Source organism: Vreelandella halophytica, from assembly GCF_968193635.1.
This window is the reverse complement of record NZ_OZ309107.1, coordinates 2,515,368-2,571,343: the sequence shown is the minus strand read 5'-3', so window position 1 is coordinate 2,571,343 and position 55,976 is coordinate 2,515,368. Positions and strand designations below refer to the sequence as shown.

At 61.0% G+C, this 55,976-nt stretch carries 50 protein-coding genes and 3 tRNA genes (1 of these 53 only partly in view); 29 read left to right on the top strand and 24 right to left on the bottom strand.

Annotated features, from left to right (window positions below; genetic code table 11):
• A protein-coding gene (recD, locus tag ACWHXT_RS11855) for an exodeoxyribonuclease V subunit alpha (RefSeq protein WP_447955979.1) crosses the window boundary here: on the bottom strand, positions 1-70 show its 5' end (the start). The gene continues 2,228 nt to the left of window position 1, outside the view; 70 of the gene's 2,298 nt are visible here — the first part of the coding sequence; it begins with the start codon at positions 68-70; its stop codon lies off the left edge, out of view.
• Entirely contained in the window at positions 67-3,723 is a 3,657-nt protein-coding gene (recB, locus tag ACWHXT_RS11850) for an exodeoxyribonuclease V subunit beta (protein ID WP_447955978.1), read from the bottom strand. The genes recD and recB overlap by 4 nt, the downstream gene beginning before the upstream one ends.
• Positions 3,724-4,071: 348 nt before the next feature.
• On the opposite strand from recB, the gene pncB reads away from it, so the two are divergent.
• A complete protein-coding gene (gene pncB / locus ACWHXT_RS11845) occupies positions 4,072-5,265 on the top strand; it encodes a nicotinate phosphoribosyltransferase (RefSeq protein ID WP_447955977.1) in 1,194 nt (397 codons plus the stop codon).
• Positions 5,266-5,286: 21 nt separating this feature from the next.
• On the opposite strand, the gene recC is transcribed toward pncB, so the two are convergent.
• Entirely contained in the window at positions 5,287-8,844 is a 3,558-nt protein-coding gene (gene recC / locus ACWHXT_RS11840; protein WP_447955976.1) for an exodeoxyribonuclease V subunit gamma, read from the bottom strand.
• 91 nt (positions 8,845-8,935) lie between these two features.
• A complete protein-coding gene (locus tag ACWHXT_RS11835) occupies positions 8,936-9,298 on the bottom strand; it encodes a DUF5362 family protein (RefSeq protein WP_447926500.1) in 363 nt (120 codons plus the stop codon).
• A 209-nt stretch (positions 9,299-9,507) separates the two neighbouring features.
• Here ACWHXT_RS11835 and ilvD point away from each other — a divergent pair, with 209 nt between their 5' ends.
• Both ilvD and chrA read left to right on the top strand, forming a co-directional pair.
• Positions 9,508-11,241 carry a dihydroxy-acid dehydratase gene (gene ilvD / locus ACWHXT_RS11830; RefSeq protein WP_447955975.1) on the top strand — a complete coding sequence of 578 codons (1,734 nt, stop codon included), beginning with the start codon at positions 9,508-9,510 and terminating at the stop codon, positions 11,239-11,241.
• Positions 11,242-11,378: 137 nt separating this feature from the next.
• A complete protein-coding gene (chrA, locus tag ACWHXT_RS11825) occupies positions 11,379-12,566 on the top strand; it encodes a chromate efflux transporter (RefSeq protein WP_447955974.1) in 1,188 nt (395 codons plus the stop codon).
• An 82-nt stretch (positions 12,567-12,648) separates the two neighbouring features.
• Here chrA and ACWHXT_RS11820 read toward each other — a convergent pair whose 3' ends face one another.
• A complete protein-coding gene (locus ACWHXT_RS11820; protein ID WP_447926497.1) occupies positions 12,649-12,921 on the bottom strand; it encodes an XRE family transcriptional regulator in 273 nt (90 codons plus the stop codon).
• Between the two features lie 218 nt (positions 12,922-13,139).
• Here ACWHXT_RS11820 and purE point away from each other — a divergent pair, with 218 nt between their 5' ends.
• From purE to ACWHXT_RS11805, 3 genes are all read left to right on the top strand, one after another.
• Positions 13,140-13,649 (top strand): 5-(carboxyamino)imidazole ribonucleotide mutase, encoded by a 510-nt coding sequence (purE, locus tag ACWHXT_RS11815; RefSeq protein ID WP_447926496.1) that lies wholly within the window; start codon positions 13,140-13,142, stop codon positions 13,647-13,649.
• 10 nt (positions 13,650-13,659) lie between these two features.
• Positions 13,660-14,781 (top strand): 5-(carboxyamino)imidazole ribonucleotide synthase, encoded by a 1,122-nt coding sequence (locus ACWHXT_RS11810; protein WP_447955973.1) that lies wholly within the window; start codon positions 13,660-13,662, stop codon positions 14,779-14,781.
• 157 nt (positions 14,782-14,938) lie between these two features.
• A complete protein-coding gene (locus tag ACWHXT_RS11805) occupies positions 14,939-16,546 on the top strand; it encodes a diguanylate cyclase domain-containing protein (protein WP_447955972.1) in 1,608 nt (535 codons plus the stop codon).
• Here the strand turns inward: ACWHXT_RS11805 and ACWHXT_RS11800 are convergent.
• The 7 genes from ACWHXT_RS11800 to ACWHXT_RS11770 all read right to left on the bottom strand — a co-directional run bounded on the left by ACWHXT_RS11800 (position 16,524) and on the right by ACWHXT_RS11770 (position 22,511).
• Positions 16,524-17,357 carry a TraX family protein gene (locus ACWHXT_RS11800; protein WP_447955971.1) on the bottom strand — a complete coding sequence of 278 codons (834 nt, stop codon included), beginning with the start codon at positions 17,355-17,357 and terminating at the stop codon, positions 16,524-16,526. The two genes, ACWHXT_RS11805 and ACWHXT_RS11800, sit on opposite strands and share 23 nt — an antisense overlap.
• Before the next feature lie 184 nt (positions 17,358-17,541).
• Positions 17,542-18,312: a transporter substrate-binding domain-containing protein gene (locus tag ACWHXT_RS11795; protein WP_447929149.1), complete on the bottom strand. Its 771-nt coding sequence runs from the start codon at positions 18,310-18,312 to the stop codon at positions 17,542-17,544.
• 124 nt (positions 18,313-18,436) lie between these two features.
• Positions 18,437-19,168, bottom strand: coding sequence for an ABC transporter permease (locus ACWHXT_RS11790; RefSeq protein WP_447955970.1), 732 nt, complete (start codon positions 19,166-19,168; stop codon positions 18,437-18,439).
• A gap of 1 nt (position 19,169) precedes the next feature.
• Positions 19,170-19,871, bottom strand: coding sequence for an ABC transporter permease (locus ACWHXT_RS11785; protein WP_447955969.1), 702 nt, complete (start codon positions 19,869-19,871; stop codon positions 19,170-19,172).
• A 14-nt stretch (positions 19,872-19,885) separates the two neighbouring features.
• On the bottom strand, positions 19,886-20,656 hold the full coding sequence (locus ACWHXT_RS11780; protein WP_447955968.1) for an ABC transporter ATP-binding protein: 771 nt from the start codon (positions 20,654-20,656) through the stop codon (positions 19,886-19,888).
• 259 nt (positions 20,657-20,915) lie between these two features.
• Positions 20,916-21,887, bottom strand: a complete 972-nt coding sequence (locus ACWHXT_RS11775; protein ID WP_447926489.1) for a succinylglutamate desuccinylase — start codon at positions 21,885-21,887, stop codon at positions 20,916-20,918.
• A gap of 183 nt (positions 21,888-22,070) precedes the next feature.
• Positions 22,071-22,511, bottom strand: a complete 441-nt coding sequence (locus ACWHXT_RS11770; RefSeq protein ID WP_447926488.1) for a hemerythrin domain-containing protein — start codon at positions 22,509-22,511, stop codon at positions 22,071-22,073.
• Positions 22,512-22,693: 182 nt separating this feature from the next.
• On the opposite strand from ACWHXT_RS11770, the gene wrbA reads away from it, so the two are divergent.
• Entirely contained in the window at positions 22,694-23,293 is a 600-nt protein-coding gene (gene wrbA, locus ACWHXT_RS11765; protein WP_447926487.1) for an NAD(P)H:quinone oxidoreductase, read from the top strand.
• Between the two features lie 111 nt (positions 23,294-23,404).
• The gene (locus tag ACWHXT_RS11760) at positions 23,405-24,568 is read left to right on the top strand and encodes an alpha-hydroxy acid oxidase (RefSeq protein WP_447955967.1); all 1,164 of its coding nucleotides are present in this window, start codon (positions 23,405-23,407) and stop codon (positions 24,566-24,568) included.
• On the opposite strand, the gene ACWHXT_RS11755 is transcribed toward ACWHXT_RS11760, so the two are convergent.
• Both ACWHXT_RS11755 and ACWHXT_RS11750 read right to left on the bottom strand, forming a co-directional pair.
• Positions 24,565-25,638: a tartrate dehydrogenase gene (locus ACWHXT_RS11755; RefSeq protein WP_447955966.1), complete on the bottom strand. Its 1,074-nt coding sequence runs from the start codon at positions 25,636-25,638 to the stop codon at positions 24,565-24,567. The two genes, ACWHXT_RS11760 and ACWHXT_RS11755, sit on opposite strands and share 4 nt — an antisense overlap.
• A gap of 164 nt (positions 25,639-25,802) precedes the next feature.
• Complete coding sequence (locus tag ACWHXT_RS11750) at positions 25,803-26,585, bottom strand: M90 family metallopeptidase (RefSeq protein WP_447958037.1); 783 nt, start codon at positions 26,583-26,585, stop codon at positions 25,803-25,805.
• A gap of 131 nt (positions 26,586-26,716) precedes the next feature.
• Here ACWHXT_RS11750 and ACWHXT_RS11745 point away from each other — a divergent pair, with 131 nt between their 5' ends.
• Positions 26,717-27,136, top strand: a complete 420-nt coding sequence (locus tag ACWHXT_RS11745; protein ID WP_447529336.1) for a secondary thiamine-phosphate synthase enzyme YjbQ — start codon at positions 26,717-26,719, stop codon at positions 27,134-27,136.
• Positions 27,137-27,155: 19 nt separating this feature from the next.
• Here ACWHXT_RS11745 and ACWHXT_RS11740 read toward each other — a convergent pair whose 3' ends face one another.
• Together ACWHXT_RS11740 and ACWHXT_RS11735 are read right to left on the bottom strand one after the other, a co-directional pair.
• Positions 27,156-27,887 (bottom strand): TVP38/TMEM64 family protein, encoded by a 732-nt coding sequence (locus ACWHXT_RS11740; protein ID WP_447955965.1) that lies wholly within the window; start codon positions 27,885-27,887, stop codon positions 27,156-27,158.
• 68 nt (positions 27,888-27,955) lie between these two features.
• A complete protein-coding gene (locus tag ACWHXT_RS11735) occupies positions 27,956-28,903 on the bottom strand; it encodes an ABC transporter substrate-binding protein (RefSeq protein WP_447955964.1) in 948 nt (315 codons plus the stop codon).
• Between the two features lie 222 nt (positions 28,904-29,125).
• Here ACWHXT_RS11735 and ACWHXT_RS11730 point away from each other — a divergent pair, with 222 nt between their 5' ends.
• The 3 genes from ACWHXT_RS11730 (at position 29,126) to ACWHXT_RS11720 (ending at position 31,697) form a co-directional block, all read left to right on the top strand.
• The gene (locus ACWHXT_RS11730) at positions 29,126-30,577 is read left to right on the top strand and encodes an alanine/glycine:cation symporter family protein (RefSeq protein WP_447955963.1); all 1,452 of its coding nucleotides are present in this window, start codon (positions 29,126-29,128) and stop codon (positions 30,575-30,577) included.
• 184 nt (positions 30,578-30,761) lie between these two features.
• Complete coding sequence (locus tag ACWHXT_RS11725) at positions 30,762-31,364, top strand: FMN-dependent NADH-azoreductase (protein ID WP_447955962.1); 603 nt, start codon at positions 30,762-30,764, stop codon at positions 31,362-31,364.
• Positions 31,365-31,397: 33 nt separating this feature from the next.
• Positions 31,398-31,697 (top strand): MGMT family protein, encoded by a 300-nt coding sequence (locus tag ACWHXT_RS11720; RefSeq protein WP_447955961.1) that lies wholly within the window; start codon positions 31,398-31,400, stop codon positions 31,695-31,697.
• Positions 31,698-31,835: 138 nt separating this feature from the next.
• Here the strand turns inward: ACWHXT_RS11720 and ACWHXT_RS11715 are convergent, their stop codons facing one another.
• Both ACWHXT_RS11715 and ACWHXT_RS11710 read right to left on the bottom strand, forming a co-directional pair.
• A complete protein-coding gene (locus ACWHXT_RS11715) occupies positions 31,836-33,404 on the bottom strand; it encodes a GNAT family N-acetyltransferase (RefSeq protein WP_447529330.1) in 1,569 nt (522 codons plus the stop codon).
• 43 nt (positions 33,405-33,447) lie between these two features.
• Positions 33,448-34,362 (bottom strand): DMT family transporter, encoded by a 915-nt coding sequence (locus ACWHXT_RS11710; protein WP_447955960.1) that lies wholly within the window; start codon positions 34,360-34,362, stop codon positions 33,448-33,450.
• Between the two features lie 155 nt (positions 34,363-34,517).
• Here ACWHXT_RS11710 and ACWHXT_RS11705 point away from each other — a divergent pair, with 155 nt between their 5' ends.
• Both ACWHXT_RS11705 and ACWHXT_RS11700 read left to right on the top strand, forming a co-directional pair.
• On the top strand, positions 34,518-36,539 hold the full coding sequence (locus ACWHXT_RS11705) for an FAD-dependent oxidoreductase (protein WP_447955959.1): 2,022 nt from the start codon (positions 34,518-34,520) through the stop codon (positions 36,537-36,539).
• Between the two features lie 167 nt (positions 36,540-36,706).
• Positions 36,707-37,750 (top strand): threonine aldolase family protein, encoded by a 1,044-nt coding sequence (locus tag ACWHXT_RS11700; protein WP_447926478.1) that lies wholly within the window; start codon positions 36,707-36,709, stop codon positions 37,748-37,750.
• Positions 37,751-37,756: 6 nt separating this feature from the next.
• Here the strand turns inward: ACWHXT_RS11700 and ACWHXT_RS11695 are convergent, their stop codons facing one another.
• Positions 37,757-38,278 carry an invasion associated locus B family protein gene (locus ACWHXT_RS11695; RefSeq protein ID WP_447926477.1) on the bottom strand — a complete coding sequence of 174 codons (522 nt, stop codon included), beginning with the start codon at positions 38,276-38,278 and terminating at the stop codon, positions 37,757-37,759.
• Between the two features lie 290 nt (positions 38,279-38,568).
• On the opposite strand from ACWHXT_RS11695, the gene ACWHXT_RS11690 reads away from it, so the two are divergent.
• From ACWHXT_RS11690 to ACWHXT_RS11680, 3 genes are read left to right on the top strand one after another with little or no spacing between them, the layout of a single operon-like run.
• Positions 38,569-40,491: a PrkA family serine protein kinase gene (locus tag ACWHXT_RS11690; protein WP_447955958.1), complete on the top strand. Its 1,923-nt coding sequence runs from the start codon at positions 38,569-38,571 to the stop codon at positions 40,489-40,491.
• Positions 40,492-40,532: 41 nt separating this feature from the next.
• The gene (locus tag ACWHXT_RS11685) at positions 40,533-41,822 is read left to right on the top strand and encodes a YeaH/YhbH family protein (RefSeq protein ID WP_447955957.1); all 1,290 of its coding nucleotides are present in this window, start codon (positions 40,533-40,535) and stop codon (positions 41,820-41,822) included.
• A gap of 29 nt (positions 41,823-41,851) precedes the next feature.
• Positions 41,852-43,438 carry a SpoVR family protein gene (locus ACWHXT_RS11680; protein WP_447926474.1) on the top strand — a complete coding sequence of 529 codons (1,587 nt, stop codon included), beginning with the start codon at positions 41,852-41,854 and terminating at the stop codon, positions 43,436-43,438.
• Between the two features lie 34 nt (positions 43,439-43,472).
• On the opposite strand, the gene ACWHXT_RS11675 is transcribed toward ACWHXT_RS11680, so the two are convergent.
• On the bottom strand, positions 43,473-43,787 hold the full coding sequence (locus ACWHXT_RS11675) for a high-potential iron-sulfur protein (protein WP_447955956.1): 315 nt from the start codon (positions 43,785-43,787) through the stop codon (positions 43,473-43,475).
• A 265-nt stretch (positions 43,788-44,052) separates the two neighbouring features.
• Here ACWHXT_RS11675 and ACWHXT_RS11670 point away from each other — a divergent pair, with 265 nt between their 5' ends.
• Both ACWHXT_RS11670 and ACWHXT_RS11665 read left to right on the top strand, forming a co-directional pair.
• Positions 44,053-44,328 carry an Lrp/AsnC family transcriptional regulator gene (locus ACWHXT_RS11670; RefSeq protein WP_252107234.1) on the top strand — a complete coding sequence of 92 codons (276 nt, stop codon included), beginning with the start codon at positions 44,053-44,055 and terminating at the stop codon, positions 44,326-44,328.
• Between the two features lie 80 nt (positions 44,329-44,408).
• On the top strand, positions 44,409-45,272 hold the full coding sequence (locus ACWHXT_RS11665) for a DNA/RNA non-specific endonuclease (protein ID WP_447955955.1): 864 nt from the start codon (positions 44,409-44,411) through the stop codon (positions 45,270-45,272).
• A gap of 247 nt (positions 45,273-45,519) precedes the next feature.
• Here ACWHXT_RS11665 and ACWHXT_RS11660 read toward each other — a convergent pair.
• From ACWHXT_RS11660 to ACWHXT_RS11650, 3 genes are all read right to left on the bottom strand, one after another.
• A tRNA-Leu gene (locus ACWHXT_RS11660) sits at positions 45,520-45,606 on the bottom strand.
• A 25-nt stretch (positions 45,607-45,631) separates the two neighbouring features.
• Positions 45,632-45,718: transfer RNA gene (locus tag ACWHXT_RS11655), tRNA-Leu, on the bottom strand.
• 60 nt (positions 45,719-45,778) lie between these two features.
• Positions 45,779-45,865: transfer RNA gene (locus ACWHXT_RS11650), tRNA-Leu, on the bottom strand.
• A 256-nt stretch (positions 45,866-46,121) separates the two neighbouring features.
• Between ACWHXT_RS11650 and rnr the strand changes: the two genes are divergently transcribed.
• From rnr to ACWHXT_RS11605, 9 genes are all read left to right on the top strand, one after another.
• On the top strand, positions 46,122-48,587 hold the full coding sequence (gene rnr, locus ACWHXT_RS11645) for a ribonuclease R (protein WP_447955954.1): 2,466 nt from the start codon (positions 46,122-46,124) through the stop codon (positions 48,585-48,587).
• A 2-nt stretch (positions 48,588-48,589) separates the two neighbouring features.
• A complete protein-coding gene (gene rlmB, locus ACWHXT_RS11640; RefSeq protein ID WP_447955953.1) occupies positions 48,590-49,384 on the top strand; it encodes a 23S rRNA (guanosine(2251)-2'-O)-methyltransferase RlmB in 795 nt (264 codons plus the stop codon).
• 211 nt (positions 49,385-49,595) lie between these two features.
• Positions 49,596-50,000 (top strand): 30S ribosomal protein S6, encoded by a 405-nt coding sequence (gene rpsF, locus ACWHXT_RS11635; RefSeq protein WP_447529318.1) that lies wholly within the window; start codon positions 49,596-49,598, stop codon positions 49,998-50,000.
• 34 nt (positions 50,001-50,034) lie between these two features.
• Entirely contained in the window at positions 50,035-50,262 is a 228-nt protein-coding gene (gene rpsR / locus ACWHXT_RS11630; RefSeq protein ID WP_009097135.1) for a 30S ribosomal protein S18, read from the top strand.
• Between the two features lie 12 nt (positions 50,263-50,274).
• Complete coding sequence (locus ACWHXT_RS11625; protein ID WP_447955952.1) at positions 50,275-51,126, top strand: hypothetical protein; 852 nt, start codon at positions 50,275-50,277, stop codon at positions 51,124-51,126.
• Between the two features lie 15 nt (positions 51,127-51,141).
• The gene (rplI, locus tag ACWHXT_RS11620; protein WP_447893804.1) at positions 51,142-51,588 is read left to right on the top strand and encodes a 50S ribosomal protein L9; all 447 of its coding nucleotides are present in this window, start codon (positions 51,142-51,144) and stop codon (positions 51,586-51,588) included.
• Between the two features lie 248 nt (positions 51,589-51,836).
• Positions 51,837-53,222: a replicative DNA helicase gene (gene dnaB / locus ACWHXT_RS11615; protein WP_447529315.1), complete on the top strand. Its 1,386-nt coding sequence runs from the start codon at positions 51,837-51,839 to the stop codon at positions 53,220-53,222.
• 146 nt (positions 53,223-53,368) lie between these two features.
• The gene (locus ACWHXT_RS11610; protein WP_447529314.1) at positions 53,369-53,665 is read left to right on the top strand and encodes a hypothetical protein; all 297 of its coding nucleotides are present in this window, start codon (positions 53,369-53,371) and stop codon (positions 53,663-53,665) included.
• A 200-nt stretch (positions 53,666-53,865) separates the two neighbouring features.
• Entirely contained in the window at positions 53,866-54,168 is a 303-nt protein-coding gene (locus ACWHXT_RS11605; protein ID WP_447529313.1) for a DUF6482 family protein, read from the top strand.
• Positions 54,169-54,192: 24 nt separating this feature from the next.
• On the opposite strand, the gene ACWHXT_RS11600 is transcribed toward ACWHXT_RS11605, so the two are convergent.
• Positions 54,193-54,597: a thiol-disulfide oxidoreductase DCC family protein gene (locus tag ACWHXT_RS11600; protein ID WP_447955951.1), complete on the bottom strand. Its 405-nt coding sequence runs from the start codon at positions 54,595-54,597 to the stop codon at positions 54,193-54,195.
• A gap of 202 nt (positions 54,598-54,799) precedes the next feature.
• On the opposite strand from ACWHXT_RS11600, the gene hemH reads away from it, so the two are divergent.
• On the top strand, positions 54,800-55,882 hold the full coding sequence (gene hemH, locus ACWHXT_RS11595; RefSeq protein WP_447955950.1) for a ferrochelatase: 1,083 nt from the start codon (positions 54,800-54,802) through the stop codon (positions 55,880-55,882).
• The last annotated feature ends 94 nt before the right edge of the window (positions 55,883-55,976 follow it).

The following is a 55,976-nucleotide window of genomic DNA, read 5'->3' as shown; positions in this document are numbered from 1 at the left end:
GCTCTACTGGGCCTGGTTCGGCGGCGTCGTCGCTGAAGAGATCGAACGTTTGGGTGTCGTGGCGGCTCACGCGGTGGCCTCCTGGGCGGTGCCGGTAAACAGGGCGTCCAGCGCTTCGATCAGCGCAACGGGGGCGGGCTCGGCATAAACGCCGCGCCCGGCGCTGCGGCTGCCGCGCAGGAACACGGTGAGTGAGCCGCCCAGGTGCTGGTGCGGGTCGTAGTCACTCACGCGGGCTTTCAACAGCCGGTGCATGGCCAGTAAATAGAGCGCGGCTTGCAGGTCGTAGCGTTTTTCCAGCAGCGCCTGACGCAGGGCGTCCGGCTCGTAGGCGGTGTCCCCCGGGCCCAGGTAGTTGGATTTCCAGTCCAGTACATAGAAGCGGCCCTCGTGCTCGAAGGCCAAATCGATAAAGCCCTTGAGCATGCCGTTCAGGGTGTCGCGGTCCAGCGCCGGGCGGGCATGGCCGGCCAAAATATGGCGGCTGACCAGCGCGTCGATGGCGCGGGTGTCCACCGTGTGGGCGGCCAGCCAGAACTCGAGCTCGACCTGGTATTCGGTAATCGCCACCAGCGCCACGCTTTGGGTGGCGTTAAGCGGCAGCGCCGTGGTGAACAGCGCCTTCAGCCAGCCCGCTAATGGCTCCTGCCAGGCTTGCCAGCCGCGAAGCTGCACCCGGCGCCAAAGCATGTCGTTAAGCTCTTCCTGGTCGTCCGCGGCGGCCTGGAAGCCGAGCCTACCCGCCCACTCCAATAGCCCGTGCAGAAAGGTGCCGGGCCCCGGCCCGCGGGGGAACTTGTGCAGGTGAAACGCCTGGGGTTCGGTGGCATCTCTTGGTTCGTCCAGCACTTCAAACGCGGTGGCTTCCTGGGCGGTGGTGGGCTCCAGCGGCGTAGTGGTGGGGGCGCTTAGCGTGCCGGAAAGGCGCAGCGCCGAGTAGCTGGCGATCCACCAGTGCTCCCGGGCCGGGCGGGTGGGCGTGCGGGCTTGGCCCAGCGCCTCACGCTCGGCGGCCGGGGCCAGGCGCAGCGCGGTGGGTGCCGGCGGCGCCACCACGCGGATGTGACTGCCCTCGGCTAGCGCCTCGAGCGCTGATGTCAGCGCAGCGGGGGCAATGGGCTCACCGGCGTTCATCAGGTAGCCCATGGCGCTGTCCTCGCCCTCCTTGAGCGGGGCCAGGCCAAGCCAGGTGGCGTGGCGGGCGCGGGTCATCGCCACATACAGCTTGCGCAAGTCCTCGCCCAGGCGTTCGCGGTCGGCGGTATTAAGTGTTTCGTCGTCGGCGCTCAGGCTTAGCTGCAGGCGGCCGGTGTCGTCGTGCCAGCGCAGCGGCAGGTCGTCTTGTTTTGCCGGGCGGTGGTTGCTGATGAAGGGCAGAAACACCAGCGGGTACTCGAGGCCCTTGGATTTGTGAATGGTGACCACCTTGACCAGGTCCGCGTCGCTTTCCAGGCGCAGTTTGTGGCTGTCGTTCTGGTTGTCCGGCTCGTTAATGGCCTCGGCCAGAAAGCGGATCAGCGCGTGCTCGCCGTCGAGCTCTTGGCTTGCCTGCTGTAGAAGCTCGCCCAGGTGCAGCAGGTCGGTGAGTAAGCGCTCGCCGTCTTCGAAAGCGCCCAGCAGCCGGGCGGGAATCTCGAAATCCACCATTAGCTTGCGCACCAGCGGCAGCACCCCCTGGCGCTGCCAAAGGCGGTGGTAGTGGCCGAACTGCACCACGCGCGCCTCCCAGGCAAGCTCATCCTGCTGAAGGTGGTCGAGCTCGGCAAGCGAAAGCCCCAGCGCCGGGGTGGCCAGGGCCGCGCGCAGGTGCGCCTCGGCCTGGCGGGAGCTTGCCAGCGGCTCGGCGCAGGCGCGCAGAAGCCGCTCGACCTGGGCGGCCATGGGCGAGCTGAACACCTTGTCGTGATCCGACAGGTACACGCTTTTCACCCCGCGGGCGGCCAGCGCCAGGCGAATCGCCCGCGCCTCACTCAGCCCGTTGACCAGCACCGCCATGTCGGAGGGTTTGAGCGGTGTGAGCGTTTCGCCGTTTTGAAAGCCGCTTTGGCCTTTTTGGCCCGCCTCCAGAAGGGTGGCCATGTGGGTGGCGCAGCGCTCGGCCATCTCGGTGTGGTAGGCGGTTTTCGAAAGCACCTCGTCCGCCGCCAGCGGCCACAGGGTCATCGCCGGTACCGGCTCGCCGTCGTGCACCAGCCACTCGTCGCGGCCGCGGGCATCCACGGGCAGAAACGGCAAGGGGTTGTCGCCGCTTTCATCGCGAAACAAGAACGCGCCTTGGGGGTGGGCATCGGCGTAGCGAAAGCAGTGGTTGACCGCCTCCACCATGGCGCGGGTCGAGCGGAAGTTGGTCGAAAGCGTGACGTGGCGGCCGTCGGTGTCCGCGCGGGCCTGCAGGTAAGTGAAAATGTCCGCGCCGCGAAAGGCGTAGATGGCCTGCTTGGGGTCGCCGATCAGCAAAATGGCGCTCTCCCGGGTGGGCGTGGCAACCTGGTACACCGCATCGAAAATACGGTACTGCACCGGGTCGGTGTCCTGGAACTCGTCGATCAGCGCCACCGGGAACTGGCGCTTGATTTGCGCGGCCAAGGCTTCCCGGTTGGGGCCTTGCAGGGCGCGGTCCAAATGCGTCAAAAGCTCCGTCGGGCCCATTTCGGCGCGGCGCTGCTGCTCGCGCTCCAGGCGCACCTTGCACCACTGCACGGCGTGAATCAGAAGGTCGTTGTAGGGCTGGGGCAGCGCGTTGAGCTCGGCTTTAAGCGTTGCCAGCGCCTGCCAGGCCTCCATGAGCGGGGGCTCGCCTTCTTTCCATATTTCCCGCATGCCTTCCGGGGTCATGCGCTTGTAGGCGGCATCGGTCAGCGCCGGGCGCTCCAAATCCGTCTCACTCCACTGGCGCAGCGCGTCCAGCCAGTTAGCGCGGCTTTTGGCGTTAAGGCTTTTGCCATTGAAGGCCTTGGCTTTCGCCGCCGCTTCGAGCTCGGGCCCGAGTTTTTCGAGCCACTTGCCCCAGGGCGCTTTCAGGGCGGCCAGCGCCTGGCTTTTCTGCGCCTGGGTCTCGGTTAGCGTTTCCTGGGGCGCCGGGCGCGGGTGGCCCAGGGCGTCGCTTTCCGCCAATAGCTTTGCAAGCTCGCCGTGAAGTTCCTCCGGGGATTTCCAGTATTGGGTAATCTGGCCAAGTGCCTCGGCGTCCAGCGGGTAGAAGAAGGTACGCCAGTAGTCGCGCACCACTTCCTGCTCGAGCTCGCGCTGGTCGTTTTCCAGGTTCAGCGAGAAAAGGCTGCCGCTATCGAAGGCGTGCTCGCGCAGCATGCGGTAGCACCAGCTGTGAATGGTCGAAACGGCCGCCTCGTCCATCCACTCGGCGGCAAGCTCCAACCGCCGCGCGCAGGCGGGCCAGGCCGCCGGGTCATACTGCTCGCGCAGCGCGACCAGCAGGGCATCAAATTGGGTTTCGCGAAACACCGCCGCGGCTTCCACCAGCCGTGCGCGAATGCGCTCACGAAGCTCTTGCGTCGCGGCATTGGTGAAGGTGACCACGAGTATTTCCGGCGGGGTGAGCGGGCGAATGAACGCGGTGTCGTCGTCCTCCGCTTGGCCGCCCAGCACCAGGCGCACGTACAAAAGCGCGATGGTGAAGGTTTTGCCGGTGCCTGCGCTTGCCTCTATCAAACGGCTGCCGTGAAGGGGCAGGCGTAGGGGATCAAGGGGGGCAGGCTGGCTCATAAACTCTCCGGGCGGGGCGGTGGAAAGCGCCTTTTTGGCGCTAGCCTGGCACTATATCGCGATGGTTTGAGGGGATCAAAAGCGCCGCGGCGGTGCCTCGGGCTGTGAGATAGCGCCTTCACCTGCTAATCTTGTCGGCCAGCCCACGCCAGGACGCCCTTGGGTTCACCCTGAAAACTGGCTGCGCTCGGCAATACGGCGTTAAAAATCAGCTCAGAATACTCATTTACCTCATGTAAACTCTGTTTCTTCGCTAATTTTTGCCTTGTCTTGCCTTCGCTCGCACAGTTTTCAAGCCGAACCCGAAAAGCTACCGCGGCACTTAGTTTTTGCTGACGATGAGACACCATGCTGACATCGCTTCTCGATAACGATTTTTACAAGATCACGATGCAAAACGCCGTGATCAAGCGCTTTCCCTATGCGCACGCGCACTACGCGTTCATCAACCGGGGCGAGCACAGCTTTCCTGAAGGGTTCGGTGCCGCGCTTCGTCAGGAAGTGGACAAGATGGCCTCGCTCGCACTGACCGAGGAAGAAAAGAACTACCTGGAAACCACCTGCCCGTACCTGGACCCGACCTACCTCGATTTTTTGGCCGGTTTTCGTTATGACCCGTCCGAGGTCATCATCGAGCAGCAGGGCAGCGAGCTTTCCGTGGTGATGGAAGGGCCCTGGTATCGCACCATTTTGTGGGAAGTCCCCCTGATGGCGTTGATCAGCGAGCTTTGGTACCAGATGCGTGGCGAGCACGCTCCGGACAACACCGACGAACTGATCGAGCAGCGCACCAGGGATAAAATCGAGCACTACCGCCACCTGGGCCTGAAAATAGCCGAGTTTGGCACCCGGCGGCGTTTCTCGTATGCGGTGCACGACCGCGTGGTGGGCGCGCTTCGCCACTACGGCGGCGACACCTTCACCGGCACCAGCAACGTGCTGTTGGCCATGCGCCACGGGGTGAAGCCGATCGGCACCCACGCCCACGAGTGGTTCATGTTCCACGGCGCGCGTTTTGGCTTCAAAATGGCCAACAGCCTGGCGCTGGAACATTGGGTAGACGTGTACCGCGGCGATTTGGGCATCGCGCTGACGGATACGTTTACATCCAAAGCGTTTTTCGAAAGCTTCGACAAGAAGTTCGCCAAGCTTTTCGACGGCGTGCGCCACGACAGCGGCGACCCGGTGGATTTCGCCAAGGCGACCATCGAGCACTACAAGCGTTTGGGCGTGAACCCGCAAACCAAGACGATCATTTTTTCCGACGCACTGACCCCGGAGCGCGTCGAGCGCATTCAGGCGTTCTGCCAGGGGCGTATCGGCACCGCCTTCGGCATCGGTACCAACTTCACCAACGACGTAGGCGTCGAGCCGATGAACATGGTGATCAAGATGGTCAAGGCGCGCCCGGAAGGCCAGGGGTGGCTGCCGGTCATCAAACTTTCCGACGTGCCGGACAAGCACACCGGCGACCCGGAGATGATTACGCTTGCCAAGAAAATCCTCTCGCTGAGCCACGCCTCCCCGGAGGCCTGCCCCTAAGCGGTCTTGCTTACAGCGTTGCTAATCGGCGGGCTTTTCACGCCCGCCTTTGCTTGAAGGCTTCTTCACCGCGTTAAAAAGCGGCGCGTAAAGGGTTTTGACCAGCGCCGCGAAGCCTTCCCCCTGGGCGGTGCGGGCACCGAACAGCCGCGCGAAGTCCGGCCATTGGTGGGCGAGATACGCGCTTTTGGTGACATCCCCGGCCATATAGCGCCCGCCCTCATAGGCGTTTTGCGCACTGGCGTAGGCTTTGCTCTCGATGTCGCTCTCCGGTGTGCCCATTTGATTGAGCCACTCGAACCCCGCCTGGGGCGCTAGCGGCAGCGGTGCTTGCTGGCCGCGCTGCCAGGCGCTTAGCTGGGTCGTCAGGTGGGCCTGGGCGGTCTCGGCGGCCAGCGGCTCGAAGGTGGCGTGACCCGCCTTGGAAATCAGCCGGGTGGTCAGGGGGCCGTGCAGGTTGCCCGCCAGGTGCGCGACCCAGTGGCGTAGCAGGTGGTGCCACTGGTATTTGCTTTGGCGTACCAGGCTGGTGCTCAAAAGCTGCACGCGGCAGCGCTCGCCCTGGTCACTTTCGCGAAGCTCCCCCAGCCAGTCTTCAAGCCTGGGGCCGTGGTCGGCCTCCAATGTAACCGGCAGCGGCGCGTTTACCTGCCTTGGCCACTCGGCCAGCGCCTTCTCGTACTCCTCGAAAAGGGCTTCCATCGGCTCGGCCAGGGCGTCGCGCATGCGCTCGCCAAATGCGCCGATAGCCAGTACCCCTTGGCCCTTGAAGCGCTCCAGTGCCGCGTGCAGCGCCTCGATGCGTGGCTCGTCGTTATCCACCGCGCGGCGCTGGGCGGCAATTAATTGGTCCTGCAACTGCCAGTTCTGCAGGCCGTCGAGTGCGAAGGGTTCGGCGTCGAGCTTTTCTATCGCTTCCTGCTCGAAGTAGACTCCCAGGCGGGTGTTGAAGAAGCTCTTCACCGGCTCGCGCAGGAAATTACCCAGCTGGGCCAGGTTCAGGGTGGCCGGTTCGTCATCACTAAGCGCGGGCAGCGCGGCGGCTTGCCGGGCGGTTTGCGCGGTGTGGACCTCGCGCCACTCAAAGGCGTAGGTGAAAAGCCCTGGGGAGGCCGCCTCGAAGTAGCGCCGGCTAAACGGCTGAAGCGGGTGCTCGGTGGTCAGCCGCGCGAGCAAGTCGTCGCTTTCGTGCTGCCAGCCTGCTTCTAAATGCTCGCGAAGCTGGCCGACCAGCACGGAAGGCGCAAGCGTTGTGTTGTCGATCTGGCTTCTGCCCACCCAGCTCACGTAGAGCTGGTCGCGGGCGGAGAGCAGCGCTTCCAAAAACAGGTAACGGTCGTCCTCCCGCCGCGACCGGTCGCCGGGGCGGTAATCGCCGCCCATCAGGTCGAAATCCAGCGGCGGCTGGGAGCGCGGGTACTCGCCGTCGTTCATACCCAGCAGGCAAACGCGCTTGAAGGGGATCGCGCGCATGGGCATGAGAGTCGCAAAGTTGACCGCCCCGGCCAGAAAGCGCTGAGAAAGGCTGTGCTCGTCGATCTGCGAAAGCCAGTGCTCGCGCACCATGGAAAGCGGCAGCGCATCCTCCAGCGCGGCTTCCTGGGTGCTTTCTAGCATCTGCTGCAAGCCGTTTTCGAGCTTGGTCAGCATCACGCTTTCCGCGGGGTCGTCGGTCAAAAAGAAGGTTTCGAGAAGCTCCCGCAGCCGGGCGACCCAGGCGGTGGCGTGGGTGGGCTTGCAAAAGCGCTCCCAGGTGACTTCCAGCTTTTCCAGCAGCGTGACCAGCGGCCCCGCCAGGCGCGCCTCGAGCCCGCCGATATCATCGAACGGCTCGATACCTTGCCAGGACTCGGCCGCCCCCACGCTATAGCCCAGCAGCAGGCGGCGCAGGCCGAAGGCCCAGGTGTTTTGGGTGATGCCTTCCGGCAGCTCCAGGTGTTCGCGGGCGCGGGCGTTGAGCCCCCAGCGAATGCCGGCACCGGCCATCCAGCGCTCGAGAATGGGAATATCCCGCTCTTCCAACCCAAAACGCTGGCGCAGGGCGGGTACGTCGAGCAAATCCAGCACGTCGCTGGTCGAAACGCGCAGCTCCGGCAGGCGCAGTAATTTTTCCAGCGCGATCATCATCGGCAGGCGGTGGCGGCTGGCCTGGTCCGAGAGCGTATGTGGGATATAGCGCGCATCGTCCTGGGTGAGCTTGCCGAATACCGCTTCGATATGCGGCGCGTATCGGTCGATATCCGGCACCATGACGATGATATCCCGCGGGCGAAGGTTGGGGTCTTCGCTGAAGGCGGCAAGCAACTGGTCGTGGAGGATTTCGACTTCGCGCTGGGGGCCGTGGGCGATATGGAAAACGATCGAGTCGTCTTCTGGCGCTGGTGCCCCCCAGTGCTCGCGGGTTTCACCCACCGGGCGCAGCTCGCGGATGTCGTCCTGGAGCTGGCTCAAGAGTGTGCCTTCACCTTGGCAGAACGGCTCGAACATATCGATACGCAGCGCGCGCTGCTCGAAAAGGCTCTGGTAGTCGCCGGTGTCGTCGTGCTCGTCGATCAGGCGCAGGTAGTCGCGGCCCTGCTTGCCCCAGGCGGCCAACAGCGGCTGGGCGTGCAGGTGCAGGGCCTGGGTGGCATCGCCGGTGCCGAGCACATCCAGCGCCTCGGGCATGCCCTCCTTGCGGCGCTGGCGGTAGCGGCTGGCGCGCAGCAGGTCCTTGTGTTCGATGATATCCGCCCAGTAGTACTGGCAGGGGTTATGCACACACAGCACGATTTGGCAGCAGCGCGAAAGCGCGGCCAGCGCCTCGAGGGTCTGCTGGGGCAGCGAGGAGATACCGAAGATGATCAGCCGCCGGGGCACGCCTGGTGGGCATACTTGGCCTTCCAGCTGCTCGGTGGCGGTTAAAAAGCGCTGGTGCACCTGGGCACGGCTGCTGTCGAGCCCGGCCTGGCCCTGGGTGGCGGCGACATCCTCACGCAGGCGCCGCCAAAGCGCGGGCTGCCACATCTGATGGGGCGCAAGCGTTTGGCGCTCGCCGCGGGCGCTGATGAGCACGTCGCTGCCCGCCGCCCAGGCCTCCAGCCAGTCCGCCCGGTACACCTGGTACTGATCGAACAGGTCCGCCAGGCGCTCGGCGAGCTGGTAGTGTTTGCGCTGGTCCCGGTCGAACTCGAGAAACCGCGCGAGAGGCTCGAACACCGGCTCATCGACCAGCGTGGGCAGAAGGCGCAAAAGGCGCCACACCAGGCGCGATTTATCGAAGGGCGATGTCTCTGGAACGGCGTCGTCCTGCGCATTCACGTGCGTCAGCACCGTGCGGTAGGCCTGCCAGAGAAAGCGCGCGGGCAGGGTGACATCGAGTGCGGCCGCGATGCCCGCGCCGCCGTTTTTCGGGTCTTCGGCAAGGGCCAGCTTCAGCCACTGGCCGATGCCGTTGCTCTGCACCAGGATCGTTTCGTTTTCGAGCGGGCCCAGCGGGTGCAGGCGCATCCACTCCACCGCCACGGCGCGTAAATCTTCCAGCCGATTGGCGTGAATCACCATGAAACCCGGCGTTAGCGGTGGGGTGAATAGGCTCATGAGCACATCCTGGTTGAGCGGTGAAGAGCGGCCAGGCCGCTTGCATCGGGCCTGGCGCGACTAGGCCAGCGGGCTGCTGGAAAGGCGCAGACTAGTAGGAGAGGGTAACGTTACCAATGCCCATCAGGCCTAAAAAGGTCATGCCCACGAACAGCAGCAGATAAAGCAAAATCAGCACGCCGAAGATGGTGAAGTGGGTCTTGAGCTTGCCAAGGGCGAAGCGCAGCTCGCGCTCGTCGCCGCTTTGATAGGCACGCTGGCTGGCGCTGGCCGCCTGGAAGAGCACAACGCCCGCCCAGATGGGAATCCAGGCGACGATAATGCCGATGATAGTAATCGCCGTTAACAGCCCGCCCAAAATCAGCATCACGCCGATCAGTTGCATCCAGAGTTTCCCGCGGTAAAGCGGCTCAGCGACGCTTTTTAAAAGCTCGTGCTTCTCCTGGGGTTCCATGGCGTCCTCGTGTGTCGGGTGAAAATCAGTGCGTTGTTGGAAGGCCATGATCTTAATGAGTTTCGACACTTTTGTCTTTACGCGCCGCATGACGGGAATTTTGCCGGATAATTGCCTTAAGCATCTTGCAGTGAGGCCCGCGCATCGCCAAGCTATGGGGTTTTATTAGACATTTTATTAAAACACTATTAAAAATTCAGGAGCCTGCCATGACCGAGCCGACCAGCCCTTCTCAAAACGATTCCCAGGACGTTGCCCAGGACGACGCAGCGCAAGGCTCGCGGCGCCACTCCGCCCCGGTCGTCGACGGCCCGGGCAAAGCCGCCAGCCGTGCCATGCTGCGCGCGGTGGGCTTCAACGACGACGACTTCAAAAAGCCCCAGGTGGGGGTGGCCTCGACCTGGAGCATGGTGACACCGTGCAACAGCCATATCGGTGAGCTGGCCGAACTGGCCCGGGACGGCGCCGACGCCGCCGGTGGCAAGGGCGTGGTGTTCAACACCATCACCATTAGTGACGGTATCGCCAACGGCACCGAGGGCATGAAGTACTCGCTGGTCTCCCGCGAAGTGATCGCGGATTCCATCGAGACGGTGGCTGGCTGCGAAGGGTTCGACGGGCTGGTCGCCATCGGCGGCTGCGACAAAAACATGCCCGGCTGTGTGATGGGCCTGGCGCGCCTCGACCGGCCCAGCGTGTTCGTTTACGGCGGCACCATCATGCCGGGCAAAGGCCACACGGATATCGTGTCGGTGTTCGAGGCCATGGGCGCGCATTCGCGCGGCGACATGGACCTGATCGAGCTCAAGCAGATCGAGGAAACCGCGATTCCCGGCCCGGGCTCCTGCGGCGGCATGTACACCGCCAATACCATGGCCTCGGCGATCGAAGCGCTGGGCATGAGCCTGCCGGGTAGCTCCGCGCAGAACGCGATTTCCCAGGAAAAGCGCGACGACTGTAAAGCCGCGGGCGAGGCGGTGCTCGAGCTTCTCAAGGCCGACATCAAGCCTTCCGATATCATGACCCGCGAGGCGTTCGAGAACGCAATCACCATCATCATCGCCCTCGGCGGCTCCACCAACGCGGTGCTGCACCTGATCGCCATGGCGCGCACCATCGACGTCGAGCTCAATCTCAAGGACTTCACCGAGATCGGCAAGCGTGTGCCGGTGGTGGCGGATCTGCGCCCCAGCGGCCATTACATGATGAGCGAGCTGGTCGCGATTGGCGGTATTCAACCGCTGATGAAAATCCTGCTGGATGCGGGGCTTCTGCACGGCGACTGCCTGACCGTGACCGGCAAGACCCTGGCGGAAAACCTGGCGGACGTCGAACCCTACCCGATGGATCAGTCGATCATCGCGCCGCTGGAAAAGCCGATCAAGGCGCAAAGCCACCTGCGCATTCTTTACGGCAACCTGGCCCCGGAAGGCGCGGTCGCCAAGATCACCGGTAAGGAAGGCACGCGCTTTAGCGGCCCGGCGCGGGTATTTGGCTCGGAAGAGGAAGCCCAGGCGCGTATCAATGACGGCACCGTGGTCGCCGGCGATGTGGTGGTGATTCGCTACGAAGGCCCGAAAGGTGGCCCGGGTATGCGCGAAATGCTCACCCCGACCTCGGCGATCATGGGCCGGGGCCTGGGGAACGACGTCGCTCTCATCACCGACGGGCGCTTCTCCGGCGGTAGCCACGGCTTCGTGGTCGGCCACGTCGCCCCTGAAGCCTTCGAAGGCGGCCCGCTGGGCCTGGTCGAAACCGGCGATATCATCACCATCGACGCCGAGGCGGATACCATCGATATCGACGTAAGCGTTGACGAAATGACCCGCCGTCAAAGTGCGTGGCAACAACCTGCGCCGCGCTACACCCGCGGCGTGCTGGCCAAGTATGCCCGCCAGGTAAGCTCCGCCAGCACCGGCGCGGTGACCGACCAGAACGACTAACTCGGCCCTTTTGGCGTTGTGCTTGTCACGCCGCTGAGTGCTCGCGCCACCGCGCTGCCCTCAGCGGCGTTTTAGTGTCACACGGGCGTCAAACGGGCGGGTTAAGCTGGTGATTTTCTTCCAGCAGAGGCCAGACGATGACGATCCAGGCGGCCAGGCGTAGAAACGTTGGCGAAGTGTTCCGGGTATTTTTGTGGCTGGGTTTGACCTCTTTTGGCGGCCCCATCGCGCATCTGGGGTACTTTCGTACCGAGTTCGTTGCCCGGCGGCGCTGGCTTTCCGAGGCGGCCTACGCGGATCTGGTGGCGCTTTGCCAGTTTCTACCGGGCCCGGCGAGTAGCCAGGTCGGTTTCGCGCTGGGGCTTCTGCGCGCCGGCCCCTGGGGCGCGGCGGCGGCGTGGCTTGCCTTTACGCTGCCCTCGGCCATCGTACTGTTCCTGTTTGCGTTGGGGACAGCGGTGCTGGAGGGGCCGCTTGCCGAGCGCGTGATTGCAAGCCTTAAGATAGTGGCTGTGGCCATCGTGGCCCACGCGGTTTGGGGAATGGCGCGTAACCTGTGCCCGGACAAGACCCGGACCGGTATCGCCTTGGGCGCGGTGTTCGTGGCGGTACTGGCCAGTGGGCCTTTGGGCCAGGTCAGCGCTATCGTACTGGGCGGTGTGGCCGGGCTTTTGCTTTGCCGCGAAGCCGCCGCCCACAGCGAGAGCGAAACGCTTCACTTTGGCGTATCGCGCCTGGCGGGGTATGGCGCGCTACTGCTCTTTGCCGGGCTTTTGCTCGCACTGCCGCTTTTGGCCCATCAGGCCCTTTGGCTTGATATTGCCGATGCCTTTTACCGTTCAGGGGCGCTGGTGTTTGGTGGCGGGCATGTGGTGCTACCGCTGCTCAGCGCCGAAGTCGTCCAGCCTGGCTTTATCAGCGACGATGCATTCATGACCGGTTACGGCGCGGCCCAGGCGATACCCGGGCCACTATTCACCTTTGCAGCCTACCTGGGGGCGCTGCTGCCGGGTATCCATAGCGTGCCGGGCGCACTGTTGGCGCTCGTGGCGATTTTCGTACCCGGGTTTCTCTTGTTGATTGGCGCGCTGCCGTTCTGGAACCGTTTTCGGCAATGGGGCGCCGCTCAGGCGCTGTTGCGCGGTGCCAATGCGGCCGTCGTGGGTATTTTGGGGGCCGCGCTTTATCAGCCCGTGTGGGTCAGCGCGATCCTCACGCCTATCGACTTTGCGCTGGCGCTGACCGGCTTTTTACTGCTGAGCGTTTGGAAGCTGCCGGCCTGGGCGGTGGTCATCATCGTGGTGCTGGGCGGGGTGGCTTTTTAGGCCGTTGAATGCCAGCGCGCTGCGCATAAAAAACGCCCCGCAAGGGCGGGGCGTCTATGGATTCTGGCGAGAGAAGGCTTGGCTAAGGCGCCTCCAGCTCTAGGGAGCGGCGCAGGACGTTGAGTTCGTCAATGTCCAAATGCTCGAGCCGTCCAGCGAGCAGGTCGCTGATTTTTTGAACGGGAAGGCCTGCTCTGCGGGCAATTTCCCGGCTTCCCAGGTCTGATACGGCGACCAGACGTGTAATGATACGCATCAGGCGCGTACGTTTTTCAAGTTCCCTGACATCGAGGTCAGGGCTGCTTCGCACAGGGTCCAGCGTTTCTGCGTGAGCAGTCGAGTATGCCGTACTCATGTGACTCCATCAGTCAAAAGTGACCCCTACACAATGCCGCTAACCCAAGCGCTTTTCAATGCCTGTTTCGATGAAAAATTCGTCATTTGATCCAGGCCCTTAAAAGGGCGCGCTCTGGTAAACTATTCGCCTTCAAAATGTCAGCCAAGCCTTGCGGCTTTCGTTTGTCTTCACTAAGTCTTGAAACGGTTTTAGGCCTCTGGCCGAGGAGCGAATACATGTCCGAGAGCGCACCCCGAGTGGGCGTGATTATGGGGTCGAAATCCGACTGGCCCGTCATGGAGCACGCCGTCACCATGCTCGAGCGTTTGGGGGTTGCCTGCGAGACCCGCGTGGTGTCGGCGCACCGCACGCCGGATTTGTTATTCGACTACGCCAAAAGCGCGGCCGAGCGCGGCCTGCAAGTGATCGTGGCCGGGGCCGGTGGTGCCGCTCACCTGCCGGGCATGGTGGCCTCGCAAACGCCGCTTCCCGTGCTGGGGGTGCCGGTCGAATCCAAATCCTTGAAGGGGCTGGATTCGCTTCTTTCGATCGCCCAAATGCCCGGCGGTATTGCCGTGGGCACCCTGGCCATTGGTAAAGCTGGGGCGACCAACGCGGGGCTTTTGGCCGCGCAGATCGTAGGGCTTCAAGATAGCGCCGTGCGCGAGGCGGTCGAGGCCTTCCGCCAGGAGCAAACCCAAACGGTACTGGATAACCCGGACCCGCGGGCCGACACCGAGGCTTAAGGAGACCACCATGAACATTGGCGTATTGGGCGCTGGCCAGCTGGGGCGAATGCTGGCACTTGCAGGTTATCCTTTAGGTAACCGTTTCACCTTTCTGGATACCACCGGAAGCCCCAGCGCGGGTATCGGCGAGGTGATCGTCGACCCAAGCAACGAGCACCTGGCCGCGTTTCTCGACAAGGTGGATGTCGTGACCTATGAGTTCGAGCACCTGCCCGTCGAACTCGTGCGTGAGATCGAGCGCCACAAGCCCGTCTACCCGGCAAGCAACGCGATTGCGGTGTGCCAGAACCGGGTCGAAGAGAAGGCGCTGTTCGACCGGCTGCGGATTCCCACGCCCGCTTACCGGGTGGTGGAGAGCGCCGAGGCGCTTTTGGAGGCTGCCCGGGAGCTTGGCTGCCCGGTCGTCGCCAAGTCGGTCACCGAAGGGTACGACGGCAAGGGCCAGGCGGTGCTGAAGTCCTTTGATGAGGCGTTCGAGGCCTGGGCGGCCATCGGGCACTCGCAGCTGATCGTCGAAGCCTTCGTGGATTTCGTGCGCGAGGTGTCGATTATTGCCGTGCGCGGCCGCGATGGCGAGGTGGTGTTCTACCCCATGGCGGAAAACCAGCACGTTGACGGCATTTTGCGCTACTCGGTGGCCCCGCTGCCGGATTTGGACGAAAGCCTTCAGCATACCGCCGATGGCTACATTCGCGCGCTGCTCGACGAGCTCGATTACGTGGGCGTGCTGGCGCTGGAGCTTTTCCAGACGCCGGATGGCAGCTTGCTCGCCAACGAGATGGCCCCGCGGGTACACAACTCCGGCCACTGGACGATGGATGGCGCGATCACCAGCCAGTTCGAAAACCACCTGCGCGCCGTGCAGGGGCTGCCGCTGGGGGCCACCGACGCCATCGCGCCGACCTGCATGGTCAACGTCATCGGCCGGGAAGGCGATAACCCGGCGCTATTGGCGATCCCCCATACGCACCTGCACCGTTACGACAAGGATGAGCGGGCCGGGCGCAAGCTTGCCCATATCAATGTCTGCGCTGAATCCCACGGGGCGCTTTTAACCAAAGTGCGCCAGTGCCAAGCGCTATTACCCGATGCGCCGCCGGTGCAGTGGAGTTTCAAGCCCGTTGCCTGATGTTTTTTGTTTTTAAACCGCCTTATGTTAGGCGGTTTTTTTTAAAGCCTGATGACGAGAGTCGCTTTGGCCGTATAAATCATATAAAACTAGTGATTTAAATTTCGCTTTAGACGGTTGCCTTCAAGCGGGCAATACAATTGCGCAGGGATCGAATATGCTCTGGAAGCTTAAGCCCGCCATGGTTACGGACAATAGCCGCTCTTTCGACTTTGCCGGTGACGTCTCGCTGTGCGAGCTGGAGGCCGCGAAAGTCAGGCTTTTATATGAAAAGCTCTGGCAGCCGGTGGTGAGTAGCCTGCTCGTCGCGCTATGCGTATCGGCGATCATGTGGTCCAGCATCGAGACGTCGACTATCGTGCTTTGGCTGGTGGCGCTTTTTGCTATTTCGATATTTCGCTTACTGCTGGCTTATCGATACCAGCGTGTGGCCTATACCACCCACTCGCGAAGGTGGCTTTACGCTTTCGCTTTTGGCGCGCTTTTTTCGGCGACCTTGTGGGGCGCGGCGGGGGTGCTGTTTTTTACCCCGGACCACCCCGGCCAGGTCGCCACCCTGGCGATCATCATGGCCGGGGTCGCCGCGGGGGGAACGACCACGCTCTCATCGGTGCGCTGGGTCGGTCTTGGTTTTATCAGCCAGATTCTCTTGCCGCTCGCCGTGGTGTTTTTCATCAACGGCGAGACGTTGATGGGCAGCATCATTCTGATTTTTTTGGTGCTGATGCTGGCCACCTGTTCCCGTTTTCACTGCATTTTCCACGATAACATTTCCCTGCGCGTGAGCATCGAGGCGCGAGAAGAGCAGCTGCTGGAAAGCGAGAACCGCTATCGCTCGATTTTCGACCACTCGCCGCTTGGCGTTTTAAACTTCGACCGCCATGGCACCATTACCGATTGCAACGACCAGATGCTAACGATTCTGGGCGGCGAGCGCGCGGCGTTCATCGGCTACCGAATGCTGGACCGCGCCTCCGACCCCGAGGTGGCCGAAGGGGTGAGGGACGCCCTTGAAAAAGGCTCGGGCTATTTCGAGGGGACCTTCTATCTGCCCGGCGCTGAAACCGGCACCCCCTTGCGCGCCATATTCAGCGGAGTGAATAGCGCCAGTAACGAGCGCGTCGGAGGTATCGCGATCGTCGAGGACTTTACCGAGCGCACCCAGAACGAGGCGATCATTTATCGCCAGGCGTATTACGATGCGCTGACCGATCTGCCCAACCGGCGTCTTTTCATCGAACGCCTCATGAACCTTGGCGAACAGCCCGAAAGCCGTGACTGCACCGGCCTGGTCATGTTCATGGATCTGGACCGTTTCAAATTGATCAATGACACCTTTGGCCACGCCGCAGGCGATGACCTGCTGGTGCAAATCGCCAAGCGGCTGAAAAAGCATTTGGGAGAACGGGATATGGCCGCCCGGCTGAGCGGCGATGAATTCGTGATGCTAATGCTCTTTGATCAGCCTCTGACCGAGGAGGCCGAGCAAGCTGGTTTGACGCATATGGAGGCGCTTCAAAGCGCGCTGGGCGGGCGCTATAACCTGGAGGGTCAGCAGGTCGAGGTAACGCCCAGTATGGGCTATACCTGCTTTAACGCCGCCAGGTGCGACCACACCGAAATTCTCAAGCAGGCGGATATTGCGATGTATCAGGCCAAAGCGGAGGGGCGGGCCCGGCTTCGCCGCTACCGCCCGGAAATGCGTAAAGCGCTGAACCAGGCCGCGCTACGCTCGAATCTGGTTACATCGCTAATCGACCGCTAATCACAAGCCATAGCGCGATGAGCGCGAAGTGGCCCGGGTACCAGGCAAGCCACAGCCGCCGGGGCATCTGTTTGAATACTTTGGGGATATGCTGAGCGCCCCCCGCGGCCAACACCAGCACCAGAACACACGTCCCCACGGTGAAGGACTTGGACATGTCCGAGGCGTTCATCTGGCCGGCGACCCAAAGCACGGGAAACGCAGCCAGCCCTGCCCAAAGCCTGGATTTCAGCGCATCCCGGGTTTCATTGAGCGCATGCATGGCGAACATGAAAAACGGAATGAGCATTAGCCCGTTGTGGCCGTACTCCACCCAGAATCCCAGCAGGTACCAAAGCGTCACCCCGACCGCCGCCCCCAGCAAGAGCCAGCCAAACCCCAGGCTCTGATGGCGGTAGTGCTGCCACCCCTGGCGCACCAGCGCCCCGATCGCCAGCCCGCTTGCCAGCGTAAAGCAGACGTTCAAAATGAAGGCGTCATTTAGGCGGGGCATCATCATGTACGGCACCTGGGCGGCGATACCGATCACCAGCACTCGCCGGGCGTAGCGCAGCGGGTTGCGCGTGTTGAAAAGCCCGTGCCAGGCCACCATTGCCGCAAACAGCGGAAAGGCGATACGCCCGATCGACGAGCCCGCCCAGCCCAGGTCCCAGTCGCTGGGCAGCACGTAACGTACCAGGTGATCGACGGTCATGGTGAAAAGCGCAAGCCACTGGGCCCAAGCGGTCCAGTGGGATAGTGGCCGTTCGGCGTGCGCCTGGGGCGTGGGTGACGCAGCGGTTCGGGCGCGAGCGCCAGAAAAGAAAGCCATAAAACCTCCGTGTTTAACATGACCCTATGAAGCAGGAGTAACGTTTTGGATCAGACCCAGGCGTGGCGTTCGAGTTCATCGCTCAACGCCTTGGGCCGGCGCAAGGGCGGCGAGCGCTTACTATACCCTATAAACGAAAAAACCCCGGCGAGTGCCGGGGTTTTTATCTGCCAACGCCTGGGCGTTATTCGTCGCCGAAGTAGCGCGTGTAGATCTCGTCGTAGGTGCCGTTTTCTTCGAGGGTGGCAAGTGCTTCGTTGAACCGCTCGGCCAGGGCTTCGTCGCGCTGGCGGAAGGCGATGCCGAAGCCGTCGCCAAAGTACTCCTTGGGCTCGGTGATCTGCTCGCCCACGATGGTGTAGTCACCTTCGTCGCTTTCTACCAGCGTGGACTGGCCGATCGGGAAGTCGAGGAAGACGATATCCAGACGCTCGGCGTCCATGTCCAGCACCATGTCATCGGCGGTGGAGTAGCGGCTGATATCGGCAATGCTGCCGTAGTTGTCGGTCACGTAGTTGTCTTGAAGCGTGCCGCGCTGAACGCCGATGGTCATGCCATCAAGGGTCTGCTCATTGGCTTCGTCGATGTCTAAATCGCTTGCCGCGAACCAGGCCGAGGGCATGGTGATGTAGGGCTCGGAGAAGAGCACCTGCTGGCGGCGCTCGTCGTTGATGGTCATCGATGACATGACCGCATCGTAGTTACGCGACAAAAGCCCCGGGATGATGCCGTCCCACTCCTGTTCGATCCACTCGCAGGTCACGCCGATCTCTTCGCAGAGCGCGTTGCCCAGGTCGATGTCGAAACCGGTCAGGTCGCCTTCCGGGGTGCGGTACTCCATGGGCACGTAGGGGACGTCCACGCCGATACGCACGTTGTCGTAGTCGCGCGCCTGGGCAGAGGAGGCGGCGGCCACGGCCAGGCCGATCAGGGAAACCGAGAGTAGCTTTTTCATCATGGCGCTCCGTTGCAATAGGGTTCGTTTCAATAGATCTCTTTTAACGTAACTCAGGTTAGCGATGGCGCAAAGCCCCAGGTGCTTCGTGAACCAACGTTTGTTTGACGATGGCAGCACCTGCCTACAGGCTTTGGGGGGTCAAATGCGCCAGTAACCGTTTCTCCAGAAAATGGAAGAAGAACAGAATCGCGAACGTCAAACACAGATAAATCAGCGCGACGAACAAGAACGGCTCGAAGGGGGTATAGAAGCGCGAATAGACGTAGCGCGCCGCCCCGGTAAGATCCATGAGCGTCACGACGCTTGCGATGGCGCTGGCGTGGAGCATGAAAATCACTTCGTTGCCGTAGGCGGGCAGGGCGCGACGAAAGGCGCTGGGAATCACGATTCGGCGCATCAACAGGCTTTGCGACATGCCGTAGGCCTTGGCCGCTTCGATTTCCCCTTTGCTGGTCGCCTTGATGGCACCGCGGAAAATCTCGGTGGTGTAGGCCGCCGTGTTAAGCGTAAAGGCGATCAGGGCCGGGTAAAACGCCTCGCGGAAAATCGGCCACAGAAAAGTCTGCTGGATACCGTCGAAAAAGACCACGCCGTAGTAGATGATGTAGAGCTGGATCAAAAGCGGCGTTCCGCGAAACACGTAGGTGTAGGCGTACACCGGCAGGCTGATCCATTTGCGGCGGGAGCTTCTCATGATGGCCAGCGGCACGGCCAGTACCAGGCCGATCACCAGGGATAAAAACACCAGCTGCGTGGTGGTCACCAACCCTTCCCAGTAGTGGCCCAGGGTCGAGGCGGTAAAGATCAGGTTGCCGGCGAGCAGGTCATCGAACCAGGCGGAAATATCAAACATCTCAGTGCTCCCCAAAACCGACGTTGTAGCGCTTTTGCAGCCGGGCGAAGATCCACTCGGTCACGCTTGCGATCAATAAGTACGCCACCGCGACGGGGATCAGGAACACGAAGGGCTCGTGGGTCGCCCGCGAGGCTTCGGCGGCCACGCGCACCATGTCGGTCAAGCCGATCACCGAGACCAGCGCAGTGGTCTTGAGTAACACCATCCAGTTGTTGGAGAGCCCGGGCAGGGCGTGGCGCATCATCTGCGGAAAGCGAATACGGCGAAACACCAGCGCGCTTCCCATGCCGTAGGCCTTGCCCGCTTCGATCTGGCCGTTATCCACCGCCATGAACGCCCCGCGAAAGGTCTCGCCCATGTAGGCGCCGAAAATGAAGCCAATGGTCAGCACGCCGGCGGCGAAGGCGTTGAAGCTTAAGTAGATATCGATATCGTAGTTATAGTAGAGCGCGTCGCTGATCGCGTTGACGCCGATCTGGCCGCCGTAGAATAAAAGCATCATCAGCACCAGATCCGGCACGCCGCGAATCAGGGTGGTATAGGTACTGGCCACCCAGCGAAGCACGCCGTGGCGCGACATCTTGGCTGTCGCCGTCAAAAGCCCCAGCCCAATGGCTAGCAGTAGCGAGAGTACCGCGAGCTGAACGGTGACCCCGGCGCCTTCCAGAAGCCGCGGGCCGTAGCCTTGCAAATCGAGCATGGTCACATCCGGAATCAGTAGTTGGGGGTCAAAAACTGTTTAAGCCGCGGCGATTGCGGGTTGTCCAGCACTGCCTCTGGCTTGCCGGACTCCTCGACCAGACCCTGGTGCAAATAGATCACCTGGCTCGACACCTCCCGGGCAAAGCCCATCTCGTGGGTGACGACGACCATGGTGCGGCCTTCTTTGGCCAAATCGCGCATGACCTTTAGCACATCACCTACAAGCTCCGGGTCCAGCGCCGAGGTCGGCTCGTCGAACAGCATCACTTCCGGGTCCATGGCTAACGCCCGGGCAATGGCGCCGCGCTGCTGCTGGCCGCCGGACATCTGCGCCGGGTAGGCTTTGGCCCGGGCGGTTAGTCCGACGCGCTCGAGCAGCGCATAGGCGTGCTCGGTGGCCTCTTTTTTCGACTGGCCCAGTACGTGCACCGGCGCTTCGATGATGTTGTCCAAAAGCGTCATGTGGGCCCACAGGTTGAAGCTTTGGAACACCATCGAGAGCTTGGCGCGCATCTTCACGACCTGTTTTTGGTCCGCCGGCTCGCGCCCGTGTTTGGTGGTTTTGAAGCGAATGGGCTCGCCATGCACGATGAGCTCGCCTTCGTCGGGCTGTTCGAGCAGGTTCATGCAGCGCAGAAAGGTGCTCTTGCCCGAACCGGAGGCTCCGATCAGGGTGATGACATCGCCTTTCTGGGCTTGAAGAGAAAGGCCCTTGAGTACTTCGGTATCGCCGAAGCGTTTTTTAATGTTGCGAACTTCCAGGGGGATAGGCGCCGCGGCCATAACGTAGGCTCCAGTACAAGTTTGCCACTCTGTCACAGGTGTAAAACACGTGTTTGGGGCGTGGCTGACGCGAAAAAGGGGCGATTCTATCAGGCCTTATGCCCGAAGTGCTCGCTCTTATGAGAATAAGTGATCAACGCCGGGCGTTGGCCACCTATTCGAGCGTGCCCCTGCATTATTGTTATCTATCGCCGGGTCTAGCTGTTGGGTCTTGGTATGGGGCCTTAGTGTACGGTGTTTAACGCCCAAGTGCTCGCGCTCATACCGGCACGGCCAGAAGGGCGGCGCGGGCGCCGATTTCCACCCGGGCGTTGGGGAACACGACGTGAAGCGGGGTTTCGCCCACCTGGAAATCACCGCCCTGGCCGTCTTTGGCCAGACACGCGCCCGGTTCAAAGCGGGTAAAGTTCGCCACACTCTCCTCGAAACAGAGCGTGAAGTCCTCAGAGCGGCGTATCAGTTCGTGCGCCACCTTGAAAAAGCGCGGCGGGGAGGCTGCGCTTTCCGGTTCTTCGCCGGCCCCTAGCGCGCTGATCAGGTTGGCCATGGGCGCAAGCGGCGCCAGGTCGTTGTGACCAAACGGTGCTACCTGGCCCAGCTCGAAGGTGAATGCCTGGGCCTGGTGGTAATGTTTGCTGTAGTGAGAGAACGTAAAGCTTGGCTGGTGCTGGTGAAGCACCGCCTGCATACCGGCAGCGGCCAGCCACGCCCACTGCCGGTCTTCGGTGGCGGTGTCGGCGAAGGGCTCCACGACAAAGCGCGGGTAAAGGCTTGGGCGAATCGCGGTGTGAAGGTCGTAATGAAGGCGGGGCAGACCTTCATGGCGGGCGAAAAAGTCGTCCACCTCGCTCATCAGCACGCGGGCGCGGTCGGGCTCTTCGCCCATGGCGGTCAGTTCGCGGTCGAATAGCCGGTTCAGGTTGGTGCTGATAAACCGAGTTTGGGCCTTGAGCGCCGGGATATTGCCCAAAATCACCAGCACTGGGGCTTTAAGGCGCGCGCTACCCACCTCGAGCGCGGCAAGCCACTGGCCCAAAAGCTCGACCGGAGCGGTTTCGTTACCATGAATGGCGGCGGAGAAAATACAGGCGTGGGCGTGCGCTTCAATCGTTTTGGGGCTTAGCTCTAAAACCCCTGGCGCGCGCAGTTGGTAGTGGCCCCCTGGGAGCGTGCCGCCGCTTTTGGCGGGCGCTTTACCCTCCAGCGTCCAGTCCAGCCATTGGCTCAGCATGAATGACTCTCCGTTGTTATCTATGCGCTTGGGCTTTTATGTGTAGCACGCCCCAATGCTTGGGACAAAGGCGGCGTCGCCTGGCTATAAAACGCCAGGGCGTCGGTATAAACGCCCATAAAAAAGCGCCTGACCCGTGATGGGGCCAAGCGCTTTATCGACGCTTACCAGGAAGCGGCATTTTTAATCGGCGCGCTGGCGCTCCATCTCTTGCTGGTATTCGCCGGCAAGCGATGTCTTCTGGTTATCCGCCAGGCCGCGACCGGCGAGCTGGAAGACTTCCTGCTCTTCTTCGTCCAGGTGGTGGGTCACCAGGTGCTGAAGCTGCTTGGCGTGGGTCAGCCAGTTCGTGGCGCTGTAGTCGGTGTCGTCCAAAAGCTCGAGCAGTTCGTCGATCTCGTGGTGTTCGGCGACGCTGTGGCGCGCTTTTTCCTGGGTCAGGTCGATATCCATCATCGGGATATAGAGCGAGCGCTCTTCGGCATTGGCGTGATACTTAAGCTCGGCACGTACCTGCTTGTAAAGCGCGTCGCGCTCGCTGCTGTCGCCGTGGGTCTCGACCAAACGGGCCAAAAGGTCGCGCTGAAGATCGTGGTCTTTGCGCAGTGCTTCAAAAATCGTCATTCCCGGCTCCTTGGATGCAAGTACGATAATTGCCTTGAAAACTAGTGTTAGTTTTACAAAAGCGCAAGGCGCACTGCGGCCATTACGGTCAGCCGGCCTTCAACTCCTTCACTTGGGTTAATTTTCCGCTAGGCTAGAGGAGGAGTTGGTAGTCAACCCGGAAATCTCGAATGGAGAAAGCAATGACCAAGGTACTGGTACTTTACTATTCCATGTATGGTCACGTGGATACGCTCGCGGCAGCCGTCGCCGAAGGCGCGAAAGAAGTCGACGGTGTCGAGGTCACGGTCAAACGTGTCCCCGAAACCATGCCCGAAGACGCCTACAAAAATGCCGGCGGCAAGCAGGACTTCGATACCCCCGAGGCCACGCCGGGCGAACTCGCCGACTATGATGGCATCATCGTCGGTACGCCAACGCGGTTCGGTAACATGGCAGGCCAGATGCGCACCTTCTTTGACCAGACCGGTGGTCTCTGGGCCAACGGTTCGCTGCGCGGCAAGGTCGCCAGCGTGTTTACCTCTACCGGTACCGGCGGTGGTGAAGAAATGACCGTCACCTCGACCTGGTCGACGCTTGCCCACCACGGCATGATCATCGTGCCGATCGGCTACGGTATCGAAGAGCAGTTCGATATTTCCGAAGTCAGTGGCGGCAACCCTTATGGGGCAGCGACCCTGGCCGGCGGCGACGGCTCCCGCCAGCCAAGCGCGCGCGAGCTCAAGCTTGCGCGTTTTCAAGGTAAGCTCGTGGCCGAGACAACGGCGAAGCTCGCCCGCTGAGACCATGGGCTAATTGCCGCGAGGCGTTAGCGCACTGCTATAGTGTTCCTGCGAACCCCACCCTCGTGGGGTTCGCGCGTTCAACGCCACCAATGGCCCAAGAGGTGCCGCGTGAGCCGACTCGATAAAGCCCGTAATCTGCACGACTTCGAAGCGCTGGCCCGGCGCCACTTGCCAAGGCCTCTCTTCGGCTATGTCGCCAACAGCGCCGAGGAGGGCAAAACCTTCGCCGAGAATCGGCGTGTGTTCGATGATTACGGCCTGATGCCCCGGGCGCTGGTCGATGTATCGCGCATTTCGACCGAGACCACGTTATTGGGTAAGTCCTACAGCGCGCCGTTTGGCATCGCGCCGATGGGCATCAGCGCGCTGACCGCCTATCGGGGCGATCTCGTGCAGGCCCGGGCGGCGGCCAAAGAGCAGTTGCCGATGATTCTGAGTGGAAGCTCCTTGATTGCGCTGGAGGAGGTTCTGCGCGAGGGCGAAACCGACTGGTTTCAGGCTTACCTGCCGGGCACGCTGGAAGACGTTGAGGCGCTGCTGGCGCGCGTGGCCCGGGCGGGGTTTAAAAACCTGGTGATCACCGTGGACTACCCGGTGCCACCCAATAGCGACAACAATCGCAAAAGCGGCTTTTCTTCGCCGCTTCGCCCCAGCCTGCGCCTGGCCTGGGACGGGCTGGTTCGCCCGCGCTGGCTGTTCGGCACCTTCCTGCGTACGCTTTACCACCACGGCATGCCGCACTTCGAGAACAACTACGCGCATCGCGGCATCGCGGTGCTCTCCAAAAACGTCAACCGCGACTTCTCCGGGCGCAGTCACCTGCAGTGGGAGTATCTCGAGCGGGTGCGCGCGCTTTGGCCGGGTAAGCTGATCGTCAAGGGGATTTTGAACCCGGCGGATGCCCGGAAAGTGGAGGCGCTGGGGGGCGATGCGGTGATCGTTTCCAACCACGGCGGGCGCCAGTTGGACTATAGCCCGGCCGCGCTCGAAGCGCTGCCGGCGGTGGTGGGTGCCGTGTCGATTCCGGTGATGGTGGATAGCGGCTTTCGCCGAGGTACCGACGTGATCAAGGCGCTGGCGCTCGGGGCGTCGTTCGTGTTCATCGGCCGGCCCATGAACTACGCCGCAGCCTACGCTGGCGAGGCCGGCGTGCGCCACGCGCTGACACTTCTTCGCGAGGAAATAGTGCGCGACATGGCGCTGCTGGGCGTGACCGACATTGCTTGCCTAAGCCGCGAACACCTGATCGAGCGACGGCCAAGGCTGGCCTAACCCGCAATGTTCTTCGCAATGGCTTCGCCCAACGTTTCGGTCGTACCTTGCCCGCCGGCGTCTGCGGTGAGTACCTGGGGGTCGCCTTCGGCGAGTACCGCCTCGATGGCATCGACCATCGCTTTAGCGGCGTCCTCATGGCCCAGGTGTTCGAGCATCATCGCGCCGGACCAGATCTGGCCGATGGGGTTGGCGATGCCCTGGCCTGCAATATCCGGGGCGCTGCCGTGCACCGGCTCGAACAGGCTCGGGAAGTGACCTTCCGGGTTGATGTTGGCCGAGGGCGCAATGCCGATGGTGCCGGTACAGGCCGGGCCCAGGTCCGACAGAATATCGCCGAACAGGTTGCTGCCTACCACCACGTCGAACCAGTCCGGGTGCAGCACGAAGTTCGCGGTCAGGATATCGATGTGGAATTTATCCACTTCGATCTCCGGGTACTGTTTGGCCATTTCCAGCACGCGTTCGTCCCAGTAGGGCATGGTGATGGAAATACCGTTGGATTTGGTCGCCGAGGTGAGCTTCTTGCGCGGCCGCGTCTTTGCCAGCTCAAAGGCGTACTTGAGGACGCGGTCGACGCCGGTACGGCTCATCACGGTCTCCTGGATGACCACCTCGCGCTCGGTGCCTTCGAACATCTTGCCGCCGATGCTCGAGTACTCGCCCTCGGTGTTTTCCCGCACCACGTAGAAGTCGATATCGCCGGGCTCACGGCCGGCCAGCGGGCTCTTGATGCCCGGCATCAGCTTGCAGGGGCGAAGGTTGACGTACTGATCGAACCGGCGGCGAAACTGTAAAAGCGAACCCCACAGCGAGATATGATCCGGCACTTTCTCCGGCCAGCCCACCGCGCCGTAAAACAGCGCATCGAAGCCCTTGAGCTGCTCGAACCAGTCGTCGGGCAGCATCTGGCCATGTTCCAGGTAGTAGTCGCAGCTACCGAACTCGAAGTGGGTGAATGCCAGGTCGATGTCAAAGCGTTTGGCCGCGGCTTGTAGCGCGCGCACGCCTTCCGGCATGACTTCGGTGCCGATACCGTCGCCGGCGATCACTGCAATGGTGTGGGCCATCAATAAGCTCCTTCGAAAACGATCTGTCTTTATCGAGTAGTGTAGCGGCTTTAGCGCATTGGCTGGTCAGGCTACACTGCAAACGATCGTTGCCCAAAGCGATTGTTGTCCAAAAATGGAGGAGGCGTGAGCGCGTTCGATGTCGGACCAGGAGGAGGGCGCGATCAAGCGAGGGTGTCGAGACGCGCCAGGGGCGACTGGTTGAAGTAGTCGCAAAGCAGCGCAAAGAGCGCCGGGTAGGCGCTTTCCAGATGCTGCGGGGCGGTGAAGAAGTATTCGCAGCAAACCGCGAAGCACTCGCCCGGATGGCTTGCGGCGTAGTCGTCGATGGGCGGCTCGATTCCTGCCGCGATACAGCGAGCCAGGTCGTCCCACACCTCGGTGAACACTGCGTGCCACCGAGTGGCGGGCAGTGAGCGGGGAAGCGGCGGAAAACCGTCGACATCCATCGAGTTGCCCATATCGAGCTTGTGGGCAAGCTCATGGATCAATACGTTGAAACCGGTAAAACCGCCGCTATCCTGAAGGTCGGTATAGGAGACGACGACCGGGCCCTGGTAAGAGGTTTCGCCGGCGCGTTCGTCAGTGAGGTGGTGCACCACGCCGAATTCGTCCATCTCCTCGACCTCGCGGGTGAAGCTATCGGGCAAAATGACGATCTCGTGCACGTTGCCAAACGCTTCGCGGTGCTCCGCCTGGTTCCAGCCAAGCGTGAGCAGGCACGCCTGAGCCGCCAGCGCCAGCCGATCCGCATCATCGAAGGTCACGCCTTCGAGTGCCTTGTGCAGGGTCAGGCGCTTGGTGCTTAGAAAGTGCCTGGCGCGCTCGCCAAGCCGGGCGGCCTCGAACTCGGAGAGCGCGGCGAGTAGCGGCGTACACTCCTGCGCTTTTTGCCAGGTCTCGGCGAAAGGCGCGGGCGTCGAGCGTTTAAACCACCGGTTGAGCATCACGTTTTTTAACCTCTATCTTTATCGTCAACCTGCGTATCTTCATTGGCTTCGCCAGGTTTCTCCAGTGCGGTAAAGGCGTGCGGGCAAGGCCCATCTTACAACGCATTATCACAACGCGAGGAATGCCCATGTGGTCACAAAAGGAAATCAGTCTGGAGCCGCGCGCCCGGGGTTTTCATTTGATTACCGACGAGGTCTCGAAAGCCCTCAGCGCCATGGCGCGGGTCGAGGTCGGCCTTTTGCACGTTTTCATCAAGCATACGTCGGCGTCGCTGACGATCAACGAAAACGCCGACCCTACGGTAAGAGCCGACTTCGAGAGCTACTTCAATAAGGCGGTGCCGGAAAACGCGCCTTTTTATCAGCACGTATTCGAAGGCAGCGATGACATGCCCGCGCACCTGAAAGGCAGCCTTTTGGGCGCCAGCGTGCAAATCCCCGTCACCCGGGGACGGCTGAACGTGGGCACCTGGCAGGGGATCTATCTGTGCGAGCATCGTAACCACGGCGGCAGCCGCCAACTGGTGATCACGCTGCAAGGCGAGTAAGGCGCCCCGGTGAACGCGGTCACTGTTTGTCGCCTAGTACTTTATCGCGTAATACTTTGTCGCGTAGTGCCTTGCGCCGGGCGCTGCGCGCATCGGCGTAGCGCTTTAAACCGAACAGTAACGCTCCCCCCAGTACCAGGCCGGCCAGTGCGAACAGCACCTCTTCACGGCTGGCCGCGGTCAGCAGTGCACCCAGCTGGCTGCCCAGTAAAATGATGATCGCAAGGCTGGGTACCAGCCCCAGGGTGGAGCCGATCATGTAGTCGCGAAAGCGCAGATGAAAGGCGCCGGCCAGCATGTTGGTCAACGTAAACGGCGCCAGCGGTATCACGTTGATCAAAATCATGGTGCGAATACCGCGCTTGGAAAGGTAACCCGATAGCCCGCGCAGGTGGCGGCCGCCGTAATCCATCAGCGCGTCGCGCCCCAGCCAGTGGCCGATCCAGTAGGAGAGAATCGAAAAGCTGAGCGTTCCCAGAATGGCGTAGAAAAGCCCCCAGGCCGGGCCAAACAGCAAGCCGGTGGCCACGACCAGCAAGGTGAGAGGAAACATCACCAGCAACAGCACGTTATAGGTCAAAATGACCGCCGCGAACATCCACGGCGCGCGCCGCCACTGGCTGACGTAGGCGATGCTCGAGTCGAGGCCTTCCGCGGTCATGAAGCCGGCGCGATCGAGCCACCACCAGGCAAATACTACGGCAATGAGTATGGCCATCAGGCCAAGGCCTTTCCAAAGCGTGCGTGACATCCCATTCACCACCGGCCGTTCTAAAGAGCGCCAGCATACGCTAGCCGGCCGGTGGGTTGAAGATGTCGTTAATCGAGCGTTGCCTCTATAACCGGCCAGGCGGGGTCGCCGTCGGCGGTGGTCACCCCGGCAAGCATGTCCGCGAGGCGCTCGGGGTGGTCACTCATCCACTGTTTGGCGACCTCGGATAGATCCCGCTCCTCTTGCCCGAAGGCCTGAATCATCCAGCTCTGCTCGTCGGCGCTAAAGGTGAACTGCTCGAAAAAGGTCACCACGTTCGGATGGGCGTCGGCGTACTCGCCGCGCAGCACCGTGAGCACTTCGCTTTCGCCGTTGTTTTCACCGAACAGATCGTTGGGGTCGTCCAGATAGCGCATGGGAAGCTCGAGGTTCATCCAGTGCGGCGTCCAGCCGACCCAGACCACCGGTTCTTCGCGGTTGATCGCGTCTTGCGCGGCGCTAAGCATGCCCACTTCGCTGGTATCCTGAATGCGCCAGTCGCCAAAGCCGTTTGCGTCGCTGTCGATCGCCTCCTGGAGAATTTCGCTGGCCGCCGAGCCCGCGCCGAACCCCAGAATTTGCCCGCTGAACATGTCGCGGTTGGCGGTCAGGTCAGAAAAGCTCTGGATGCCGTTTTCATAGGTGTACTCGGGCACCGCCAGCGTCATCTGCGCGCCGTCCACGTTGTTGGCGACATCCACCAGCACGCCGGACGCCTTGCGCGGCTCGAACATCTCCCGCTGGGCGGGTAGCCATACCCCCAAAAACGCATCGATGTCGCCGCTTTCGATCCCCTGATAAATGACCTGAAGGCCGATTTGCTGGGCGCGGGTATCGTAGCCCAGCGTGTTTAAAAGCTGCTCGGCGATTTCGGTCTTGACCGTAATGCCAGGCCAAGCGGGGACGCCGAAATCGAGGGTGTCGTTGTCGGCCAGTGCCGTGGGGGCTGCGCCGAATGCGGCGCCAAGCGCCAGAGCGGAAACGGCCACTCTGGCGGCCAAGGGATGCACTTTCATACTGTCTCCTGTCGTTGTTTGTCGCCTTCATCTGTGCTTTTCGTGGGACGCGTCCATTGCGCCGCGCTTGATGAAAGACGTTAAACAAGATAGTCACTGGCGCCAAAAAGGGCGAACCCTGCCTGGCCGTCTGGGTAGGTGAAATTAATCAAAACGCTTGCCATTTTGGTGCAGGCGTGAAGAATGGCCCGGCTTACAGGTTATAAATTAAGGTGTGCCTTTATGGATTTTTCTCTTCCGCCGCTGCTGACCGCGTTGGTCGACCGCGGCAACGGCCTGCTTTGGGGTAGCGTGCTGGTCTACCTGCTGATCGGTGCCGGGCTCTACTTCACGGTGCGCACCGGCGGCATTCAGGTGCGCTACTTTGGGCACATGTTCAAGCTGTTGCGCAGCTCGCGCCAGGCCAACGGGGGTATCTCCTCGTTTCAGGCGCTTTCTACGAGCCTTGCCGCACGGGTAGGTACGGGCAATCTGGCCGGCGTGGCCGTGGCCATTTACTACGGCGGCCCCGGCGCGATTTTCTGGATGTGGATGACCGCGGTGGTGGGCATGTCCACCAGCTTTATCGAGTCCACTCTGGCCCAGGCTTATAAGGTCGACCACGGCGACAATACCTTCCGTGGTGGGCCGGCGCGCTATATCGAGCGCGGGCTGGGCCTACGCTGGATGGCGGTGCTCTTCTCGGTGTGCCTGATCATCGCGTTTGGACTGGCGTTCAACAGCGTTCAGGCCAACTCCATTGCCCAGGCCATGGAGCAGGCGTTCGAAATTCCTACCTGGGTCATGGGCCTGGTGCTGATCGTCATCGTCACGCCGATCATCTTTGGCGGGCTCAAGTCCATTGCCAAAGTGGCCGAGCTTATCGTGCCGCTCATGGCGCTTCTTTACCTGATTCTGGCGCTGGTAGTGGTCGCGTTGAACGCGGCGGATCTGCCTGCGGCGTTCATGACGATCATTCGCGGCGCGTTTGGCCTCGAACAGGCAGCGGGGGGCGTGGCTGGCTATGCGATCTCTCAGGCGATCATGAACGGTATTCAGCGCGGGTTGTTCTCCAACGAGGCGGGTATGGGCTCGGCGCCGAACGCCGCTGCCACGGCCAGTACCCGGCCCGACCACCCGGCCGCCCAGGGCTTTATTCAAATGCTCGGGGTGTTTCTGGATACGTTGGTGATTTGTACCGCCACTGCGGCGATCATCATCATGTCCGGCCCGGAGGTTCTGGCGGGCAGTGAGACCAACGGTATTCAACTGACCCAGATGGCGCTTTCAACCCACGTGGGCGAGTGGGGCAGCGCGTTCATTGCCGTGGGTATTTTGCTGTTTGCGTTCACCTCGTTGATCGCCAACTACTCCTATGGCGAGTCCAATATCGAGTATCTGGCCGGACGGCGGGCGCCGGTGGCCATATTGATCTACCGCCTGGCGGTGCTGGGTATGATCATGGTGGGCTCGGTGGCGAGCCTGGGGGCTATCTGGAACTTCGCCGATCTCTCCATGGGGATGATGGCGGTGATCAACCTGATCGCGATCCTGATGCTGTCGCCCGTCGCCATTGCGCTGTTTCGTGACTACGAAGCACAGCTCAAGGCAGGCCACGAGCCGGTGTTCCGGCCCAGGCAGTTTCCCAAGCTTGCCAACAAGGTCGACCCCAATGCCTGGCCCGACCGCGACTAGCGCGTAAAGTACTTGGGTACTAACGCGCAGATACCGGAGTGCAATGCAAAACCCCGCCTGAGCAAGGCGGGGTTTTTTATGCCGATCAATCGCTTTTATCGAACTAATGACCCGAAAGAATGCGCTTAACGTTTTATAAAATCGACGTAAAATGGCGCTTTCCATTCGTACTCAGGAACTTTCCATGACCCGCGCTTTACTCGTTACCTCCTCGATTCTGGGTGAAAACGGCCAGTCCAACGCCCTGGCGAGCCACTTCAACGCCCAGGCCAGCGCCCGCGGTGTCGACGTGCGCGTTCGCAACGTGGTGGCCAATCCGCTACCGCACCTGGAGCTTGCCGAACTCGCCGCCTGGCAAACCCCGGCGCAAGAGCGTAGCGACGAGCAAACGCGCCTGGCCGCTTACTCCGACGAGATGCTGGGTGAGCTTCGTGAAAGCGACGTCATCGTCATTGCGGTGCCCATGTACAACCTGGGCGTACCTTCGCAGCTCAAAGCCTGGTTCGACCGGGTGCTGCGCGCCGGCGAAACTTTCCGCTACACCGACACCGGCCCCGTCGGTCTTGTCGAGGGCAAGCGGGCGATCATTCTGGCGGCGCGCGGTGGCCAGTACGCCGGCACCGAGCTCGACAGCCAAACGCCGCACCTGAAAACCATGCTAGGCTTGATGGGCATTACCGATGTCGACATCGTCTTTGCCGAAGGCCTGAACATGGGCGAAGAGCAGCGCGATGGCGCCTTGAAGGAAGCCTACCAGGGCATCGACCAGCTGGTCGGCACGCTTTAAACGGATTCGAAATCATCTAGACGGGGAGGTGCGGTGCGCCCGGCGCTTTTGGAGCAAATCTACACCATCGTGGCGCAAATACCCGAAGGCCGAGTGACGACCTACGGGCGCATCGCCGCCATGACCGAGGGTGCCACCGCTCGCTCGGTCGGCTCCGCCATGCGCCACCTCCCCGCAGGTCATCAGCTCCCCTGGCACCGGGTGATCTCCGCCAGCCTAAAGCTTGCCGACCACGGCGGCGCAACGCGCCAGCACGAAAAGCTGCGCGCCGAAGGCGTGGCCTTCGACGCTAAAGGCCGCGTGCCGCGTCATTTGGTATGGCCGGATGAGTAAGTGGTGAATGGTTAGCCGTGAATAGTAAGTAGTGAGTAGTAAGTAGTGAATAGCCGCCCGGCCATACAAAAACGCCGCCCAACCGGACGGCGTTTTCCATTCACGACTCACAACTCTCTATTCACCATTCACCAATCCTCAATCATCCAGATTCGCGCCGGACTTCCAGGACCAGTCGCGCCAGCGCAGGTCGAACAGGTCCTTGCGGCGGTCTTTCATGTTGGTCACCGAGCCTTCGGCGCGTACGACCGTCAGGCGGGTCAGATCCAAATCCGAGAAGAAGATCATCTCGGTATTGGGCGTGGTTTCCGCCAGCACCGCGTCGTGGGGGAAGGCGAAATCCGACGGCGTGAATACCGCCGACTGGGCGTACTGGATGTCCAGGTTCTCGATCGAGGGCAGGTTGCCCACGCTCCCACACAGCACCACGTAGCACTCGTTTTCGATCGCCCGGGCCTGGCCGCAGTGGCGTACGCGCAGGTAGCCGTTTTTGGTATCGGTCCAGAAGGGCACGAAGAGGATATCCATGTCCTGGTCGGCCAGCAGTCGGCCAAGCTCGGGAAACTCGACGTCGTAGCAGATCAAAATGCCCACCCGGCCGGCGTCGGTATCGAATACGCGCAGCTCGTCGCCGCCTTCGATGACCCAGTCGCGGCGCTCTTGAGGGGTGATGTGCAGCTTCGCCTGCTTTTCGATCTCGCCGTCGCGGTGGAACAAGTAAGCCACGTTATAAAGCCGGTCGTCCTTGCCTGCCTCGATCATCGACCCGCCGACAATGTTGATATTGTAGGAGACCGCCATGCGCGATAGCTCGCTTTTGAAGCGCTCGGTAAAGCCGGCCAGAAAGCGGATGGCCGCCATTTGGTCCTGCTGCGCCGCGCGGTCCTGAAGCCCCATCAAGGGGGTAGTGAACAGTTCGGGGAACACCGCGAAGTCGCTTTGATAATCCGACAGCGCGTCGACGAAGTACTCGATTTGTTGAAGCGCGGCCTCCACCGAGGAGAATTCGCGCATCTGCCACTGCACCGCGCCGACCCGCACCTGGGTGGGGCGGGTATCCAGCACGCTTTCCGCGGGCTCGAACAGGATGTTGTTCCACTCCAAAAGCGTCGCGTAGCCGCGGGACTGCTCGTCTTCCGGCAGGTATTTGCGCAAAAGCCGCTTGACCTGGAAGTCGTTGGCGAGCTGGAAAGAGAGGATCGGGTCGTAGATCTCCTTGCGCGAGACCTTGTCGATATACTGGGCCGGGGTCAGCTTGTCGGAGTGCTGGTGGTACTCGGGAATGCGCCCCCCGGCCAGGATCGCGCGCAGGTTGTGCGAGCGGCAAAGCTCCTTGCGCGCTTCGTAAAGGCGCCGGCCCAGCCGGTAGCCGCGGTAGTCCGGGTGAATCAGCACGTCCAACCCGTACATCGCGTCGCCCTCTTCATCGTTCAAGATGACTTCGCGATGGCCGATCAAGTCGTCGTAGCGGTGGGGGTTGGAGAACGCGTCGTAATCCACCTGTACGGTTAGCGCCACGCCGACCAAAATGCCGTCGTCCTCGATCGCGATCTGGCCATCGGGGAATTCCTGGATGAGCTTGTCGATCGTGTGCCTGGGCCAGGCGCCGCCGATGTCGTGATAGACCGCATCCATCAGCGTTTTCAACTGGTCGTAGTCGTCGCTTGTCAGATTGCGAAGATTAAGGTGCAGTTCTTCCAGGGACATAGTATTGGGTACCCACCATAAAAAAAGTCGTTAGCCTAGTGTATCACTGCTGCGCGCTGCGGTTTTTATTACCGGGGACGGCGACCAGCGGGCGTGTCAACGTTTGCGCCATGATGACGCCGGCCAAAATCAGAACACCGCCGAAAAGATGAAAGCTTGCGATGCGCTCGCCCAGAAACGCCATGGCGATCAGCGCGCTAAAAAGCGGCATCAAATTGATGAAGATGCTCGATTGGTTGGCGCCGATTTGGCGCACCGCGCGCATCCACAAAAAGGTGGTAATGATCGAGGCGGGAATGCCCGCGTAGAGGATCAGCCACACGTTTTGACCATCGACCGGCGTCATCGGCCCCAGCAGGTAAGGCGGCAGCAAAAAAAGCACCGCACAGCACACCTGGCCGTAGAGCAGTACCCAAGGGGGCAGGTTCATCTGCCAGCGCTTGAGCATGACGCCGTAAAGAGCGTAGCAGATGGCGGCAACGACCATTAACGCATCACCAAACGCCACCTCGAGCTTCAATAGCGAAAGCGGGTTGCCCTGGCCGAGCAGAACGCTTACGCCGATAAACGCCAATAGCCCGCCGACCACGCCGCCAACGGTCGGCGGTTCGCGCAGAATCAGCGCGCTCAAAAGCACGGTCAAAAGCGGCACCATGGCCGCCAGAATCCCCATGTTGGTGGCAGTAGTGCTCTCGGCGGCAACGTAGGCAAGCCCCTGCCAGAGCCCCATGCCCAAAAGCCCCAGCACGGCAAGCTTCGGCCAGTGGCGTTTGATCTCGGGGAGATGTTTGAGCGCGGTGGGCAGCACGAACGGCGTCATGACGACAAGCGCCAAAAGCCAGCGCAAAAAGGCGATGCTGCTCGGTGCAATGGCGCCGACGGTGAGCTGGTTGATGGTCATGTTGCCCGACCAGATCACCACCGTCGCCAGCGGCGCGAGAAAGTAAATCAATGGCATAGCGAATTCCCTGCTGGTTAGCCGGGTAATGTGACGCGCTTTGACGCTCTGAGCAAGAGGGCGTGGCTCAAAGGTCTGTACGGCGTCGCACCAATGTCATACGCTTGTTTGAATATTTTAAAGCCGACTATTTAAATAAAATGCGAGAGACCGTGATGACGCAGCCGCCCGTTTACCCGCACCTCTTTGCCCCGATTCAGCTGGGGCATTTAAACCTGCCCAACCGCGTACTGATGGGCTCGATGCATACCAACCTGGAAGAGACGCCGAACGGCTTTGCTCGCCTGGCGGCGTTTTACGCCGAGCGCGCCCGGGCGGGGGTGAGTCTGATCGTGACCGGCGGTATCGCGCCCAACCCGGAGGGCGCGGTGTTCGAAGGGGCGAATGCCTTGACGGATTCGAGCCAACTGGACGAACACCGCCAGGTGGTGGAGGCGGTGCATGCCGAGGGTGGGTATCTGTGCATGCAGATTCTGCACGCCGGGCGCTACGCCTACTCCCCACACCTTGTCGCGCCCTCGGCGCTTCAAGCGCCGATCAACCCGCACACGCCGCGTGCACTCGAGACCCAGGAAGTCGAAGGTCAAATCGACGACTACGTGCGCTGCGCTATGCTCGCCCAAGAGGCGGGCTACGACGGCGTCGAGGTGATGGGCTCGGAAGGCTATTTGATCAACCAGTTCATCTGTCGGCGTACCAACACCCGCGACGACGCCTGGGGGGGCGATTTCAAAGCGCGTATCCGCTTTCCCGTGGAGATCGTCCGGCGTATTCGCGAGGCGGTCGGCGAGCGCTTTCTGGTCATCTTTCGCCTGTCGATGATCGACCTGGTGGAAGAGGGCAGCACTTGGGAGGAAGTGGTTGCCCTCGGCCAGGCGATCGAGGAGGCCGGGGCCAACGTGATCAATACCGGCATTGGTTGGCACGAGGCGCGCGTGCCGACCATCGTCACCAGCGTGCCGCGAGCGGCGTTTACCGAGGTGACCCGGCGCATTCGTTCCTCGCTTTCGATTCCTTTGATTACGACCAATCGCATCAATATGCCCGAGGTGGCCGAGCAGGTACTTGCCGATGGCCACGCGGACATGGTCTCCATGGCGCGCCCGTTTCTTGCCGACCCGGCGTGGATACAAAAGGCCGAGGCCGGGCGCGCGGAAGAAATCAATACCTGTATCGCCTGCAACCAGGCATGTCTGGATCACACCTTTGCCGGCAAGTTGACGTCGTGTTTGGTCAACCCGCGGGCCTGCCACGAAACCGAGTTTAGTTTGGCGCCCACCGCTGCTGCCCGGCGGGTGGCAGTGGTCGGCGGCGGCCCGGCGGGCTTGGCAACGGCGGTGGCCGCCGCCGAGCGAGGCCATCGGGTGGCGCTTTTCGAGCGCCGCGGCGAGCTTGGCGGGCAGTTCAACTACGCGCGCAAAATCCCCGGTAAAGAGGAGTTCGACGAGACGCTGCGCTATTTTCACGTCATGCTCGATAAGCACGACGTGGACGTGCGTTTGAATACCGAGGCCACCCTGGAGGCATTGAGCGAGTTCGACGTCGTCGTGATCGCCACCGGCGTGACACCGCGTACACTCACGCTGCCCGGCGCGGATCACCCCAGCGTATTGAGCTACGCCGAGGCGATCGAAAACCCGGAGCGCGTGGGGCGGGAGGTCGCAGTGATCGGCGCCGGCGGTATCGGCTTCGACGTCTCGGAGCTTTTGGCTCATCAGAGCCACCCGGCGCTTTCTATCGCCGCCTGGTGCGAAGAGTGGGGCGTGGATATGGCGGTCAATGAGCCCGGCGGACTCAAAGCGCCGGCACCGGCGGCGCCGGCCCGGCGTATCACCATGCTGCAACGTAAGACTACCCGGCCCGGCAAGGGGCTGGGTAAAACCACCGGCTGGGTGCACCGCGCGGCGCTCAAGGCCCGCGGGGTGAAAACCCTGAGCGGCTGCGAGTACGTGCGCATCGATGACGAAGGCCTGCATATTCGCCTGGCCGGCGAAGCGCAGGTGCTCAAGGTGGATACGGTGGTGGTGTGCGCCGGGCAAGAATCGGTGCGCGATCTGATCGCGCCGCTCGAGCAGGCCGGCCCCGAAGTGCACGTGATCGGCGGCGCCGATGAGGCCGCTGAACTCGACGCCAAGCGGGCGATCGACCAGGGCATGCGGCTGGCCGCTTCGCTTTGATCCTCGAAGCACCGTTGGGGAGGGCCGGGTGACGACCCGGTCGAATTAGCGCTAGACTAGCCTTTTGTCTTAGGGCGCGTACGCCGCGCCGTAAGGTGTTCGTTCATTGTGTAAGCGGGTGGCACCCAGCCCGCTTCATGATCGTCAGCCAAAAGGACCCAGCCACCATGGCCTCGGAGTGTACCCCTCGATTTCTCGCCAGCGATAACACCTCCGGTATTTGCCCGGAAGCGATGCAGTATCTTTTAAAAGCCAACGACAGCGACGACCTGGCCTACGGTAACGATAGCTGGACCGCCCGCGCCGCAGATCGCTTTCGTGAGATGTTCGATTACGACTGCGACGTCTTTTTCGTCTTCAACGGTACCGCCGCGAACTCGCTGGCGCTCTCGGCCATGGGGCGCAGCTATCATAGCGTGATCTGCCACGAGCTTGCGCATATCGAAACCGACGAGTGCGGCGGGCCGGAATTTTTCTCTAACGGCGCCAAGCTTTTAACCTCTCCCGGCGCCAACGGCAAGCTGACCCCGGAAGGCATCGAGGCGCTGGTCACTAAAAGATCCGATATCCACTATCCCAAGCCCAAGGTGGTATCCCTCACCCAGGCGACCGAAGTCGGCACGCTGTACTCTCGCGAGGAGCTTCTGGCGATTCGCGCGGTGGCCGACAAGCACGACCTGCGCCTGCATATGGACGGCGCACGCTTTGCTAACGCCTGCGCAAGCCTGGGCGCGACGCCGGCGGAGTTGACCTGGCAGGTGGGAGTGGATGCGCTGTGTTTCTCCGGCACCAAAAACGGCCTGGCCTTTGGCGAAGCGATTCTGTTTTTCAATCGCGAGTTGGCCGAAGACTTTTCCTACCGCTGCAAGCAGGCGGGCCAGTTGGCGTCCAAAATGCGTTACGTCTCCGCCCCCTGGCTCGGGCTTTTGGAAAGCGGCGCTTGGCTTACCAACGCTCAGCACGCTAACGCCATGGCGCGCTATCTGTCGGAAGGCCTCGCGGCGCTGCCCGGCGTTTCGCTGATGTTCCCCACCCAGGCCAATAGCGTTTTCGTGGAGCTTCCGCCCCACGTGGTCGCACGGCTCAAGGCCCAAGGCTGGACCTTCTATACCTTCATTGGCGCGGGCGGGGCACGCTTTGTCTGCGCCTGGAACACCACCGTCGAGCTCCTCGACCAACTGCTGGCCGACGTCAGCGCGGCGATGGCCTAGGTGCTTTTAGGGCGCGATTTCCTGGCTTGCGTTGGTAAAGCCCATCAGCGACAGGTTCACGTCCAGGCGCTGACCGTCCGGGGCGATGGCGCTGACGGTGGCGCTACTTCCGCTGCGTAGCTGCTGCAGCATGCTCGGCTCCAGCGGAAGATCCGCGCGGCAACCCTGCTCGTGGCAGAACTGGTAGGGGAAGCCGACCGGCTCGTTGTTATCCACCTGCAGCTGCATACCCGGCGCCAGATTCACGCCCAGCGGCAGCATGAAGGCCATGACCGCGTTGCCCTGGGCCTGCGGCGGGTAGCCGACCATGGCGCGCATCAGCGGCTCGTTGCTGTCCGGGTTGTTGATGATTTGGCTCATGGAGCAGCCTTGCTGCTGGCCGGCCCCCGAAGGGCAGCCCACCTCCCAGTCCTGAAAGCTTTGAGTTTCGACGTTGGGGGCGCTCGTCTGCTGGGCCTGAGCCGTGGAAGCGGCGGTAGCGGCGAGCAGTGGTAATAGAGCGGTCATCAGCGCGCGACGAATCGGCATGGGGTCATATCTCCCGGGTCTGCAAAGGGCGAGCCGAAGCGGCCGCCATCCTGTAATAAATGGTTACCTGCATTCGAACATAAGGCAAGTGCCATGTTCCAGCCTTGCGTGCAGAAATCGGCGGCTACGCCTTCGGCACGCTTTAAACCTTCGTGGCTCTTAGCGTTGAAGGTTTTGTCCTCACTTTTTGTGTGGCTGACTACGCTGATAGAACGACACCCCGTTTGGCACGCCGCGTTTAAGATGTGTGAGTGGGCGGTATGCCTGAGGCTTGGTCACAGGAGAGTTCCATGAGCATCTTTGATCACGTTCAAGACCGTTTCGCCCGCACGCAGCAAGAAGAGTTGACCCTCGAAGAGTACCTCGCCCTTTGCCAGCGCGACCCCAAAACCTATGCCAGCGCCGCCGAGCGCATGCTGGAGGCGATCGGCGAGCCCGAAGTGATCGACACCGCCAAAGACCCACGCCTTTCGCGCATTTTTTCCAATAAAGTGATCCGACGCTACCCGGCATTTGCCGAGTTTCACGGCATGGAAGAGGCCATCGAGCAGATCGTGGCCTACTTTCGCCACGCAGCCCAGGGCCTCGAGGAGCGCAAGCAGATTCTCTACCTGCTGGGGCCGGTAGGGGGCGGTAAATCCTCGCTTGCCGAACGTCTGAAGCTTTTGATGGAGCGCATCCCGTTTTACGCCCTCAAGGATTCGCCGGTTCACGAGTCGCCTCTGGGGCTTTTTTCGCCGGAAGAGGACGGCGAGGTCCTCGAAAAAGAGTACGGCATCCCGCCGCGCTACTTGAAAAGCGTGATGTCCCCCTGGGCGGCCAAGCGCTTGAAGGAGACCGGCGGCGATATCTCCTCGTTTCGCGTGGTGCGCCTTTATCCTTCAAGGCTCAATCAGATCGCGATCTCCAAGACCGAGCCCGGCGACGAGAACAACCAGGATATCTCCTCGCTGGTCGGCAAGGTCGATATCCGCAAGCTCGAGCTCTTCTCCCAGGACGACCCGGACGCCTACAGCTTCTCCGGCGGGCTTTGCCGCGCCAACCTGGGGTTGATGGAGTTCGTCGAAATGTTCAAGGCGCCGATCAAGGTGCTGCATCCGCTTTTGACGGCAACGCAAGAGGGTAACTACAACCCGACCGAGGGCATGGGCGCGATCCCGTTCAACGGCGTGATATTGGCCCACTCCAACGAGTCCGAGTGGCAGGCGTTTCGCAATAATCGCAACAACGAAGCGTTTCTGGACCGGGTCTATATCGTCAAGGTGCCGTACTGTTTGCGGGTCTCGGAAGAGGTGAGTATCTATCAGAAGCTGCTCGAGGAGTCGTCGCTGAGCCAGGCCCCCTGCGCGCCGGACACCCTGCGCATGCTGGCGCAGTTTTCGATTCTTTCAAGGCTCAAGGTGCCGGAAAACTCCAGCGTCTACTCCAAGATGCGCGTCTACGACGGTGAGAACCTCAAGGACACCGACCCGCGAGCCAAGTCGATTCAGGAGTACCGCGACGCCGCCGGGGTCGATGAGGGCATGCAAGGGCTCTCCACGCGCTTTGCCTTCAAGATTCTCTCCAAGGTGTTCAACTTCGACAGTGTTGAGGTGGCCGCCAACCCGGTGCATCTGCTTTACGTGTTGGAGCAGTCGCTGGAGCGCGAGCAGCTCCCCTCCGAGGTATTCGAGCGCTACATAGGTTTCATCAAGGAGTTTCTGGCGCCGCGCTATGTCGAGTTCATCGGCAAGGAGATCCAGACCGCGTATCTCGAATCCTATAGCGAGTACGGCCAGAATATTTTCGATCGGTACGTTACCTACGCCGACTTCTGGATTCAGGATCAGGAGTATCGTGACCCGGACACCGGCGAGCTTTTGAACCGCCAGTTGCTCAACGAAGAGCTCGAAAAGATCGAAAAACCTGCGGGTATCTCCAACCCCAAGGATTTCCGCCACGAAGTGGTCAACTTCGTGCTGCGCGCGCGGGCCCAGAACAACGGCATGAACCCGAGCTGGCAGTCCTACGAAAAGCTCAGAGGGGTGATCGAGCACAAGATGTTCGCCAACACCGAGGAGCTTCTCCCGGTGATCTCCTTCAACGCCAAGGCCTCGAAGTCGGACCAGAAAAAGCACGAAGACTTCGTCGCGCGCATGGTCGAGCGCGGTTACACCGAAAAACAGGTACGCCTGCTGTCGGAGTGGTACCTGCGGGTGCGTAAATCCCAGTAGCGGGGGCGCCCATCTCAACGCTCTGACGCTTTGGAGGTTGTATGACCTACTTTATCGACCGCAGGCCGAACGCGAAGCACAAAAGCGCCGTCAACCGGCAGCGCTTTCTGGAGCGCTATCGCCACCATATCAAACGCTCTGTGGAAGAGGCGGTCAACCGCCGCTCGATCACCGATATGGAGCGCGGCGAGAGTGTCTCCATTCCCAGCCGGGACATTTCCGAGCCGGTCTTTCAGCACGGCCCCGGTGGGCGGCGCACCGTGGTATCGCCGGGAAACAAGGAGTTTTTGGAAGGCGACAAGATCCGCCGCCCGCCAGGGGGCGGTAGCGGTCAAGGGGCCGGCGAGGGCAGCCCCGGTAAGCAGGGGCAAGGCGACGACGAGTTCGCCTTTACGCTAAGCCGCGAAGAATTTCTCGAGTTCGTGTTCGACGGCCTCGAGTTACCGCATCTAGAGCGCACGCCGCTCAAGACCATGGAAGAGATCAAGATGGTGCGCGCCGGGCTCGCCCGCGACGGCGTACCTTCACGCATGAGCGTGACCCGCTCGATGCGCGAAGCCTTCGCCCGGCGTATCGCCATGCGCGCCCCCATCAAGCGCGCCTTGCGCGAAGCCCAGGCGGCGCTTGCCGAGGAGATGGCCAAAGACACCATCTTGAGAAATCCCGCCCGTATCGCCGCGCTTCAGGCCGAGATAGAGCGGCTGGAAAAGCGCATCGAGGCAGTGCCGTTCATCGATACCGTCGACCTTCGCTACCATCAGCTGGCCCCGGAGCCGCAGCCCTCGAGCCAGGCGGTGATCTTTTGCGTTATGGACGTGTCCGGGTCGATGACCCAGAACCACAAGGATATCGCCAAGCGTTTTTTCCTGCTGCTTTATCTGTTTCTGGAAAAGCACTACGAGAAGGTCGAGCTGGTGTTCGTTCGCCACCACACCGCGGCCCGGGAGGTCAGCGAAGAGGAGTTTTTCTACTCCCGGGAAACCGGCGGCACGATCGTCTCCAGCGCGCTGACGCTGGTCAACAAAATCATCCATAAGCGCTATCCACCCGGCCAGTGGAATCTCTACGTGGCTCAGGCCTCCGATGGCGACAACTGGGACGACGACTCCTCGATTTGCCGCAACATGCTGATCAATGAGCTGATGCCCCACCTTCAATACTATGCCTACGTCGAAATCACACCGCACGAGCATCAGTCGCTGTGGCACGAGTACGAGAACGTCGCCAAACGCTTTAGCGAGCGCTTTGCCATGCGCCAGATTTTCGAAGCCGGCGATATTTATCCCGTTTTTCGCGAGCTGTTCAAGCGCCGCTCCCACGCACAAGCGTGAGTGGCCACTTAATTGAAAAGGAGGGCGCGATGCGAGTCTCCCCCAATGCCTCCGCATCCGGTCCCATAGCGACGGGCTCGGACTGGAATTTCGACATCCTCGAGCGTTTCGACCAGGCGCTGGCCGGGCTTGCCGACGAGTACCGGCTCGACACCTACCCCAATCAGATCGAGGTGATCACCACCGAGCAGATGATGGACGCCTACGCGAGTGTGGGCATGCCGGTGGGCTATCATCACTGGTCCTTCGGCAAGCAGTTTCTGGCCGTGCAGCAGGCTTACAAGCGCGGCCAAATGGGGCTTGCCTATGAGCTCGTCATCAACGCCGACCCCTGTATCGCGTACCTGATGGAGGAGAATACGCTGATGATGCAGGTGCTGGTCATGGCCCACGCCTGCTACGGCCACAACTCGTTTTTCAAGGGCAACTACCTGTTCCGTACCTGGACCGAGGCGGACTCGATCGTCGATTACCTGGTATTCGCGCGCCGCTATATCACCCAGTGCGAAGAGCGCCACGGCACCCACGCCGTCGAGCAACTGCTCGACGCCTGCCACGCGCTACAAAATTACGGGGTGGACCGCTACAAGCGGCCATCGAAAATTTCCGCCGCCCAGGAAGCGACGCGCCAGCAGGAGCGCGAAGCCTACCTGCAAACTCAGGTCAACATGCTCTGGCGTACTATTCCTAAGCCTTTTGAGAAAACCGAGCCGCTGCCGGGTCAACTTCATGGCGAGGACGACCCGCTGGGCCTTCACGAAGGCGGGCGCTACCCGGCGGAGCCCCAGGAGAACCTGCTCTACTTCATCGAGAAGAACGCGCCGCTACTGGCGCCCTGGCAGCGCGAGGTCGTGCGTATCGTGCGCAAGCTGGCCCAGTACTTTTATCCCCAACGCCAAACCCAGGTAATGAACGAAGGCTGGGCCTGTTTTTGGCACTATACGCTGATGAACCGGCTCTATGACGATGGCCATGTGGATGAAGGGCTGATGCTCGAGTTTTTGCAGTCCCACGCGGCGGTCATCAACCAGCCGGACTTCGACAGCCCCTACTACAACGCCATCAACCCCTACGCGCTCGGGTTTGCGATTTTTCGCGATATCAAGCGCCTGTGCGACGAGCCCACTGACGAGGACAAAGCGTGGTTTCCCGATATCGCCGGCACCCCTTGGCGGGAGACGCTCGAGTTCGCCATGCGCAACTTCAAGGACGAGTCGTTCATCCAGCAGTTTTTATCGCCCAGGGTAATTCGTGACCTCAAGCTTTTTGTCATGGTGGACGACGATCAAAGCGATACACTCGCTATCGGGGCGATCCACAACGAGCAGGGGTATCGCCGTGTACGGGACGCGCTTGCCGCTCAGTATGCGCTTTCGCTACGCGAGCCCAACATACAGGTATTCGAGGCGGCGATTCGCGGCGACCGGTCGCTTACGCTGCATCACGTACAGGAGAGTCGCCGGCCGCTGGAGCGCAGCGTCTATCCGGTGATGCGCCACCTGCAAAAGCTCTGGGGCTTTCCGGTCCATCTGGTGTCCATGGACGAAGGGCGCGTGACCCATCGTTACCGTTGGCCGGTCGAGGAGACGAGCGCAGAGGAGGGCGCGCAGCCTTAGTGACTACCCCACCGGCAGGCGGGGCAGGAAGAGATCAACCTTTTGACGTCCAGGACTGGCACCAACCATTCGGGGCGACGCTATTTTCCGGAAAGAGCTGACAGCCTTCGTTGCCTTCGGTGAAAAACATGCAGTTGGAGCACAGTTCGCCTTCGCTAAAGGACGGGTGGTCACTGGCGTTGTCGGCTTCTTCGACATAGTTGAGTGCCTGGGCCGCGGGGGCGCTCGGGTCCAAACGCGGCAGCGACTGCGCGAAAGCGGTTTTAGACATGATGCCAACACCCAGCGGCAGGGCGGCAAGGCCCAGTACGCTGTCACGCATAAACTTACGCCGGCTCTGATCGGCCATGGTGTCTCCTTGATTGCTCGGTCTAACGGTTCACGGTCTGAAAGCGTCACGGACGAGGCGCTAAGAGGCGCTCTGATTTTCGCCGTATTATAAAGTGTTTATCTTGTGCCTACCTTAACCCATGCGTTTCACCGCGACTAATGGGTTTCACTGCGCGTGGCAATAGGCCACATTAATTGCGCCGTTTGGCGGGACGGTGGGGGCTGGTATACTCGGCAAACGTTTAGACACGCTGGATTCAAATACGTTGACCTACGAGGGCGCCATGCAAAACGCTGTCATTTTGATTAATACCGAAAAAGGCCAGGTAAAAGGCGTCGCCGAGCGGCTGGCGGAGGTCGAGGGCATCAGCGAGGTATACTCTACCTGCGGGCGCTACGACCTGGTGGCGATTGCTCGCACCCGTGACTTCGAGAGCTTGGCGGAGCTTGTGACCGAGCGCCTGAACGCGGTAGAAGGCATTAGCGATACGGAAACCCTGAACGCCATGCAGGTGCACTCGCGCCACGATCTGGAAACCATGTTCTCGCTGGGCTGGTAGTCTTCTTGCCTTGAGTAGTAGCGGCGAAGTAGTAGCGGCGAATTAGAAAAAGAAAACAGGGCAAGGTAGGGAGAAACACGGTGGGAAAAACGCTTTCGCGCTGGGGCCGCCGGGGGCGGCGCTTTGGAGTGGCGCTGCTATTCGTGGTGGTCGGGGGCGGGCTTTGGGAGTTCCAGGAGCGCCAGCAAGTCGGTGAGGCGGTCTGGATGGGCGCACCCACCTGGGATGACCTGAGCCTGACCACTTTTCACCGCGTGCTGCGCAACGACGGTTTCATCGTGGGCTGGTCGGATGTACGCATCAATCCGCTATGGGTAAGCTACCAGCTGAGGGCCGTGCCGGACGATACCCGCATTGGCTCGCGGCCCAACTTTCGCGCCGACTGGCGTACGCTCTGGCCGGTCGGTACCGACAGCTATTCGGGCAGCGGCTATGACCGTGGCCACATGGCGCCCAACTACGCCATCGCCGCCGTTCACGGACGAAACGCCCAGCTCGACACCTTCCAGATGAGCAACATGAGCCCTCAGCGCCCAAAGCTGAACCGCCAACTGTGGCAGCGTTTGGAGGAGTCGGTGATGGATCACTTCGCACCGCGCTTCGACTACCTGCAGGTCATTACCGGGCCGGTTTTTCCCGAGCGCTTCACCGACAACGTCTTGAACCGGGTCGGGCTCGTCGAAGTGCCCGAGGCATTCTATAAAATCATCGTGGCCCCGCATGCCAAGGCGCCGTTGGCGCTGGCCTTCATCATGCCGCAAGACGTGCGCGGCAACGAACCACTGGCGGACTACCTGGTCACCATCGACGAGATCGAAGCACGCACCGGCCTCAACTTCTTCCCCAACCTCTCGCCACAGCTCGAAGCAGTACTGGAAGGCGAGCTACGCACTCAAGGGTGGGCACTTGAAGAGGTGTCGAAACGACCAGGGCGGTTTCATTAAGACGCGTTGCTGGAGGGGCATTGGTTTGAGCCACCTTCGCTTTTTAAAGCGGTGCTTCCCGGCATGGAGGGTTTTGGACGAGCGTTATTGGACAGGTCAGGGAGCGACTGGATGTGCGTAAAAAGCCACGGTGATGCTTTAGGTACAGCATCGAAAAGAAGGTAGAGTAATGACGATAAACCTGAAAGGGGTAGAGCAAGGGAGGGGAAAGTAAGTACCGTTAAATGATGCGGACGGGACCATTAAATGGTGCCCAGGAGAGGACTTGAACCTCCACGTCCATACGGACACTAGCACCTGAAGCTAGCGCGTCTACCAATTCCGCCACCTGGGCGCATCATTTATTGCTTGTATTCGATTGGTGCCCGGGAGAGGACTTGAACCTCCACGACCATACAGTCACTAGCACCTGAAGCTAGCGCGTCTACCAATTCCGCCACCCGGGCGAATACAAACCCTTGTTTTACACCATCTGCCATCGTGAAAGGGGTTGACTCGATGTTTGATGGTGCCCAGAAGAGGACTTGAACCTCCACGTCCATACGGACACTAGCACCTGAAGCTAGCGCGTCTACCAATTCCGCCATCTGGGCAAGTGGCGCGTATGATACCGAGCCATGGTTTAAATGCAAGTGTTGCATACGGTTTTTAAGTAAAAAAAGCGCGATTGGGTACGCTGACGGTTGGGTGATTGAAGCGGCAGCGCTATACTGCACCGATGACCAAACAAACCATGAAATTTTTCAGCGCGTTTTATCTTGTAAAAACGCCTGACCGTCTCTATAGGGCGTGCTCTTGCGCGGCCTTTCTTTTTCGCCTCCCGCAAACGCCATCAAGGACGACGATCACATGAAGTACTGGACGTTAAGTGATGACCCACACGCCGAGCGTGAGGCACATAAATACGATAATCCGGCACCCAGCCGGGAGTATCTGCTCGCCGCGCTCGAAAGCTATGGCAAGCCGATCACTCACGAAAACATGAGCCGCATGCTCGGCATCGAGGATGAGGATCATCTCGAAGCGGTGCGTCGCCGCCTGGCGGCCATGGAGCGCGACGGCCAGGTGCTGCGCGACCGCCGTGGGGCCTACGCACTGATCGACAAGCTCGACCTGATCAAAGGTAAAGTGCAGGGCCACCGCGACGGCTTTGGCTTTTTGGTGCGCGACGACGGCAAAAAGCCGGACCTGCTGCTGCCCGCGCGGCAAATGCGCCGCATCTTCCATGGCGACCACGTGCTGGTACGGGTCAGCGGCCGTGATCGCCGCGGGCGCGACGAGGCGACCATTGCCGACGTCATCGCGCGCAATACCCAGACGCTGGTCGGAGTATATCGCAGCAATACGCCGGAATTCGGCATCCTGATTCCGGAGAACCCGCGGATCACTCAGGAAGTGCTGATTCCGCATACCGCAAGCGGCGGCGCGAAAGACGGCCAGGTGGTCTCGGCCAAAATCACCCAGCAGCCCGCCACCCGCGTACAGCCGGTGGGCGAGGTGGTCGAAGTACTGGGCGAGCGCATGGACCCGGGCATGGAAATCGACATTGCCATTCGCAGCTACGAGATTCCGGCAGAGTTCCCGCCGGAGGTGATCGATCAAACCAGCACGATTTCCGCCGAGGTGCTGGAAGAGGACAAGCAGCACCGGGTCGATCTACGCGACAAGCCGTTGATCACCATCGACGACGAGTCGGCCAAGGATTTCGACGACGCGGTTTATGCGTGGAAGACCAAGTCCGGTAGCTGGAAGCTGATCGTGGCGATCGCCGACGTTTCGCATTACGTTCGTCCCGGCACCGCACTCGACGACGAAGCGCGCACGCGCGGTAACTCGGTGTACTTCCCGGGCCAGGTCGTGCCCATGTTGCCGGAGCTTCTCTCCAATGGCCTCTGTTCGCTGAACCCGCATGTCGACCGCCTGGTCATGGTCTGCGAGATGAACATCTCCAAGACCGGGGCGATCAGTCGCTACTCATTTTATGAAGCGGTCATGAACTCCCACGCGCGTATGACCTATAACAAGGTTGCGGCGATGCTGGAGCCGGAAAGCGAGCAGGGCAAGGCGCTGCGCGAAGAGCATAAAAACCTCATTAAGCCCGTCGAGGATCTTCGCGAGCTTTATGGTCTGCTCAAGGAGGCCCGCGAAGCCCGCGGCGCGATCGATTTCGAGACGACCGAAACGGCGATCATCTTCAATGAAGAGCGCAAGATTGAGGAAATCGTCCCGCGTAGCCGTAACGACGCGCACAAGATGATCGAGGAGTGCATGTTGGCGGCCAACGTGGCCACCGCGCGCTTTCTGGACAAGCACGACCTGCCGGCGCTTTACCGGATTCACGAACGCCCCACGCCGGAGCGGCTGGAAAAGCTGCGCCTGTTCCTGAGCGAGCTGGGTCTCTCGGTGGGCGGCGGTGACGAGCCCACGCCCCAGGATTATCAAGCGCTCAGAGAGGCGATCAGTGACCGCCCGGATGCCGATATTATCCAGACTGTGATGCTGCGCTCGATGAACCAGGCGGTTTACTCGCCGCAAAACGAGGGGCATTTCGGCCTCGCGTATCAGGCCTACGCTCACTTTACCTCGCCGATCCGCCGCTATCCGGATCTGCTGGTGCATCGCGCGATTCGTTCGGTGATTCGTGGGCCGCGCCAGACCAATACCGTAGTGCGCGTCGAAGGCGCACCGGTCGAGCCGCCCAGCAAGTGGTGCCCCTATACGTTCGAGCAGATGCTCGAGCTTGGCGAACACTGCTCGATGACCGAACGTCGGGCCGACGAAGCCACCCGCGATGTGGAGAGCTGGCTCAAATGCGAGTTCATGTCCGACAAGCTCGGCGAAACCTTCGACGGTACCATTGCCTCGGTCACCCAGTTCGGGCTGTTCGTGCGTCTGGATACCTTCTACGTCGAAGGGCTGGTCCACGTCACTTCGCTGCCTTCGGACTACTACCATTACGAGGCCGAAAAGCATCGCCTGAAAGGCGAGCGCACCGGCACGACCTACCGGCTGGGCGATGGCCTGTCCGTGCAGGTCGCTCGGGTAGACATGGATGATCGCAAGATCGACTTTGGCCTGACCGATGAGAAGCCGCGCCCGCGCCGTCAGCCGCGCAAGCGCCCGGGTAAAGGCGCCGAGGCGTCGGCAGCGTCGGATAAGCCTGCGAAATCCGATAAGCCGGATAAGCCGCGCCGTCAGCCGGCCAAGCGTAGCGCCGCGGGCAAGCCCGAAACAAAGGCCGAGGAGCCCACGACGCGAAGCGGACCCAAGCGCTCGCGCAGGGCGCCCAAGAAACCATCGTTGGATAAGGAATAAGCATGAAGTCAGCATCCCGGCGTGGCGCGCGCAGCGCCGTTCAGGTGCCTGAAGGCCTTGAGCAGGTGTACGGCGTCCACGCGCTTGAAAGCTTGCTGGAGCGGGGCGAAGCCCCGCGCGAGCTTTGGGTGCAGCAGGGCGCGGGTAGGCGCCTTGACGTGCTTGTCGAGCGTGCCCGAGCAGGGGGCGCGCGGCTCAAGGAGCAGCCCAGGGAAATACTCGACCAGGTGACCAGTGGCGCTGCCCACCAGGGCGTGGTCGCGTTTTGCCCGCCGCTCACCGCAGAGGGCGAAGAGTCGCTATGGCTAAAGCTGCGCGCCTGGCAGGCCCCTTCGCCGCCGCTTCTACTGGTGCTCGATGGCGTGACCGATGTGCATAACTTCGGTGCCTGCTTGCGCAGTGCCGATGCGGCCGGCGCCCACGGTGTGATCGTCGCCAAGGATAATGCCGCCCCGCTCAACGCCACGGTGCGTAAGGTAGCTTGTGGCGCGGCAGAGGTCGTGCCGGTCTACCAGGTCACCAACCTGGCGCGTACGCTTGCCAAGCTCAAGGAGTTTGGCGTTTGGGTGACCGGTACCGCCGGTGAGGCCGATGCGGCGGTTTACGACATCGATTTCAAGGGGCCCACCGCGCTGGTCATGGGGGCCGAGGGCAAGGGCATGCGCCGGTTGACCCGGGAAAGCTGTGACCATTTGGCCAAGCTCCCCATGGCCGGTCAGGTCTCCAGTCTCAATGTGTCGGTGGCCGCGGGTATCTTTCTATTCGAGGCGGTTCGCCAGCGCCAGCTTGCAAGTTGACCCTAACCCCCCTAAAATGCGCTCGCCCGTTTATTTGCCGCGGGCGCTATGAGGCGTATGCCTCTCAAAACGACAGTTCTGCTTGATGCCTTGAATCGAGACGCCGTTTTAAGCGGCGTTTCAGACAGGCATTTCAGTTAACTCCTTGCTTCCCTGTCACGGCCGCTATGGCGGGCGCGCATCGGAAGCTGTCAAACCGCAAGGAGATTCCATGCGTCATTACGAAATCGTGTTTATGGTCCACCCGGATCAGAGCGAGCAAGTGCCGGCTATGGTCGAGCGCTACACCAGCATCGTGACCGAAAGCTCGGGCACCGTGCATCGCCTTGAAGATTGGGGCCGTCGTCACCTGGCTTACCCGATCAACAAGATCCACAAAGCTCACTACGTGCTGATGAACGTTGAGTGCACCGGCGAAACGCTGGAAGAGATCGAAAACATCTTCCGTTTCAACGATGCCATCATCCGTAGCCTCGTTGTTCGCTGCAAAGAAGCGGTCACCGAAGCATCGCCGATGATGAAACCGGCAGAAGAGAAGCGCCCGCGTCGTGAAGATAAGCCGCGTAACGACGACGCTGACGCCGACTCTGAAACAGAAACCGAAGAAACTGCCTAAGTTTCTCCACCGCACGTTTTAAAGGAGCTCATCCATGGCACGTTTTTTCCGTCGCCGTAAGTTTTGCCGCTTCACCGCTGAAGGCGTCAAGCAGATCGACTACAAAGATCTGGACACGTTGAAGGCTTACATCACCGAAACCGGCAAGATCGTTCCGAGCCGTATCACCGGCACAAAAGCACGCTACCAGCGCCAGCTGGCGACCGCTATCAAGCGTTCGCGCTACCTGGCACTACTGCCCTATTCCGATAGCCACCAATAAGCGCTTGACGTAATGCTGGTACTGGCACGTTGGCTGATGCAGAAAACGCCCTACGCCGTTGGCGTAGCGGCGCTTGCATCCCTGGTGCCCTGGCTCTTTTGGATCGGGGCCGCTGTTGCCGCTTTGGTGACTCTGCGCCGCGGGTTTGCACCGGCGCTGCCGGTAATTTTGGCTGCCGCCATTCCCGCCGGTTTCTGGTGGGTACAGGGCGACGTCATCCCGCTGGCGAGCGTGCTGCTGACCACGCTGATGGCCGTCATTCTGCGCGAGCGGATGCGGTGGAGCGAAGCCCTGATCGTAGGCACGCTGGCTGCAGCCTTTATGGTGCAGTTAGGGGTCTTCAGCCCGCCGGGCGGGTCAGAGTTGATGCTCGAGCAGCTAAGAGAGAGCTCGGCTGATATCGACAACATGCTCAACGAGTTCGCCCGCCAGGGGTACGATACCCGGGCGCTGGCCGCCATGGTGGTCGGCGGTGTGACAGGGTTGATCGTTTTGTTGGTGTCGGTGGCCTGTTTGGCCCTGGGGCGTAGCGCGCAGGCCGGGCTTTATAATCCTGGCGGCTTTCGTGAAGAGTTTCACGCGCTGCGCCTGTCCCCCAAGGAGTTCGCGCTGTTGGCGATTCTTGGCGTGGTGGGGCTTTTGCTGGGCGGCGAGGCGATCCTGATCGTTGGTTGGGTGCCGCTGTTAGTGGCCGGTATTGCGCTAGTGCATTGGTTTATTGGATTAAAGGGGATGAACGGGCTGTGGCTGGCGGTATTTTATATACTGCTGATCACAACCTTGCCCACGATTCTCATTGTGCTGCTGTTGGGGCTGATCGATACTTTCGCGAACGTTCGCGCACGCCTTACCCGCAGCAATTGACTAGAGGTTTACGAGATGGAAGTCATTCTGCTCGACAAGATTGGTAAGCTGGGCGGCCTGGGTGACAAGGTCACTGTAAAGCCCGGTTACGGCCGTAACTACCTGGTACCTTACGGCCTGGCCGTACCGGCTACCAAGGAAAACGTAGAAGCGTTTGACGCGCAGCGTGCCGAGCTCGAAGCTCAAGCCGCTGAGCGTAAAGCAGAAGCCGAAGCACGCGCGGAGCAGCTCAACGACATCGAACTGTCGCTGGTCTCCAAAGCGGGTGATGAAGGCAAACTGTTCGGCTCGATCGGTCCGCGCGATCTGGCCGATGCGATCTCCTCTGCTGGCATCGACGTTGCCAAGAGCGAAGTTCGCATGCCGCTGGGCCCGATTCGTCAAACCGGCGAATACGACATTGCCCTGCATCTGCATGCCGAAGTCGACGCATCGGTTCGCGTTGTGGTGGTTGCCGAGTAACGCTCGCGCATCCATCGACGCCGAAAAGGGCGCGGGTTCTCCCGCGCCCTTTGTTGTTTAAGCCCCTTAAAACCGTTCAAACTCTTTGAAATGGCCGAGGGTGGAAGCTGAGCCGACTTTGCAAGACGTGCGGCGTCTTGCAAAGCCGCCTCGAAGGCCGTTTAACGCACGCCAGACGTTGAACGGTTCGATTGAGTAAGATAGTGGCCGCCAGGCCACGCATATCGCGCTATTGAAAGGAGCCCGCGATGGAGGAGTCCTCCACGGACCAGGAAACCGCCGCGCTCAAGTTGCCTCCGCACTCGCTCGAAGCCGAGCAGTCGGTGCTGGGCGGACTGATGCTCGACAACCAGGCCTGGGACAACGTCTCGGAACGCTTGGCGGCGGATGACTTTTACCGCTATGAGCATCGCCTGGTGTTCAACGTCATGATCCACCTGGCCGAAGCCGGCCAGCCGCTTGACGTGGTAACGCTTTCCGAGGCGCTGGAAGCCCGTGACCAGCTCGACACCGTCGGCGGGCTGGGCTTTCTGGCCGAGCTTGCCCGCAACACGCCGTCGGCGAGCAATATTCGCGCCTACGCCGATATCGTGCGCGAGCGCGCCACGCTCAGAAAGCTGATTCGCGCGGCCAACCAAATTGCCGATGGCGCCTTCTCGCCCCAGGGCCGCCCGGCGGACGAGCTTTTGAACGAAGCCGAACGGCTGGTGTTCCAGATTGCCGAGGAGCGGCCGAAAACCGGTGGCCCCATTGGCATGAGCGAGCTGTTGACCAAGGCCGTCGACCGTATCGACGAGCTTTTCAACATGAAGGGTGAAATGACCGGGCTTTCGTCGGGGTTTCGCGACCTGGACGAAATGACCTCGGGCTGGCAGCCTTCGGATTTGGTGATCATCGCCGGGCGCCCCTCCATGGGTAAGACCACCTTCGCCATGAATTTGGTGGAGCACGCGGTGATCTCCAGCGACAAGCCGGTGATGGTGTTCTCCATGGAGATGCCCGCGGAGTCGCTGATGCTACGTATGCTCTCGTCGCTTGGCCGTATCGACCAGACCCGGGTGCGCTCGGGCCAGCTCGAGGACGAGGATTGGCCGCGGCTGACCTCGGCGGTCAATCTATTGAAGGACAAGCAGCTTTTCATCGACGACACTGCCGCGCTTTCACCCAACGAGATGCGCTCGCGCCTGCGCCGGATCGTACGGGAGCACGGCAATATGTCCTTGATCATGATCGACTATCTGCAGCTCATGCAGATTCCCGGGTTTTCCGAAAACCGGACCGGCGAGATCTCGGAAATTTCCCGCTCGCTCAAGGGGTTGGCAAAAGAGTTCGGCTGCCCGGTGGTCGCGCTCTCCCAGCTCAACCGCTCGTTGGAGCAGCGCCCCAACAAGCGCCCGGTCATGTCGGATTTGCGCGAATCCGGGGCCATCGAGCAGGATGCGGACGTCATCGCCTTCGTTTACCGCGATGAGGTGTACAACCCGGACAACCCGGACAACCAGGGCATTGCCGAGCTCATCATCGGCAAGCAGCGTAACGGGCCGATTGGTACGGTACACATGGCCTTTATCGGCAAGTACACCCGGTTCGAGGACCTGGCGCCGGACAGCTACGGGCAAGCGTTTGGCGAATGACTTGAGCCCCGGAGGCCAGGCCGTATAATGCCGCCCCCTGGTTTCAAGCCGAAACGTTTTAGCGAAGGTTTGATGACCGCCGATATGAAAGCGGTCGTTAAATTCAGATATTGAAAAACAGATCTCAGCAACACAGGAGTAGCAGCATGGCGGGTGGTGGTTTTAAGCGGGGTAACCGCAAACGTCTTCCCAAGCTGGAAGGGCGCGGGGAGCTCGAGTCCCTCGAACGCGAAGGTCCTTTCAAGGAGTGGCTGGGCATGCCTGATCTTTACCGCTACTACCTGGTGGTGAACGGCGAATCCTTTAGCTATCAAACCGAAGATGGCGAACTGCCCGTGGTCGTAGGCGATAAGGTCGTGTTCCGCTACAAGGAAACCAAAGGCGGCAACTGGATCGACCGCAACTCCCTGGGTAAAGCGATCGATCCTTCGCAGTACCAGTAGCGCAGTACTTGTAAAAGGGCCGTGGGTCGCGTTTAACCATTCGGTCAGGAACTCTTTTGTTAGGTGGGCGTCTTAGCGCCCTGGTGCAGTGACAAAAGCGCAATTCGAGAATTTGCGCTAACGTTACAATGTACGGTAACAATAATGTCATGGGGAGGCGTCACGCTGTGCCCCATGACCCCTAACAAAAGGAAGGATCCATGGATTTAAACGCACTCAAGGGCTTCGTCGAAGAGTCCGATAACTTCGAAATTCGCGTCATTACCCATTCGGGTAGCCGCTTTTATCAGGTAGAGCTCGAAGATGTCGAGGGCAGCCGCCACATGCTGACCCGGCAGAACAAGCCGATGCTTTTCCGCTCCCTCGACGATGTCTATCTGGAGTTGAAGCGTGCCGGTATTCACCGCGCCTACTTGGTTCAGCACGTGCCCCACGATGAAATGATCGGCCGCGCTGCGCACTATAGTGAGCCACTCACCTCGCGGATGCCGCTGGTTTTCTAATACCCTTGGCACTACTTTAATTTTTCACCCACCCGCAACGAGTTTTTCGTACCACTGCCCCAGCCGTACACGGTGGCGGGCAAATAAACGGTAGCCTGCATTCATCACCCCGCGCAGGCCCGGTAAGCAGGAAAGCCAGACCCATCGCCGGTAGCCCAACACTGAATAGAGGGCCCGGCTCGCATCCATTCCGATATACCACGCCCCGTTGTTGTCGAGTACATGCAATTTCCCCATGAGCGCATCGAAATCCGGCCCCGAAGGCATGGGTTCGAAACCTTCCGCGCGAATATCGACAAGCTCCACCCTATTGCGATGATGATGTTTGGAGAGCCAGGCGACCTCTTTTTGACAAAACGGGCAGCGGCCATCGTAAAAAAGCGTGACCGGCGCGGCGGCGTTTTTGGCGGCGTCGAAAGAATTTTTCATGGTGTTACCGGCCTTTATAGCCTTGAGTGAAGGGGGCTGACCGTAGCACGGCCTATTTTAGTGGAAGCTTACGCAAAAGAGTTCGGCCTGGACATAATTGAATCCGTAGTTATACAAATAATGTTAATAGTATAACTTCATACCGCGAATTTGCTGAAAAGTGGTAAGCTTTCGCCACTAAAAATCTTCAGGAGCGATGGCCATGAATGAGACCGTTCAGACAGATCAGCCAGGGGAAGGGCGCCTAATGCATGCACCGGCGTCGCATCCACCGGTCGCGCGTAAAAAGGTCGGCGTGGTGCTGGCCAACCTGGGGACGCCGGATAACACCGACTACTGGTCCATGCGGCGTTACCTGAACGAGTTTCTTTCCGACAAGCGCGTCGTGGACTATGCCGACTGGAAGTGGCAGCCGTTATTACAAACCATCATCTTGACCAAGCGGCCCTTTGCCTCGGGCAAGGCGTACAAAAGCATCTGGAACACGGAAAACGACGAAAGCCCGCTTTTGACCATTACCCGCGCTCAGACCGACAAAATCGCTCGGCGTTTGAAGGCGCTTTACGGCGATGACGTCGAGGTGGATTTTTGCATGCGCTACGGCAATCCGTCGACGCCTAGCGTGCTCAACGCCATGCAAGCGAAGGGGTGCGAGCGGATCGTTTTCTTTCCGCTTTATCCGCAGTACGGCTCGCCCACCACGGCCACGGCCAACGACCAGGCGTTTCGTAGCCTGATGAACATGAAGTGGCAGCCGGCGCTGCGTACCGTACCCGCCTACTTTGACCACCCGAGTTATCTCAGGGCGCTGGCCAACTCGGTAGAAGAGGCGTATAGCGGCTTCGCGACCCGGCCCAGCAAGCTGGTGGCAAGCTACCACGGCGTACCCGAGCGTTACTTGCTGGAAGGTGACCCCTACCACTGCCACTGCCAGAAAACCACGCGGCTACTGCGCGAAACCCTTGGCTTCGATAAAGAAGAGATCGACACGGCGTTTCAGTCGCAGTTTGGCCCGGAAAAGTGGGTCGGACCGCAAACCGTCGAGCACGTGGCCGAACTTGCCCGCCAGGGGCACAAGCATATAGCGGTTATCTCGCCGGCGTTTTCGGCGGACTGCGTTGAAACCCTCGAGGAGGTCGAAGAGGAGATACGCGAGGGCTTTATCCACGCGGGTGGCGAGACCTTTAGTTATATTCCCTGCTTGAATGATCGCGACGATCATATCGATGCGCTGGTCGAGGTGATCAACACCGAGCTGGGAGGGTGGCTTTCAACGCCGCGTTAAGAGAATAATATAAGGAAATTCAAGCATTAACCTAGCAGGCTAAGTAGATTTTCGAGCGCGTGCTTGCAGGCGCTCGATGGCAACCCGCGGCTTG

What these genes read in the sequence shown, in the direction of transcription:
- recB (WP_447955978.1), bottom strand. Translation starts at nt 3,723, where the DNA reads ATGAGCCAGCCTGCCCCCCTTGATCCCCTACGCCTGCCCCTTCACGGC.
- pncB (WP_447955977.1), top strand. Translation starts at nt 4,072, where the DNA reads ATGCTGACATCGCTTCTCGATAACGATTTTTACAAGATCACGATGCAA.
- recC (WP_447955976.1), bottom strand. Translation starts at nt 8,844, where the DNA reads ATGAGCCTATTCACCCCACCGCTAACGCCGGGTTTCATGGTGATTCAC.
- ACWHXT_RS11835 (WP_447926500.1), bottom strand. Translation starts at nt 9,298, where the DNA reads ATGGAACCCCAGGAGAAGCACGAGCTTTTAAAAAGCGTCGCTGAGCCG.
- ilvD (WP_447955975.1), top strand. Translation starts at nt 9,508, where the DNA reads ATGACCGAGCCGACCAGCCCTTCTCAAAACGATTCCCAGGACGTTGCC.
- chrA (WP_447955974.1), top strand. Translation starts at nt 11,379, where the DNA reads ATGACGATCCAGGCGGCCAGGCGTAGAAACGTTGGCGAAGTGTTCCGG.
- ACWHXT_RS11820 (WP_447926497.1), bottom strand. Translation starts at nt 12,921, where the DNA reads ATGAGTACGGCATACTCGACTGCTCACGCAGAAACGCTGGACCCTGTG.
- purE (WP_447926496.1), top strand. Translation starts at nt 13,140, where the DNA reads ATGTCCGAGAGCGCACCCCGAGTGGGCGTGATTATGGGGTCGAAATCC.
- ACWHXT_RS11810 (WP_447955973.1), top strand. Translation starts at nt 13,660, where the DNA reads ATGAACATTGGCGTATTGGGCGCTGGCCAGCTGGGGCGAATGCTGGCA.
- ACWHXT_RS11805 (WP_447955972.1), top strand. Translation starts at nt 14,939, where the DNA reads ATGCTCTGGAAGCTTAAGCCCGCCATGGTTACGGACAATAGCCGCTCT.
- ACWHXT_RS11800 (WP_447955971.1), bottom strand. Translation starts at nt 17,357, where the DNA reads ATGGCTTTCTTTTCTGGCGCTCGCGCCCGAACCGCTGCGTCACCCACG.
- ACWHXT_RS11795 (WP_447929149.1), bottom strand. Translation starts at nt 18,312, where the DNA reads ATGAAAAAGCTACTCTCGGTTTCCCTGATCGGCCTGGCCGTGGCCGCC.
- ACWHXT_RS11790 (WP_447955970.1), bottom strand. Translation starts at nt 19,168, where the DNA reads ATGTTTGATATTTCCGCCTGGTTCGATGACCTGCTCGCCGGCAACCTG.
- ACWHXT_RS11785 (WP_447955969.1), bottom strand. Translation starts at nt 19,871, where the DNA reads ATGCTCGATTTGCAAGGCTACGGCCCGCGGCTTCTGGAAGGCGCCGGG.
- ACWHXT_RS11780 (WP_447955968.1), bottom strand. Translation starts at nt 20,656, where the DNA reads ATGGCCGCGGCGCCTATCCCCCTGGAAGTTCGCAACATTAAAAAACGC.
- ACWHXT_RS11775 (WP_447926489.1), bottom strand. Translation starts at nt 21,887, where the DNA reads ATGCTGAGCCAATGGCTGGACTGGACGCTGGAGGGTAAAGCGCCCGCC.
- ACWHXT_RS11770 (WP_447926488.1), bottom strand. Translation starts at nt 22,511, where the DNA reads ATGACGATTTTTGAAGCACTGCGCAAAGACCACGATCTTCAGCGCGAC.
- wrbA (WP_447926487.1), top strand. Translation starts at nt 22,694, where the DNA reads ATGACCAAGGTACTGGTACTTTACTATTCCATGTATGGTCACGTGGAT.
- ACWHXT_RS11755 (WP_447955966.1), bottom strand. Translation starts at nt 25,638, where the DNA reads ATGGCCCACACCATTGCAGTGATCGCCGGCGACGGTATCGGCACCGAA.
- ACWHXT_RS11750 (WP_447958037.1), bottom strand. Translation starts at nt 26,585, where the DNA reads ATGCTCAACCGGTGGTTTAAACGCTCGACGCCCGCGCCTTTCGCCGAG.
- ACWHXT_RS11745 (WP_447529336.1), top strand. Translation starts at nt 26,717, where the DNA reads ATGTGGTCACAAAAGGAAATCAGTCTGGAGCCGCGCGCCCGGGGTTTT.
- ACWHXT_RS11740 (WP_447955965.1), bottom strand. Translation starts at nt 27,887, where the DNA reads ATGTCACGCACGCTTTGGAAAGGCCTTGGCCTGATGGCCATACTCATT.
- ACWHXT_RS11735 (WP_447955964.1), bottom strand. Translation starts at nt 28,903, where the DNA reads ATGAAAGTGCATCCCTTGGCCGCCAGAGTGGCCGTTTCCGCTCTGGCG.
- ACWHXT_RS11730 (WP_447955963.1), top strand. Translation starts at nt 29,126, where the DNA reads ATGGATTTTTCTCTTCCGCCGCTGCTGACCGCGTTGGTCGACCGCGGC.
- ACWHXT_RS11725 (WP_447955962.1), top strand. Translation starts at nt 30,762, where the DNA reads ATGACCCGCGCTTTACTCGTTACCTCCTCGATTCTGGGTGAAAACGGC.
- ACWHXT_RS11715 (WP_447529330.1), bottom strand. Translation starts at nt 33,404, where the DNA reads ATGTCCCTGGAAGAACTGCACCTTAATCTTCGCAATCTGACAAGCGAC.
- ACWHXT_RS11710 (WP_447955960.1), bottom strand. Translation starts at nt 34,362, where the DNA reads ATGCCATTGATTTACTTTCTCGCGCCGCTGGCGACGGTGGTGATCTGG.
- ACWHXT_RS11705 (WP_447955959.1), top strand. Translation starts at nt 34,518, where the DNA reads ATGACGCAGCCGCCCGTTTACCCGCACCTCTTTGCCCCGATTCAGCTG.
- ACWHXT_RS11700 (WP_447926478.1), top strand. Translation starts at nt 36,707, where the DNA reads ATGGCCTCGGAGTGTACCCCTCGATTTCTCGCCAGCGATAACACCTCC.
- ACWHXT_RS11695 (WP_447926477.1), bottom strand. Translation starts at nt 38,278, where the DNA reads ATGCCGATTCGTCGCGCGCTGATGACCGCTCTATTACCACTGCTCGCC.
- ACWHXT_RS11690 (WP_447955958.1), top strand. Translation starts at nt 38,569, where the DNA reads ATGAGCATCTTTGATCACGTTCAAGACCGTTTCGCCCGCACGCAGCAA.
- ACWHXT_RS11685 (WP_447955957.1), top strand. Translation starts at nt 40,533, where the DNA reads ATGACCTACTTTATCGACCGCAGGCCGAACGCGAAGCACAAAAGCGCC.
- ACWHXT_RS11680 (WP_447926474.1), top strand. Translation starts at nt 41,852, where the DNA reads ATGCGAGTCTCCCCCAATGCCTCCGCATCCGGTCCCATAGCGACGGGC.
- ACWHXT_RS11675 (WP_447955956.1), bottom strand. Translation starts at nt 43,787, where the DNA reads ATGGCCGATCAGAGCCGGCGTAAGTTTATGCGTGACAGCGTACTGGGC.
- ACWHXT_RS11670 (WP_252107234.1), top strand. Translation starts at nt 44,053, where the DNA reads ATGCAAAACGCTGTCATTTTGATTAATACCGAAAAAGGCCAGGTAAAA.
- rnr (WP_447955954.1), top strand. Translation starts at nt 46,122, where the DNA reads ATGAAGTACTGGACGTTAAGTGATGACCCACACGCCGAGCGTGAGGCA.
- rlmB (WP_447955953.1), top strand. Translation starts at nt 48,590, where the DNA reads ATGAAGTCAGCATCCCGGCGTGGCGCGCGCAGCGCCGTTCAGGTGCCT.
- rpsF (WP_447529318.1), top strand. Translation starts at nt 49,596, where the DNA reads ATGCGTCATTACGAAATCGTGTTTATGGTCCACCCGGATCAGAGCGAG.
- rpsR (WP_009097135.1), top strand. Translation starts at nt 50,035, where the DNA reads ATGGCACGTTTTTTCCGTCGCCGTAAGTTTTGCCGCTTCACCGCTGAA.
- ACWHXT_RS11625 (WP_447955952.1), top strand. Translation starts at nt 50,275, where the DNA reads ATGCTGGTACTGGCACGTTGGCTGATGCAGAAAACGCCCTACGCCGTT.
- rplI (WP_447893804.1), top strand. Translation starts at nt 51,142, where the DNA reads ATGGAAGTCATTCTGCTCGACAAGATTGGTAAGCTGGGCGGCCTGGGT.
- dnaB (WP_447529315.1), top strand. Translation starts at nt 51,837, where the DNA reads ATGGAGGAGTCCTCCACGGACCAGGAAACCGCCGCGCTCAAGTTGCCT.
- ACWHXT_RS11610 (WP_447529314.1), top strand. Translation starts at nt 53,369, where the DNA reads ATGGCGGGTGGTGGTTTTAAGCGGGGTAACCGCAAACGTCTTCCCAAG.
- ACWHXT_RS11605 (WP_447529313.1), top strand. Translation starts at nt 53,866, where the DNA reads ATGGATTTAAACGCACTCAAGGGCTTCGTCGAAGAGTCCGATAACTTC.
- ACWHXT_RS11600 (WP_447955951.1), bottom strand. Translation starts at nt 54,597, where the DNA reads ATGAAAAATTCTTTCGACGCCGCCAAAAACGCCGCCGCGCCGGTCACG.
- hemH (WP_447955950.1), top strand. Translation starts at nt 54,800, where the DNA reads ATGAATGAGACCGTTCAGACAGATCAGCCAGGGGAAGGGCGCCTAATG.